The 57,671-nt window shown below is 38.7% G+C and carries 56 protein-coding genes and 1 riboswitch (1 of these 57 running past the window's edge); of the genes, 21 read left to right on the top strand and 35 right to left on the bottom strand.

The genetic code is table 11. From position 1 onward, the window contains the following. Positions 1–91 precede the first annotated feature (91 nt). The 4 genes from QLG01_RS06300 (at position 92) to panD (ending at position 2,549) form a co-directional block, all read left to right on the top strand. The gene (locus QLG01_RS06300) at positions 92–1,042 is read left to right on the top strand and encodes a ribose-phosphate pyrophosphokinase (protein WP_005303079.1); all 951 of its coding nucleotides are present in this window, start codon (positions 92–94) and stop codon (positions 1,040–1,042) included. A 96-nt stretch (positions 1,043–1,138) separates the two neighbouring features. Then, the gene (gene rplY, locus QLG01_RS06305) at positions 1,139–1,435 is read left to right on the top strand and encodes a 50S ribosomal protein L25 (protein ID WP_004794199.1); all 297 of its coding nucleotides are present in this window, start codon (positions 1,139–1,141) and stop codon (positions 1,433–1,435) included. 20 nt (positions 1,436–1,455) lie between these two features. Then, on the top strand, positions 1,456–2,037 hold the full coding sequence (gene pth / locus QLG01_RS06310; RefSeq protein WP_003653332.1) for an aminoacyl-tRNA hydrolase: 582 nt from the start codon (positions 1,456–1,458) through the stop codon (positions 2,035–2,037). A gap of 131 nt (positions 2,038–2,168) precedes the next feature. Next, complete coding sequence (gene panD / locus QLG01_RS06315) at positions 2,169–2,549, top strand: aspartate 1-decarboxylase (protein WP_002120296.1); 381 nt, start codon at positions 2,169–2,171, stop codon at positions 2,547–2,549. Positions 2,550–2,604: 55 nt separating this feature from the next. On the opposite strand, the gene QLG01_RS06320 is transcribed toward panD, so the two are convergent. Continuing rightward, entirely contained in the window at positions 2,605–3,156 is a 552-nt protein-coding gene (locus tag QLG01_RS06320; RefSeq protein WP_282496042.1) for a GDYXXLXY domain-containing protein, read from the bottom strand. After that, positions 3,153–4,943, bottom strand: a complete 1,791-nt coding sequence (locus tag QLG01_RS06325) for a DUF2157 domain-containing protein (RefSeq protein WP_192834792.1) — start codon at positions 4,941–4,943, stop codon at positions 3,153–3,155. The genes QLG01_RS06320 and QLG01_RS06325 overlap by 4 nt, the downstream gene beginning before the upstream one ends. Positions 4,944–5,119: 176 nt before the next feature. Then, positions 5,120–5,271, top strand: a riboswitch (FMN riboswitch). A gap of 90 nt (positions 5,272–5,361) precedes the next feature. Between QLG01_RS06325 and ribB the strand changes: the two genes are divergently transcribed. Then, positions 5,362–6,021, top strand: a complete 660-nt coding sequence (ribB, locus tag QLG01_RS06330) for a 3,4-dihydroxy-2-butanone-4-phosphate synthase (protein WP_151767212.1) — start codon at positions 5,362–5,364, stop codon at positions 6,019–6,021. Between the two features lie 59 nt (positions 6,022–6,080). Here ribB and QLG01_RS06335 read toward each other — a convergent pair whose 3' ends face one another. Further along, a complete protein-coding gene (locus QLG01_RS06335) occupies positions 6,081–6,755 on the bottom strand; it encodes an HAD-IA family hydrolase (RefSeq protein ID WP_282496043.1) in 675 nt (224 codons plus the stop codon). 97 nt (positions 6,756–6,852) lie between these two features. Here QLG01_RS06335 and QLG01_RS06340 point away from each other — a divergent pair, with 97 nt between their 5' ends. Continuing rightward, positions 6,853–7,620, top strand: coding sequence for a hydroxymethylpyrimidine/phosphomethylpyrimidine kinase (locus tag QLG01_RS06340; protein WP_049838163.1), 768 nt, complete (start codon positions 6,853–6,855; stop codon positions 7,618–7,620). Between the two features lie 42 nt (positions 7,621–7,662). On the opposite strand, the gene lysM is transcribed toward QLG01_RS06340, so the two are convergent. The 6 genes from lysM to QLG01_RS06370 form a co-directional block, all read right to left on the bottom strand. Then, entirely contained in the window at positions 7,663–8,136 is a 474-nt protein-coding gene (gene lysM, locus QLG01_RS06345) for a peptidoglycan-binding protein LysM (protein ID WP_005303067.1), read from the bottom strand. A 186-nt stretch (positions 8,137–8,322) separates the two neighbouring features. Beyond that, positions 8,323–8,559, bottom strand: coding sequence for an acyl carrier protein (gene acpP / locus QLG01_RS06350; protein WP_004641570.1), 237 nt, complete (start codon positions 8,557–8,559; stop codon positions 8,323–8,325). A gap of 84 nt (positions 8,560–8,643) precedes the next feature. Then, positions 8,644–9,378, bottom strand: coding sequence for a 3-oxoacyl-ACP reductase FabG (fabG, locus tag QLG01_RS06355; RefSeq protein WP_004794212.1), 735 nt, complete (start codon positions 9,376–9,378; stop codon positions 8,644–8,646). Next, positions 9,375–10,361, bottom strand: coding sequence for an ACP S-malonyltransferase (fabD, locus tag QLG01_RS06360; protein WP_005303062.1), 987 nt, complete (start codon positions 10,359–10,361; stop codon positions 9,375–9,377). Before fabD ends, fabG begins: the two co-directional genes overlap by 4 nt. A gap of 151 nt (positions 10,362–10,512) precedes the next feature. Beyond that, the gene (gene rpmF, locus QLG01_RS06365) at positions 10,513–10,698 is read right to left on the bottom strand and encodes a 50S ribosomal protein L32 (protein ID WP_000290730.1); all 186 of its coding nucleotides are present in this window, start codon (positions 10,696–10,698) and stop codon (positions 10,513–10,515) included. Positions 10,699–10,772: 74 nt separating this feature from the next. Then, positions 10,773–11,333 carry a DUF177 domain-containing protein gene (locus QLG01_RS06370; protein WP_004794216.1) on the bottom strand — a complete coding sequence of 187 codons (561 nt, stop codon included), beginning with the start codon at positions 11,331–11,333 and terminating at the stop codon, positions 10,773–10,775. A gap of 96 nt (positions 11,334–11,429) precedes the next feature. On the opposite strand from QLG01_RS06370, the gene QLG01_RS06375 reads away from it, so the two are divergent. The 5 genes from QLG01_RS06375 to rluB all read left to right on the top strand — a co-directional run bounded on the left by QLG01_RS06375 (position 11,430) and on the right by rluB (position 15,370). Further along, entirely contained in the window at positions 11,430–12,092 is a 663-nt protein-coding gene (locus QLG01_RS06375; RefSeq protein WP_282496044.1) for an elongation factor P hydroxylase, read from the top strand. Positions 12,093–12,181: 89 nt separating this feature from the next. Next, complete coding sequence (locus tag QLG01_RS06380; RefSeq protein WP_004794219.1) at positions 12,182–12,799, top strand: L-threonylcarbamoyladenylate synthase; 618 nt, start codon at positions 12,182–12,184, stop codon at positions 12,797–12,799. Between the two features lie 224 nt (positions 12,800–13,023). After that, positions 13,024–13,815, top strand: a complete 792-nt coding sequence (locus QLG01_RS06385; protein WP_013198805.1) for a segregation/condensation protein A — start codon at positions 13,024–13,026, stop codon at positions 13,813–13,815. Next, entirely contained in the window at positions 13,812–14,405 is a 594-nt protein-coding gene (gene scpB, locus QLG01_RS06390; RefSeq protein WP_004794223.1) for an SMC-Scp complex subunit ScpB, read from the top strand. Before QLG01_RS06385 ends, scpB begins: the two co-directional genes overlap by 4 nt. Before the next feature lie 41 nt (positions 14,406–14,446). Beyond that, entirely contained in the window at positions 14,447–15,370 is a 924-nt protein-coding gene (rluB, locus tag QLG01_RS06395) for a 23S rRNA pseudouridine(2605) synthase RluB (protein ID WP_004794225.1), read from the top strand. Between the two features lie 60 nt (positions 15,371–15,430). Here rluB and bioD read toward each other — a convergent pair whose 3' ends face one another. The 5 genes from bioD to QLG01_RS06420 all read right to left on the bottom strand — a co-directional run bounded on the left by bioD (position 15,431) and on the right by QLG01_RS06420 (position 20,086). Then, entirely contained in the window at positions 15,431–16,075 is a 645-nt protein-coding gene (bioD, locus tag QLG01_RS06400; RefSeq protein WP_144735435.1) for a dethiobiotin synthase, read from the bottom strand. Then, positions 16,076–16,825 (bottom strand): malonyl-ACP O-methyltransferase BioC, encoded by a 750-nt coding sequence (gene bioC / locus QLG01_RS06405; protein WP_151989103.1) that lies wholly within the window; start codon positions 16,823–16,825, stop codon positions 16,076–16,078. It abuts the gene before it with no gap. After that, on the bottom strand, positions 16,822–17,979 hold the full coding sequence (locus QLG01_RS06410) for an 8-amino-7-oxononanoate synthase (RefSeq protein ID WP_282496045.1): 1,158 nt from the start codon (positions 17,977–17,979) through the stop codon (positions 16,822–16,824). Before QLG01_RS06410 ends, bioC begins: the two co-directional genes overlap by 4 nt. 1 nt (position 17,980) lies before the next feature. Further along, positions 17,981–19,261, bottom strand: coding sequence for an adenosylmethionine--8-amino-7-oxononanoate transaminase (gene bioA, locus QLG01_RS06415; RefSeq protein WP_282496046.1), 1,281 nt, complete (start codon positions 19,259–19,261; stop codon positions 17,981–17,983). A gap of 93 nt (positions 19,262–19,354) precedes the next feature. Beyond that, positions 19,355–20,086 carry an alpha/beta fold hydrolase gene (locus tag QLG01_RS06420; protein WP_250374730.1) on the bottom strand — a complete coding sequence of 244 codons (732 nt, stop codon included), beginning with the start codon at positions 20,084–20,086 and terminating at the stop codon, positions 19,355–19,357. Between the two features lie 356 nt (positions 20,087–20,442). Here QLG01_RS06420 and otsB point away from each other — a divergent pair, with 356 nt between their 5' ends. Beyond that, positions 20,443–21,294 (top strand): trehalose-phosphatase, encoded by an 852-nt coding sequence (otsB, locus tag QLG01_RS06425; protein WP_282496047.1) that lies wholly within the window; start codon positions 20,443–20,445, stop codon positions 21,292–21,294. Continuing rightward, the gene (locus tag QLG01_RS06430; RefSeq protein ID WP_282496048.1) at positions 21,282–22,715 is read left to right on the top strand and encodes a trehalose-6-phosphate synthase; all 1,434 of its coding nucleotides are present in this window, start codon (positions 21,282–21,284) and stop codon (positions 22,713–22,715) included. The genes otsB and QLG01_RS06430 overlap by 13 nt, the downstream gene beginning before the upstream one ends. 67 nt (positions 22,716–22,782) lie before the next feature. Here QLG01_RS06430 and QLG01_RS06435 read toward each other — a convergent pair whose 3' ends face one another. The 7 genes from QLG01_RS06435 to QLG01_RS06465 all read right to left on the bottom strand — a co-directional run bounded on the left by QLG01_RS06435 (position 22,783) and on the right by QLG01_RS06465 (position 33,378). Then, positions 22,783–23,976 (bottom strand): MFS transporter, encoded by a 1,194-nt coding sequence (locus tag QLG01_RS06435; RefSeq protein ID WP_282496083.1) that lies wholly within the window; start codon positions 23,974–23,976, stop codon positions 22,783–22,785. Between the two features lie 290 nt (positions 23,977–24,266). After that, positions 24,267–24,731 carry a bacterioferritin gene (bfr, locus tag QLG01_RS06440; RefSeq protein ID WP_151822258.1) on the bottom strand — a complete coding sequence of 155 codons (465 nt, stop codon included), beginning with the start codon at positions 24,729–24,731 and terminating at the stop codon, positions 24,267–24,269. A 252-nt stretch (positions 24,732–24,983) separates the two neighbouring features. Beyond that, positions 24,984–27,023 (bottom strand): NAD-dependent DNA ligase LigA, encoded by a 2,040-nt coding sequence (gene ligA / locus QLG01_RS06445; protein WP_192836476.1) that lies wholly within the window; start codon positions 27,021–27,023, stop codon positions 24,984–24,986. A 94-nt stretch (positions 27,024–27,117) separates the two neighbouring features. Then, positions 27,118–28,161 (bottom strand): cell division protein ZipA C-terminal FtsZ-binding domain-containing protein, encoded by a 1,044-nt coding sequence (locus tag QLG01_RS06450; RefSeq protein WP_198307581.1) that lies wholly within the window; start codon positions 28,159–28,161, stop codon positions 27,118–27,120. Between the two features lies 1 nt (position 28,162). Further along, positions 28,163–31,612 carry a chromosome segregation protein SMC gene (smc, locus tag QLG01_RS06455; RefSeq protein WP_282496049.1) on the bottom strand — a complete coding sequence of 1,150 codons (3,450 nt, stop codon included), beginning with the start codon at positions 31,610–31,612 and terminating at the stop codon, positions 28,163–28,165. Between the two features lie 10 nt (positions 31,613–31,622). Next, positions 31,623–32,318 carry a GntR family transcriptional regulator gene (locus tag QLG01_RS06460; RefSeq protein ID WP_042896883.1) on the bottom strand — a complete coding sequence of 232 codons (696 nt, stop codon included), beginning with the start codon at positions 32,316–32,318 and terminating at the stop codon, positions 31,623–31,625. 256 nt (positions 32,319–32,574) lie between these two features. Next, positions 32,575–33,378, bottom strand: a complete 804-nt coding sequence (locus tag QLG01_RS06465) for a sulfite exporter TauE/SafE family protein (RefSeq protein WP_267531515.1) — start codon at positions 33,376–33,378, stop codon at positions 32,575–32,577. Between the two features lie 30 nt (positions 33,379–33,408). Between QLG01_RS06465 and QLG01_RS06470 the strand changes: the two genes are divergently transcribed. Then, complete coding sequence (locus QLG01_RS06470) at positions 33,409–34,161, top strand: biotin--[acetyl-CoA-carboxylase] ligase (protein WP_009393886.1); 753 nt, start codon at positions 33,409–33,411, stop codon at positions 34,159–34,161. A 14-nt stretch (positions 34,162–34,175) separates the two neighbouring features. Then, the gene (locus tag QLG01_RS06475) at positions 34,176–34,910 is read left to right on the top strand and encodes a pantothenate kinase (RefSeq protein WP_107881849.1); all 735 of its coding nucleotides are present in this window, start codon (positions 34,176–34,178) and stop codon (positions 34,908–34,910) included. A 49-nt stretch (positions 34,911–34,959) separates the two neighbouring features. Here the strand turns inward: QLG01_RS06475 and ffh are convergent, their stop codons facing one another. Then, positions 34,960–36,375, bottom strand: a complete 1,416-nt coding sequence (gene ffh / locus QLG01_RS06480; RefSeq protein WP_004794257.1) for a signal recognition particle protein — start codon at positions 36,373–36,375, stop codon at positions 34,960–34,962. Positions 36,376–36,515: 140 nt separating this feature from the next. Between ffh and ccsA the strand changes: the two genes are divergently transcribed. After that, on the top strand, positions 36,516–37,325 hold the full coding sequence (ccsA, locus tag QLG01_RS06485) for a cytochrome c biogenesis protein CcsA (protein ID WP_013198819.1): 810 nt from the start codon (positions 36,516–36,518) through the stop codon (positions 37,323–37,325). A gap of 84 nt (positions 37,326–37,409) precedes the next feature. After that, positions 37,410–38,354 (top strand): tRNA-dihydrouridine synthase, encoded by a 945-nt coding sequence (locus QLG01_RS06490; protein WP_005303024.1) that lies wholly within the window; start codon positions 37,410–37,412, stop codon positions 38,352–38,354. Between the two features lie 81 nt (positions 38,355–38,435). Here QLG01_RS06490 and QLG01_RS06495 read toward each other — a convergent pair whose 3' ends face one another. From QLG01_RS06495 to QLG01_RS06525, 7 genes are all read right to left on the bottom strand, one after another. Beyond that, positions 38,436–39,389 (bottom strand): DUF6160 family protein, encoded by a 954-nt coding sequence (locus QLG01_RS06495; protein WP_005303022.1) that lies wholly within the window; start codon positions 39,387–39,389, stop codon positions 38,436–38,438. 160 nt (positions 39,390–39,549) lie between these two features. Then, positions 39,550–41,961, bottom strand: a complete 2,412-nt coding sequence (locus tag QLG01_RS06500; RefSeq protein ID WP_282496050.1) for a DUF6160 family protein — start codon at positions 41,959–41,961, stop codon at positions 39,550–39,552. A gap of 32 nt (positions 41,962–41,993) precedes the next feature. Next, positions 41,994–42,719, bottom strand: a complete 726-nt coding sequence (locus tag QLG01_RS06505) for a DUF6160 family protein (RefSeq protein WP_111855928.1) — start codon at positions 42,717–42,719, stop codon at positions 41,994–41,996. Between the two features lie 15 nt (positions 42,720–42,734). Continuing rightward, on the bottom strand, positions 42,735–44,768 hold the full coding sequence (locus QLG01_RS06510; protein WP_282496051.1) for a hypothetical protein: 2,034 nt from the start codon (positions 44,766–44,768) through the stop codon (positions 42,735–42,737). Between the two features lie 231 nt (positions 44,769–44,999). Continuing rightward, positions 45,000–46,475, bottom strand: a complete 1,476-nt coding sequence (locus tag QLG01_RS06515) for a hypothetical protein (protein WP_282496052.1) — start codon at positions 46,473–46,475, stop codon at positions 45,000–45,002. A 299-nt stretch (positions 46,476–46,774) separates the two neighbouring features. Continuing rightward, positions 46,775–47,344, bottom strand: coding sequence for a dCTP deaminase (gene dcd, locus QLG01_RS06520; RefSeq protein ID WP_003653416.1), 570 nt, complete (start codon positions 47,342–47,344; stop codon positions 46,775–46,777). A gap of 115 nt (positions 47,345–47,459) precedes the next feature. Next, on the bottom strand, positions 47,460–48,053 hold the full coding sequence (locus QLG01_RS06525) for a LysE family transporter (protein WP_013198826.1): 594 nt from the start codon (positions 48,051–48,053) through the stop codon (positions 47,460–47,462). A gap of 361 nt (positions 48,054–48,414) precedes the next feature. On the opposite strand from QLG01_RS06525, the gene QLG01_RS06530 reads away from it, so the two are divergent. Continuing rightward, complete coding sequence (locus QLG01_RS06530) at positions 48,415–48,984, top strand: DUF2062 domain-containing protein (protein WP_003653419.1); 570 nt, start codon at positions 48,415–48,417, stop codon at positions 48,982–48,984. 31 nt (positions 48,985–49,015) lie between these two features. Here QLG01_RS06530 and QLG01_RS06535 read toward each other — a convergent pair whose 3' ends face one another. From QLG01_RS06535 to QLG01_RS06545, 3 genes are all read right to left on the bottom strand, one after another. Continuing rightward, positions 49,016–49,888, bottom strand: coding sequence for a 5'-methylthioadenosine/S-adenosylhomocysteine nucleosidase (locus tag QLG01_RS06535; RefSeq protein ID WP_282496053.1), 873 nt, complete (start codon positions 49,886–49,888; stop codon positions 49,016–49,018). Positions 49,889–50,031: 143 nt separating this feature from the next. Beyond that, the gene (apbC, locus tag QLG01_RS06540) at positions 50,032–51,222 is read right to left on the bottom strand and encodes an iron-sulfur cluster carrier protein ApbC (protein WP_005303005.1); all 1,191 of its coding nucleotides are present in this window, start codon (positions 51,220–51,222) and stop codon (positions 50,032–50,034) included. 145 nt (positions 51,223–51,367) lie between these two features. Then, complete coding sequence (locus QLG01_RS06545; RefSeq protein WP_013198830.1) at positions 51,368–51,868, bottom strand: hypothetical protein; 501 nt, start codon at positions 51,866–51,868, stop codon at positions 51,368–51,370. 393 nt (positions 51,869–52,261) lie between these two features. Here QLG01_RS06545 and metG point away from each other — a divergent pair, with 393 nt between their 5' ends. Further along, on the top strand, positions 52,262–54,328 hold the full coding sequence (gene metG / locus QLG01_RS06550; RefSeq protein ID WP_282496084.1) for a methionine--tRNA ligase: 2,067 nt from the start codon (positions 52,262–52,264) through the stop codon (positions 54,326–54,328). Between the two features lie 108 nt (positions 54,329–54,436). On the opposite strand, the gene QLG01_RS06555 is transcribed toward metG, so the two are convergent. From QLG01_RS06555 to QLG01_RS06565, 3 genes are all read right to left on the bottom strand, one after another. Then, positions 54,437–54,772: a calcium-binding protein gene (locus tag QLG01_RS06555; protein WP_282496054.1), complete on the bottom strand. Its 336-nt coding sequence runs from the start codon at positions 54,770–54,772 to the stop codon at positions 54,437–54,439. Further along, positions 54,753–54,941, bottom strand: a complete 189-nt coding sequence (locus QLG01_RS06560) for an NF038215 family lipoprotein (RefSeq protein ID WP_003653431.1) — start codon at positions 54,939–54,941, stop codon at positions 54,753–54,755. The genes QLG01_RS06555 and QLG01_RS06560 overlap by 20 nt, the downstream gene beginning before the upstream one ends. 162 nt (positions 54,942–55,103) lie before the next feature. Then, on the bottom strand, positions 55,104–55,727 hold the full coding sequence (locus QLG01_RS06565) for a LysE family translocator (protein ID WP_004641496.1): 624 nt from the start codon (positions 55,725–55,727) through the stop codon (positions 55,104–55,106). A 178-nt stretch (positions 55,728–55,905) separates the two neighbouring features. Here QLG01_RS06565 and QLG01_RS06570 point away from each other — a divergent pair, with 178 nt between their 5' ends. Continuing rightward, positions 55,906–56,475: a TetR/AcrR family transcriptional regulator gene (locus tag QLG01_RS06570; protein ID WP_004641494.1), complete on the top strand. Its 570-nt coding sequence runs from the start codon at positions 55,906–55,908 to the stop codon at positions 56,473–56,475. Continuing rightward, on the top strand, positions 56,472–57,671 hold the 5' portion of the coding sequence (locus QLG01_RS06575) for an MFS transporter (RefSeq protein ID WP_282496055.1). It continues 444 nt past the right edge of the window; 1,200 of the gene's 1,644 nt are visible here — the first part of the coding sequence; its start codon is at positions 56,472–56,474; its stop codon lies off the right edge, out of view. The genes QLG01_RS06570 and QLG01_RS06575 overlap by 4 nt, the downstream gene beginning before the upstream one ends.

Raw genomic sequence — 57,671 nt, forward strand, 5'->3', positions numbered from 1 at the left:
AGGCACCGGGTTTTGATCTCGGCATCCGTTGGTTCGAATCCAGCCGCCCCTGCCATCTATTTAATTACATACCAACCGCCAAGGGTGCTTCATGCCCAATCTTGTCGTTTTTAGTGGAAATGCTCATCCACAGTTCGCTCAAAAAGTCGTAAGTCACTTACATATCCCTCTAGGTGCTGCATCAGTCGGTCACTTTTCTGATGGAGAAATTTCAGTAGAAATTACTGAAAATGTTCGTGGTAAAGACGTATTTATCGTTCAGCCTACTTGTGCCCCTACCAATGATAACCTTATGGAAATCTTGGTTATGGCAGACGCTTTGCGTCGTGCAAGTGCTGGTCGTATTACCGCTGTTATCCCTTATTTTGGTTATGCTCGCCAAGACCGTCGTCCACGTTCTGCACGTGTACCGATTACAGCTAAAGTTGTTGCAGACATGCTTACCACTGTTGGTATTGATCGTGTCGTAATGATTGACTTACATGCTGACCAAATTCAGGGTTTCTTCGATATTCCAGTCGACAACATCTACGGTACTCCTGCTTTGCTTGCTGACTTACGTCAACAACAGCATGACAACCTTATGGTGGTTTCTCCTGATGTTGGTGGTGTAGTACGTGCTCGTGCCGTTGCCAAACAGATGGGTGACATCGATTTAGCAATTATTGATAAACGTCGTCAAAAAGCCAATGAGTCGCAAGTTATGCACTTAATTGGTGACGTAAAAGATCGTGATTGCGTTATCGTAGATGACATGGTTGATACTGCCGGTACATTGTGCAAAGCAGCTGATGCGCTTAAGCAATTTGGTGCACGCCGTGTAGTTGCATACGCAACTCACCCTGTACTTTCTGGCAAGGCTATTGAAAACTTACGTAATTCAGTTATTGATGAATTGGTTGTCACTGACACCATTCCTCTTTCTGATGAAGCATTAACCTTGGGCAAAATCCGTCAGGTTTCTGTTGCTAGCATGGTTGCCGAAACGATTCGTCGTATTAATAACGAAGAATCTATCAGTGCGATGTTCGATAGTTTATAATACCGCAGCTTTTATGAACCCTGGCTTTGGCTGGGGTTTTCTATCACTAAACTGGTCGCAAGTTTAGTATATTTAAACTTTAATGAGGATTTACTCATGGCAAACTTCGTATTAAACGCTCAAGCGCGTGCTGAAGACAAACAAGGGAAAGGTGCGAGCCGCCGCCTTCGTCACGAAGCATTAATTCCAGCTATCATTTATGGTGGCAATGCTGAGCCTGTAGCTATTACTTTAGAACTTCGTGAGCTTGTAAAAGCTTTAGAAAACAATGCTTTCTTTGAAGAAGTTGTAGAAATCAAAGTGGGCGACAAAGTTGAAAACGTTAAAATCCAAGCGTTACAACGTCACCCATCTAAAAACACTCCTATGCACGCTGACTTCAAACGCGCATAAGTGTTGAAAGGCGTAGATTAGTGTCAAATATTTCGCTAATTGTTGGTTTGGGCAATCCTGGTTCAGAATATGCCCAAACCCGCCATAATGCAGGCTTTTGGTTCATTGAACAGCTTGCTAATAAATATGGCATTACATTAAAAAATGATCCGAAATTTCACGGAATCAGTGGACGTGGTAATATAGAAGGACACGATGTCCGTCTACTTCTACCCACTACATTTATGAACCGTTCTGGACAAAGTGTAGTTCCATTTGCAAAATTTTATCAAATTGCTCCCGAAGCAATTTTGATTGCTCATGATGAACTTGATATGAATCCTGGTGTAATTCGCTTAAAAACAGGCGGAGGACATGGCGGTCATAACGGTTTACGTGACATTGTCCCTCATATTGGTCCAAATTTTCATCGTTTACGTATTGGTATCGGACATCCTGGCTCAAAAGAAAGAGTTTCAGGTCACGTACTTGGAAAAGCACCAAGTAGTGAACAAAGTCTGATGGATGCTGCAATTGATCATGCCCTTTCTAAAGTGAAACTACTTGTTCAAGGACAAGTTCCACAGGCCATGAATCAAATTAATGCATATAAACCCACTTAAATTGTTGAACAATCATGCTTGCTATCTTGCTTTTTTAGGAGCAAAATGCGCATCAGCCACTTTGCCAACCGCAAAAGCTAAAGATTTCACCATAAGATCTACATCTTAGGTCTACTCAGGAGACGCTAGCCATGCTATCTCGTTTATTAAAATGCAAAATTCACCGTGCAGTTGTAACCCATGCTGAACTTCACTATGAAGGTTCTTGTGCAATTGATGGCGTATTGATGGACTTAGCTGGTATTCGTGAATATGAAGAAATTCATGTTTGGAATGTAACCAATGGCAAACGCTTCACGACTTATGCGATTCGTGGTGAAGATAACTCTGGAATTATTTCAGTAAACGGCGGTGCTGCACATCAAGCAGACGTTGGTGATCTAGTCATTATTGCTACATTTGGTGATTTTACTGAAGCTGAAGCAAATATTCATAAACCACGTTTGGTCTATGCAAACCCAAATAATACAGTCAACCACACAGCGAATTGTATCCCTGTTCAAGTTGCCTAATTTCTTCTAAGAATAAAAAAGCCCGCATTGACGGGCTTTTATAATTTTATAAATCCTAAATCGTTCCTTCCCACCAGTTCTTTTGCTGTTTGCAATTTAATGCTTGAAGCCCCTCTCCTCGCAAATCAAACAGAATCGCCTCTCCTTTTGTATTTACCTTAAATTCAGCATACTTTGCTTTCTGATAGCATTCAGCTAGACCTTCGGCAAACAAGAAACTTCGTGAAGCGGGATATAAAGCCTGTAAACGATTTTCAGGATTTTTTAAAATTAAACTTTGCCCAGCAACTGAATTGTTACTATCTAAAATTGTACGAACTACTCGATTTTGTGAATCCAAAATAACTTTTGCTGGAACAGAAGAATGATTAAAAATTACCTGATCTAGAGCCTCACTCTCACTTCCTGCAAGAGCTTTAAGAGATTGTAAATTTAACTCATAAGCCAGTGCCATATAGTCACCTTGTAAAATTGAACGAGGATCAACTGGTCTAAGCTCAATAAAAATACTTTTACTATGATGCAGATGCCATTCGTTTTTCACTACTAATCCTACAAAGATTAATATGGTGGCGAATGCAAGAATAAGAGAAAAATACTTTTTCATTCTTTCCCTCCTTCAACTTCAACAAAATCACCTTTATTTTCACGATGAAGTAACCATGACAGAGCCAAGAGAACAACACCAGAAATAAAAATTGAGGCACTCTTGGCTAGAAAAGTTATTTGTAAGTTGTAGTAGAGCTGCCAGAACACTAAAACTAATACAGCCAAGCTAACTCCATAAACAATATAATCTTTCTTTTTTAATGCCCACGTTAAAATAATGAACAGGATAAAAATTTCAAAATAGCCAAGTGTAATAAGCAATATGCCAAAAATTAAAAAGGCAAAAAAAGTGACTCCATGAAGTTGTCTATATAAATGAAAAATACTAAAACATAGCAACCATATGCTAGGTAGCAAATATAAAACCCATAGCTGCTGACCTATCGAACTCTCTGGAATTAACCCCATAAAAGCATCAAAAAAAGAAGCTACTAGAATTACTACAAGCACACATAAAAAAATACTACGCTCATATAACGCTATTGATTCACTCTTAGGCAACAGCACCAAACTAAAAACCAAGTAACTGAGCAAAGTTAAATTTAAATAGGTCTGATTAGAATGTATTGACCACAATGAATGGTCTAATTGCAGCAAGTAGATAAAAGCGATGCCATATGTAGCAAGCAATTGAATTAAAATGAAGAACCAATGCGGTTTAAGGAAATAACTGATACATAGAATAAAAATCTGCGCAATTAAAACCCATAGAATTTGATCTGTTTCTGAACCAAGATGAAATAAGAAAGCAGTCTGTCCACTGATAAATAAACAATAAGCAAATTGTCGAAAGAAATAGCTTTGTGATTTCTTTAAAAGAATAAAAGCTAGTCCAACAAAAATAATTCCAATAACTAAAGAAATGGCCTCCCAAAACACCAGTGTAAAAGCTGCAAGTGCTAGACCTGCAAGCCAAGCACCAATTGCCAATGGAATGACATAAAAGCGGCTTTGACGAAAAATTTTTATTAAAAGATAACTAATGAGTGCAAACCAAATAAAAATAATGCCCGCAATCAATAAAAAGATGAACTCATTAGAATCTTTAAATAAGTTATTAATCCCATCTACAAGCCATATTGTTGCGGTTACACCGAGAACAGCAGCCATTAAACTGGCACATAATTGGTCGTCTTTTTTGAAGAAATAATAAAAAGCGATGAGTCCTGAAAAGAAAGCCGAGATCAGATAAGGAATATTTTCATTCGATAAATATTGGATCATTCCAATGATTGAAATAACGGCAAACCAAGCGATAAAAACAAATCTTAAAGCACGATACTTCTTTATACACACCCCAAACTCGACCAGGCTTAATAAATTTAGAGCGAATAGATATAAATAAGGAAACTTTACTGACCAAAAAGTCTGTTTAAAAAATAAAAAAAGTGTGAGCTGACTAGTAATACAAATTAAAGCAAAGATTCCAATATTCGGTCGATATAGCCATGGTAGTAAAAGCAATGTCCAAATTAAAAAAAGCAAATAACTGTCTGCACCAGTTTGATAAACCTGTCCGATAACGGCCAAGCTTAAGCCTATCATCAAGCCACAAATACTGTGTAAGGTCTGCCTAACACCTTCAGTTAAGGTATCTTTTACACTGAACCATGCTGTCACAAGTAATATAAGGGGCGGGATAGCGAGTTGAATGCTATCTGGAAGCATCAACCAGTTAGCAGCAATTAAATAAAGAATACTTACCGCCATAAATACATAACTGAAAATATGGAGATGCTGAATAAATGAGCTATTTGTTAGAGGATAATAGTCTCTTATCTGCATGAAACACCTATTTTATTTATAATTTTCTATAAAAAACATAGCATTCCATTTTCATATCAACAAGTAAGCTCTTGTTAAAAAGCCTAATTCTGTTTATGAAAATACTTATTCATAATGAGACTTAGCATTCTACAAAAGCATCTAGCCAATTTTGCCAAGCGCGCTATAATAAAACCCATCGCTTCAGGGCGGGGTGTAATTCCCCACCGGTGGTAAAGTTAATTTTCAATAAATAGATTAACAAGCCCACGAGCTTAAATTTTTTAATTTGAGCAGATTTGGTGAAACTCCAAAGCCGACGGTATAGTCCGGATGAAAGAAGACGACGAACTGGGATAAATCCGTTTTATTTCAGTGCCAGCCTGTTTTTACATCAGTCCTGAAATGTTCAACCGTATTTTTACGAGAGCGTTTCATTATGTCTAGCTTAATTCAACCAGAACTTTTTTTCTCAGCCCTTTCTCCTGCTGAGCAGCGCATTCAACAAGCATTAGAAGATATCCGTCAAGGCAAACCCGTCTTGGTTATGGATGACTTTGACCGTGAAAATGAAGCTGATCTCATTGTTGCAGCCGAAACGTTAACGGTAGAAACAATGGCACGCATGATTCGTGATGGCTCGGGTATCGTATGTTTATGCCTTACAGAAGAGCTAGCAGATCATCTAGAACTACCACCAATGGTTTCTCAAAACTCGAGCCAGTTTCATACCGCTTTCACAGTAACCATTGAAGCTGCTCAAGGTGTTACTACAGGTGTTTCTGCTAAAGACCGTGTTACTACCATTCAAACTGCAATTAAAGATGGTGCTGTACCAAGCGATCTTAATCGTCCAGGTCACGTTTTTCCATTACGTGCACGTAATGGCGGAGTGCTTACTCGACGTGGTCATACTGAAGGAACAATTGATCTCGCACGACTAGCCGGTTTAAAACCTGCTGGTGTGTTATGTGAATTGACTAACCCAGATGGCACTATGGCATCAGGCATTCAAGTTTTGGCTTATGCGCAAACTCATCATTTAACTGTGATTACGATTGAAGAACTTGTTCAATACCGTCAACAACACGGTGTTTAAATAAAAAAAGGTTTGGCTTTATATCAAAGCCAAACCTTTAAATTAAAACTTACTTATATTTAAGAAACTTTCTTTTGTGCTGCCACTTCTTCAACATAGTCCAAGAGTTCAGAGAATTGATTAATCATTGCTTTTGGCTGTGCTTGAGCAAGTTCCTCTGCTGTTCCATAACCATAAGTCACAGCTACCGCCTCAATACCATTATGACGTGCACCTAAAACATCATATTGACGGTCACCTATCATTAAGCATTCTTCTGGGCTTAGTTGCTCATGTTCAAGAATATAATGAATAAGTTCAGCTTTATTGGTACGCTCACCTGTCAATTCACTACCATAAATATGTACAAAATATTGGCTTAACTCAAAATGATCCAAGATACGTTTTGCATAAATCGTTGGTTTAGCAGTGGCAACAAATAAACGATATCCTTCTTTTTTTAAAGCGCTAAGCGTTTTTGCAACAGATGGATATACTTCATTTTCAAATAAACCAATGACCGAGAAACGCTCGCGATAAGCAAGTAGAGCTTGTTCAGCTAACGCATCATCTTGAGTAGCCAACAATTTTGCGAGTGAAGGTTTTAAGGGTGGGCCAATGGTCCAGTCAATATTTAAATCGGCAGCCAATGGATAGCCTAGTTTTTCCATTGCATAGCGAATTGAAGTATGGATACCAACTTTTGGGTCTGTTAGGGTTCCATCTAAATCAATCAAAATATGTTTTATAGCCATTCAATCACTAACCCAGTAAAGTATTTAATTCAATTGGTCGAGAGTTTAATCAAACTCTCTTATACTAACGTAAATTTAAATTGAAAAGGAAATAACCGTGCGTCCAACCGTACTTTGTTTCTCGGGTTTAGACCCTTCAGGTGGTGCAGGTTTACAAGCTGATATTGAAGCGATTGGACAAAGTGGTGCTCATGCAGCAATTGCATGTACAGCGCTTACCATTCAGAACTCACAACAAGTCTTTGGCTTCGAAGCGACCTCAAAAGAACTATTATTAGCTCAAGCCAATGCCGTTGTTGGTGATTTACCAATTAAATGTGTTAAGTCAGGCATGCTTGGCACTACAGATAATATTGCTGCTCTAGCTGAATTTCTTCGTGCACATCCTGACTATCAATATGTACTTGATCCTGTTTTGGTGGCAAACAGTGGTGGCTCTTTAGGTGATCAAGCGACTCTCGTTAAAGCATTTGTTGAGCTTATTCCCCTAGCCACTATTATTACTCCCAACACGGTCGAATTACGTGCATTAACGGGTACTGATGACTTAGACCAAGCAACCAAAAAACTTTTTGAAATGGGCGCTAAAGCTGTATTAGTTAAAGGTGGACACGAAGATACACCAGATCATATTAAAAATAGTTTATATATTAATGGTGAACTTGCAGCGAGTAGTAGTTGCCCCCGTCTTGAAGGCGAATATCATGGATCAGGTTGTTCTTTAGCTAGTTTTATTGCTGGTCGTTTAGCTTTAGGTGATTCTTTAAAAATTGCAGTTCAGCATGCTGAAACATGGTTATTCGGTGTTTTAAAGAATGCTGACACTCCAGTGCCAAATGGGCAAAAAATACCAAAAAGATTTTAAAAAGAAAAAAGGCGCCAAAAGCGCCTTTTTTATTACCCTCAATTATTGAGGAATACGTAAAACCTGTCCAGGGAAGATTTCATCTGGATCTTTTAACATTGGTTTATTTGCTTCAAAGATTTTTGGATACTGATTTGCATCACCGTAAAATTCTTTCGCAATTTTTGAAAGATTGTCACCAGATTTCACTGTATAGAACTTACTTTCTGGTTCAGGAGTTGCAACAGTCATCTGGTCATCTACTTGTGCCACATGATCAATGTTTCCAACAATAAGAATAATTTTCTCTTTATCTGCTTGGCTTTTTACCTGCCCTTTAATAATTGCAGTATCTGTAGCACCATTATAGGTTACAGATAAGCCCTCTACCCCTAAGCCTAAACTTTTAATTAAACCTAATAATTTATTTGCAACTTCTTGTGCAGAAGGTTCTGCTGGTGTTGCCGGAGCTGGTTGTGGTTCTGCAGGAGCGGTATTTTTCTTACCAATACCTTTTACAAAATCAAAAAGGCCCATCTTTTAGTCCTCATATTATTGTTTATAGTAAAGTCATTAAACTGACCTTTATTGTTATACTTCAAAAAAGTTATGCCTCTGCTATCAATTGAGGTTGATCTTGTAAAAATATGTATCTCTTAAATTTTTTCTCCAATAAAAAAAGCCACCTTACGGTGGCCTTCTTTTTATTCAGCAATATGCGAATTAACCAAGTTTTTTAGTTACATAGTCAATTGCAGATTGAACTGTAGTGATTTCGTTAGAATCTTCATCAGGGATAGTGATGTCGAAGTCATTTTCGAAAGACATTACAAGCTCAACTAAATCTAAAGAGTCAGCACCTAAGTCATCCATAAAAGATGCTTCGTTTTTAATCTCTTCAGCTTTAAGACCAAGTTGTTCTGCAACCGCTTGTTTAACGCGTAGTTCGATATCGCTCACAGGAATTCTCCTCATTGCTTGTGGCGTTTGATTTGCCACTAGTTTAATTGAATATAAAAATTTTTAAAAGTTTATACATCAGCCTTAGGCCATGTATAAACCACCATTTACATGTAATACCGTACCGGTAATGTAACCTGCTTTATCACTTGCAAGGAAACTCACCGCATTTGCGATATCTTGTGGCTCACCTAAGCGATTTAAAGCCACTTGATCACTCATTTTTTTGCGAATGTCTTCACTAAGTGCATCTGTCATTTCTGTTGCGATGAAACCTGGTGCCACACTGTTCACAGTGATTTGGCGGCTACCCATCTCTTTTGCAAGACTACGGCTAAATGCTTCAATACCTGCTTTTGCAGCAGAGTAGTTCGCTTGGCCTGGGTTTGCAAAGTGCGCAACAACAGAACTAATATTAATAATGCGGCCAAAGCGCGCTTTTGTCATACCTTTAAGCACACGTTTAGATAAACGATATACAGCTTTAAGGTGAATGTTGAGAATGTCATCCCAATCATCTTCTGACATGCGTAGCAATAGATTGTCTTTCGTGATACCCGCATTATTAACCAAAACAAGCACAGGGCCATAGTTCTGTTCAATATGAGAAACGACTGCTTCAATCTCATCGAGATTACGCACATCGAGAGCTAAACCTGCACCTTGCTCACCAAAGCTTTCACTTAACTTTTGTGCACCAGATTCAGATGTCGCAGTACCTACAACAAAATAACCGTCTTGAATAAGTTGCTGGGCAATTGCAGCGCCAATGCCCCGACTCGCGCCCGTTACTAATGCAACTTTGCGTTCTTGTGTCATGCAATTTTTCCTTCTGCCACTAAAACAGCATTTAGGGCATCTTCCATTTTACTCTTGCTATCAATCGCAAAAGCTTTTTCTATATTTGGTAAACGCTTCGCGAGATTACTCAATACTGTACCAGGGCCACACTCAACAACGTAGTGAATACCTTGGTCTTGTAAGAACTGCATCGTGTCTGTCCATTGTACAGATTGGTACAATTGAGCAGTCAACGCCTGACGCAATTGAGCAACATCGGTAGCTATTCCCGCGTTGACATTTTGTATTACAGGTATGGTAGGCAGCTCAATGGCAGTTTGTTCCAAAGCTTCTGCAAATTTTTCAGCAGCAGGCTTCATCAATGAACAATGCGAAGGAACTGACACAGGTAAAGCAATTGCCTTAGCAGACTGCTCTTTTGCCAAAGCCATTACTTGTTGTACAGATGCTGTACTTCCGGCAATTACGACTTGGCCTTGTGAATTATAGTTTGCAGCTTCTACTGAGCCTTGACCTTCTGCATTCACGATTTGGCAAAGTTCAACCACTTTTTCATCAGCCAAACCAAGGATTGCAGCCATAGCACCTTCCCCTTGAGGAACAGCGCTTTGCATGAGTTTGCCACGCAAATTCACGAGTTTCACTGCATCTGCCAAGCTCATAGATCCTGCAGCAACCAAAGCGCTGTATTCACCTAGAGAATGTCCTGCAAGGTACTTAGGTGCCAGACCACCTAAATCAAGCCATACACGCCATAAAGCGATACTGGCAGTTAATAACACAGGTTGGGTATTTTCTGTTTGGTTGAGACCTTCACCACTTTGCGCAATATGCCACAGATCAAATCCAAGTGCATCTGAAGCTTCCGCAAAGGTTTGCCCAACCCCACTAAACTGTTCTGCTAGTTCAGCAAGCATACCGACTTTTTGTGAACCTTGACCAGGAAACACAAACGCAGTTTTTGTGGCTAAAGCTACTTGTTCAAGACGTTTAGCAGACATAAGAAATCCTTTTTTGGGTTTTCACTCATTTCTGGAGCGGAAATTTAACATGTTATTTATATTTTTATAATTGCGAAAAACAACAAAAAAAGGGAGCTTTCGCTCCCATTTTTTCTATACTTAAGCATCACGCTTAATGCATATCATACAATTATTCAGCATCAGCTGCTTTAGCGAATAATTGACGACCACGGTAGAAACCGTCTTTAGTCACGTGGTGACGACGATGAGTTTCACCAGTTGCTTGGTCTACTGTTAATGCATTCTCGGTTAAAGCGTCATGTGAACGGCGCATGTCACGGCGAGAGCGACTTTTACGGTTTTGCTGAACGGCCATGATGGCTCCTTACAAAGATCGAAAAAATGGATCAGAACAAATTCAGTTGTCTTATCTCACAATTATATCACAAATTATGAGTTAAGTTTACCCTTCAAACCTGCCAAAACATCAAACGGGTTATCCCGTTTTTCTTCAACAACATTTTGAATGGTAGGTTGATGTTTATTTTCACAAGCATCATGCTTGGGAGATAAAGGCATCAACAATAACAGTTCATCTTCTAGTAATGCGAGCAAGTTAATCGAGGCTGGCGTATCATAATCGCCTTTCGTCGAAGACTCACTTTCACCTAAAACGATGAAATCAGCATCCTCATCCAAGCGCTCTATCAGTGACTCATCATCCACTAATGCAATATGAAAGTCTAAGACAAGAGGCATTTCAACAGGTTCCAAACAACGTTGGCACTCCATTGGAACTATCGTGTCCATATGACCATCCATCCACACAATGCGATGATATGCATCCATTGATAGCTTACAGTCTATGTTGATCAATTGGTTATCAATTGATCCAACAGCTTCACGAGCGATACGAGCAAAGCGAGACAAGGGCAGTTGACCTGACCATGTAAAGCCTTGTTCAGCCCATTTAAACGGCTCAATCTGTGCCGGAAAGGTATTTGCTGACATAATTAAGGCGGCAATTCTACAAATTCATCGGTACTCTGTCAAAGATTAAGATACAATTTTGCACTTCTTTAGACAGAACTCGGGGTAAATTAAGCAATGCACCTGTTGCAGCCGCAACCTGAAGTTAACACTTCATTACTCGTTTGCACCCATTCAACTCATCAGAACACTCTTGTACCTGACATAGTGCAACTCTCACCATGGTCAAGCTCAAAATCGGAGTCTGAGCAAGTCGATTGGCTTATTTTACACTTTAATCACTGGTTTTCCCACCATAATGTGACATTAGTTCGTGGAGATTTTGAACCAGAATATCTCCCTGCAACAAATAAAGAACCAGCCAAGATTCAATTTGCCCATGGTTTCTTTAATAGTGCCTTACATGAAATTAGTCATTGGTCTATTGCAGGTGAAAAAAGACGTCTATTACCGGATCTAGGATATTGGTACGCTCCCGATGGACGTACGCAAGAACAGCAAAGTCTATTTGAACAAGTAGAAATTAAGCCTCAGGCAATTGAATGGTTGTTTGCACAGTCTTTTGGTAGAAAGTTTAGAGTCTCGCTTGATAACCTGACAGGTGATGGTGGAGATGGCAAAATATTTAAAGATAATGTCTATGCTCAAGTACAGCGTTACTTTTCAGGTGAAGCCAAGTTGCCACGTGATGCAGCAGCATTTATTGGTTTTATTTGCCAATGTACACGTTCAGGCCTATCATTACAATTAAATGAATTTAAACGTGAACTCCTTGATTAATTGACAAAAAAACCACGTTAATTACTTGCATAGGTTATTTAAAAAGCCTAATAATTATTTTAACACTGGCGTGATGGAGTCTCTAAAATATGATGCATTTACATGTACATCCTGAAAATCCACAGCAACGCCTTATTAGCCAAGCGGTTGAACGCATTCGTGCCGGAGATGTTGTGGTTTATCCTACCGATGCAGCCTACGCAATTGGCTGCCAAATCGGTAATAAAAATGCCATGGAACGTATTGCGCAGATTCGCGGTTTAGGACCTAAACATCAATATGCCATTATGTGCTGTGACTTATCAGATATTGCAACGTATGCAAAAGTTGATAATGCGACATATCGTTTATTGAAAGCGAATACCCCTGCTATAACGACATTCATTTTACCTGCAACAAGTGAAGTTCCTCGTAGGTTAATGCATCCTAAAAAGAAAACGATTGGCTTACGTATTCCAAGTAATCCAATTTGTCAGGCTTTATTACAAGAGCTTGGTGAGCCCCTACTTACGAGTACATTAATTTTACCGGGCCAAGAAGACCCTCTAGATGATCCTTACGATATTGAAAATCAGCTAGATAAACGAATCGATGTATTTATTGATGGTGGTTTCGGTACTTTAACAAGTACAAGTATTGTCGACTTATCGGGTGAACATCCTGAAATTATCCGCCGTGGTATTGGCGATGTAAGTGCTTTTGAGTAAGCACTTACATTTTTTACCAATAGTTTTAAAAAAAGTATTATCACTCAAAAAAATACTCTTTATTTATTTTGGATTTTTTTTACACTTTAGTCGTTAAGTAATTTATTAAAAGGCACAATTCATTTAGAATGATTTTCACTATCTGCTGTTCTTCTGTTTACAGCTCTCTTTGACTTGAATAACAAGTCTCATGCTTTTGAAAATTCGCGTGGCTTATAATCGTAATGAATCAATCACTTCATCAATCCATGGAAGACGCTCCACACATCCGTGTTTTAGATGAGTGGCATGACAAGATTCCTGAAGATCTCTATATCCCTCCTGCTGCATTTGAGATTTTGCTCGAACAGTTTGAAGGTCCCCTAGATTTTTTAATTTATCTGATTCAAAAAAACGGTTTTGATTTAATTCACGTCGATATTGCGCCTATAGCAAGTCAATATTTAACTTATATGGATAGTATGAAATCCTTAAATATTGAGCTAACCGCTGATTATATGGTGATGGCCGCTTTATTGGCAGATTTAAAGTCTCGCCTACTTTTACCAAAGCCAACAATCATCAGTATTGAAAAAGACCCTAAACAAGAACTTATTGACCGACTTGAAACCTATCTACGTATCAAGCAAGCGGCTGAACGTTTGGGTCAAATGCCAATTCTTGAGCGTGATACATTCAGTGCAAATGTGAGCTTAGGTCATATTGCTCCTGTTTATGAAGGCTATGATATTTCAGCATTGCATGACGCATTGTTCTGTGTGTTTAACCGACCAGAACCTATTACGCATGTTGTGGCTCAAGAGCCTGTCTTACTAGAAGAACGCATTGCATATATTGAAGAGAAATTAGAGTCTGGTGACGTGTTAAGTTTTAAAGAATTACTCAATCCTCTGCAAGGTCGCATGGGAATGGTTGTTACATTTATGGCTGTTTTAGAGTTAACCCGACAACAGCGAATTAAAATTATTGCCTCAGGTATTGAAGCTCCGTTAGCAATTCAAGGATCTTCAATATGAGCTTTGAACAAAATAATACGGATTTGTCATTAGCTGACATTCACCACGAAGTCTTATTACAACTTGAAGCTATTATTTTTGCTAGTGAAGCGCCCGTTTCAATTGCCCGTTTAAAAGAAGCATTTAATAATCAATATAATAAACAACAGCTTCGTCAACTTTTACAACAGCTCGCGCTATTACAACATGGCCGATCTATTGAGTTGATTGAAACAGCGCAAGGGTTTCGCTTTCAGGTACGATCTAAATATCGTAGTATTATTGCTCAAATTTGGCCAGAGCGACCAACAAAACTGTCGCCTTCATTACTAGAAACCCTGGCTGTCATTGCTTATCATCAACCGGTTACCCGCGCTGATATTGAACAAATTCGTGGTGTGTCTAATAATAGTCAGATTCTTAGAACACTATTTGACTGGAACTGGATTAAAGAAGCCGGTTTTAGAGATTTACCCGGAAGACCCGCGTTGCTAATTACAACGCCTCAGTTTCTGAATGCTTTTGGTCTAGCATCGCTAGGCCAATTGCCTCCCCTACAGAACGCCAAGGAAGCCTTTATGGCTCTCGATGCAAATGCACCGAAATCATAAAGAGGTGGACTGTTGATCATTATGTCTAAGGTTGTGCTGTCATGAGTGAAAAATTGCAAAAAGTATTAGCGCGAATCGGATTAGGTTCCCGCCGATATATGGAAGAGGTTATTGCCGCAGGACGCGTGAGTGTAAACGGTCGTGTTGCCCAAGTGGGTGAGCGCATTGAACCAGGCGATGAATTACGCATTGATGGCCGTAAAGTTCAGTTTCAAATTGAAGACGAAATTCGTCGCCGTGTATTGATTTACTATAAGCCAGAAGGCGAAATCTGTTCACGTAATGATCCTGAAAAACGCCCGACTGTATTTGATCATTTGCCACAAATTGCGAATGACCGCTGGGTAATGGTAGGTCGTCTAGATATTAACAGTACTGGCTTATTACTATTTACAAATGATGGTGAGCTTGCTAACCGCTTAATGCACCCATCAAATGAAGTTGAACGTGAATATGCAGTTCGAGTTATGGGTGAAGTAACACCTAAAATACGTCAAAACATGGTTAATGGCGTAGAACTTGAAGATGGGCCTGCTAAATTTGAATCTTTCTCAGAAATTGGCGGTGAAGGTATTAACCGTTGGTACCAAGTTGTGGTGAAAGAAGGTCGTAACCGTGAGGTTCGTCGTATTTTTGAATCACAAGAACTTAAAGTAAGCCGCTTATTGCGTACGCGCTACGGTACAGTTATTTTACCACGCGAATTACGTACTGGCCGCTGGATGGAACTCGATAAAACTGACATCGATAATCTAGCAAAATCTGTTGAGTTAAAACCACGCCAAGGTACAGGTTTATTTGGTATGGCAAAACGTCGTACTGACCGTATGACTGAAAAGCCAATGGCTGCTCGTCGTGGCGGTTACTTACGCCAACAACGTCGTGATGAAGAAAAAGAAGCTCCTGCTAACACGGGTAACCAACGTAAATCAACTGGTTTTAACCGTGGTTCTAAGAAGTTCTAAGATTTATTGATATAAAAAAACCGCTCAAATCAGAGCGGTTTTTTTATATCATTTTTTAACTTAATTCATTTTTTCCAGTTCAATCCATTCAGCTTCAGGGAAATGAACTGCTAAATAGTCTTTCAGATAATTTGAAGTATCTTGAGAAATTAATGGATCTTTTGATTCATCTTTTAAGTTATAAACCAAAGCTTTTAATTTAAGTCCACGAGACTTAAGTGCTTCAAGACTAAGTAAAGTATGATTAATACTTCCTAAACGGCCTGATGTTACTAAAATAACTGGAAACTGGTGCTGAGCAACATAATCAATGCTAAGCAGACTGGTAGTTAGTGGCACCATTAAGCCGCCCGCACCTTCTAACAATACAATTTCAAAACGCTCTGCCAATGTTTGCGTCGCATTTTCAATTTTTTGAAAATCAATTTCTCGGTTATCTAGGCGTGTTGCAAGATGAGGCGAAGCAGGATAGCTAAAAATTTCAGGCATGGTTAGCTTGTCATGATCTTCTTGAAACCAGCCCTGCCCCATAATTTCACGATGCTTTTCGATATCTTCAGAAATATCAACATTACCCGTCTGAATGAGTTTTTGGGTAATCACTTTTTTACCCTGCTCAGTCCATAATTTTGCTAAAAAGCCTGTAGCGTAGGTTTTACCAATGTCGGTATCAATCCCACTCACAAAATAGATCTGGCCACTCATTTACTTCACTCTCCGGGCGATACAATAAATCGGATGATATGTGAGGGAATATCCCTCAGCGTACTTAAACCGATCATAATCTTGATAAAACTGTTGTAAAGTTTGCTTTGTCCAACGATGCTGTGCAGTTGCCGTTACACCTGTTGCTTTTAAATGCTGCAACACAGCTTTAGGCGAATCAAAATAGAGTTGAGTTTCTGACTCTGACAAATGCAAAATCTCAAAACCAGCCTGAGTTAAGGCACTATTCCAACTTTCAAATGACCAATAACTTAAGCCTTGGCCTGTCAGCTCTTTAATTTCCATTAAATTCTGAGAGCCGAATGTTGAGAAGCATAACCAGCCTTGATCAACTAAAGCCCCATTACAACGTTCGAGTAAAAGCGGCAAATCCTGCATCCATTGCAAAGCAGAACCTGAAACAATCATATCGAGCTGCTGAGGAAACTCTAACGTTTCAATGTCCCCAATTAACCATTTCAATTTTTCTTGATGATTGAAGTGCTGCTGCACATCAGCATATAGGTCATTTAAAATTAATTCTTCAATCTGAAAAGATGCGGTAATAAGACGAGTTAAATTGCCAGAACCACAACCGATTTCAAAAACACGTGACATCGTACTTGGGCAAAACTGCTTTAGTAAGCCCGCTAAATTTTGGCAAATTTGTTTTTGAACTATTGCATGCTCTGAATAGCTTTGCCCAGCTTTGGCAAAACGCTGGGCAACCAAGTTTTTATTCAAACTCACAGAAAACTCACCAATTCTTCAAGCTCATGTTGCTGCACCATTGACGTTAAAGAAATACGCAAACGTGCACTATTTTTAGGTACTGTTGGTGGGCGTACAGGCATGGCATAAAAGCCGCTTTCTTGAACGTGTTTTGCCTTATCGATCGCAGCCTGACTTTCTCCAACAATAATTGGAACAATATGACTAGTCGACGGGCTTACATAACCCTTTTGTACAACAGCTTGTTGAAGATATTGGCTAATATTTTTTAGGTGTTCACGCTGAGGTTGAGCAACTAATACTTTTTGGAATATAAAGTTTACCCAAGCTACAATAATAGGAGGTTGAGAGGTCGTAAAAATAAGCGGACGCATTTTATTAATAAGATAGTCTTTAATAATTGGATCGCAAATAATGTAACCACCGACTGCTGCTAATGCTTTACCGAAGGTACCAACTAGAAAATCAATTTCCTGAATCACATTATATTGTTCAGCACATCCTAAGCCTTGCTGACCACGAACGCCAATTGAGTGTGCTTCATCGACATATAGCATGGTTTTAGCAAAACGTTTTTTAAGCTGGACTAATGCAGCTAAATCCGTTTCATCACCATCCATACTAAAAATACTTTCTGTGACCACAATGATTCGTTCAATCTTGTCATCATCATGATACTTTTGCAGAAGTTGTTCTAAGTGCTTTAAATCATTATGTCGATAACGCACATACTGCGCACCAGATAAACGTATACCGTCAATCATACTCGCATGGACTAACTTATCTGCCAAAATTAAAGTTTTGCTATCAGCAACAGCTGGCAAAATACCAATATTCATGTGATAGCCACTATTAAATAGCAGAGCCGACCGACCACCAAATGCTTTACTTAGGCTATTTTCCAACTGTTCATATTCATCAAAATTACCCGTCAGTAAACGGGCCGATGAAGAACTAAAATAGCTCCGCTCTAACGGCAAGCTATCTAAAAACTCTTGGCGAAGATTAAGATCGGCCGCCAGTCCCAGATAATCATTTGAAGCTAGGTTGAGCATTGTTTTATTTTGAATTGTAATAAAACGGCCATGCTGCACATTTTGGGTAAATTGTCTGAAATTACCTTGTTGTTTTAACTCATCTAACTCGTTAGCAAAATGATCAAGCAATGACATCTTAATGTGCTCCCTGCAACGTTTTAACAACGTCAACCAATTGTTCAAGCAAATCACTTAGCTCTTGTTGAGTGATGACATACGGTGGCATCACATAAACCAGTTTTCCAAAAGGACGAATCCAGATTCCACGGTCTACAAATTGTTGCTGTAAAGTTTTCATATCGACATTAAAGGTAAGTTCTACGACACCAATTGCACCCAGCACTCGTACATCAGCAACAGAATCAAGCTGACTTAAAGGCGTTAAATATTGGCTAAGCTGTTGCTCAATTCGCTTAATATTGGCTTGCCAATCTTGCTCAATTAACAATTGCGTACTTCTCAAGGCAACAGCGCAAGCAAGCGGATTGGCCATAAAGGTTGGACCGTGCATAAATACCCCAGCCTCGCCGCGACTAATCGTTTCTGCAACATGCTTTGTAGTCAAAGTCGCAGACAAAGTCATATAGCCGCCTGTTAGTCCTTTACCTATGCACATAATGTCGGGCTCAACTTGTGCATGTTCCCACGCAAAGAGCTTACCCGTACGACCAAAACCAGTAGCGATTTCATCAAAAATTAATAACAGATGATATTTCTCACAAAGCGCTTTAGCCTGACGTAAATATTCAGGATGATAAAAACGCATGCCCCCTGCACCTTGAACAATTGGTTCGATAATGAGTGCAGCAAGGTTTTCATGATTTTGCTGAATGGCTTGTTCTAGCTCGGCAATATCTTGAGGATTCCAATCTTCATGAAATTTGGTTTGTGGTGCCGCCACAAAAAGGCGGTTTGGTAAGCTGGTACCAAAAATCTGATGCATACCTGTAACAGGATCACAGACCGACATCGCATTCCATGTATCACCGTGATAACCAGAACGCGTAGTAATAAAATTTGTTTTTTGTGGTTGGCCTTGTGCTGTCCAAAATTGCACAGCCATTTTCAAAGCAACTTCAACGGCAACCGATCCTGAATCTGCATAAAAGATCTTATCGAGACTTGGCGGTGTAATTTTTAAAAGAATTTTCCCAAGCTCAATCGCAGGATCATGAGTTAGCCCACCAAACATGATATGTGACATGTTCTGTAATTGATCTGTCACTGCCTGATTGAGTTCAGGATGGTTATAGCCGTGAATTGCACACCACCAAGACGACATACCATCAATTAAAGTTTTACCATCATTTAGTTCAATCGTTGCCCCATAGGCACGTTTCACTTTAAATGTGGGTAAAGGTTGGGTCATTGAAGTATAAGGATGCCAAATATGTTCTAAATCAAAATTATCGGTCATCCTATTTACCCTTTTACAGCGTTCAAATCTTTCATTAAACACATGTTAAACCTGTTAAGAATGAAAGAAAATTGCGATATCAATCAAAGCTTATTAACTTTGCTGATGAATTGTTAAAAATTGGCAGATTTCTTCTATTGTTCTTTCGACCTGTAGGTAGGGAAAAGCATGTGTAGCATCTTTTAGTAGCTTATAACTCATGTTCTTTGTCGCTATATCTTTAAAATTTTCTATAATTTTGCAAGGAATGACATTATCTTGCTCGGCAAACAGATGAAGCTGTGGTCCCAGATAGTTTTTTACGTTACTTACCAGATTTAATTGTTCAAGCATTTGTAAACCTTCTAATAGAAGTTCATTTGAAGGTGGGCTTACTATATTTTGTATGCTTATCCAATCTTTTTTAGCTTGAGATGAGCCAAATGTAATTAAATAATAAAAGCGCTTTAAAGTAGCTTGCGGGTTCTGTAAAAAAGACGCTTTAAATTGACTAAATACATCAGTAGGCATTGCTGTTTGCCAATTGTCATTAGCAACGAAACAAGGGTTTGAAGCGAGTGTAATTAAAGTTTTAGTTTGCCCTGTTTGCTTGTAAAAAATATCAACCAGTTGAGTCGCTAACTGCCCACCTAAAGACCAACCGATTAACACATCAACTTCAGCCACTAAATCAAGCTGCGCTTGAAAGTTACGATCTAAAACATTAAAAATATTAATAAGTTGAGTATCAAAACCTTTTTTTTCCAAATGTAATTTTAGAGTTTGCAAAGGTTCCACACCTACTCCCCAACCCGTAATTAATAAAATTTTATTTTGTAACTTCATATGCCTGTCCAAAGCCAACTTTATAAGGATTATATAATATTATCGTTTTAAAATATCTTTTAAAATCAACATAAAAATTGAATTTCAAAAAGTAAAATCAATGATTTAGGAGTATTTAATATTCTGAAATATATTGATAAACAAGACCTGCATTATTCATAGTAAATATACAAAACTTTAATTATCTAAACATTGAAGCCACTCAAAAAACAACATAATCCACACTTCGCCTATAAATCCATTATGCAATGTAATTAATGTTAATACTTATGTTTTTTTATTAAAAGAAATGACTCATCAATTCATTTTAATGTTAGAAGATTAATTATTGAACAAAATATATTGGGAAGGCTAATATGAACAGTCAATGTACAATATCTGATGGGAGAGAAAAAAATACATATTTTGTTACACCAGAAGATATTATAAAAAATTTATCTTTAGATAAAAATTACTGCTTATTTTTGGATATTGATGGGACGTTAGCACCCTTCCAAATTAATCCTGAGCAAAGTTTTATTCCAAACACTACATTAGAAACTATAAAAAAAATTATTAAATTAAATATACCTGTTATTGCTGTAACAGGTCGAGATGTAGACACAGCTTGTAATCTACTACAGTCTATTGATATTCCTGTTGCTGGCTTGCATGGTTTAGATATTTATTTTGGCTCAGATCATTATATTCGACCAGATTTAAGTTCGATTAATTTTAAAAAATTAAAACAAGATATTATGAAATCTTGTGAGAAATATCCTGAATTATTAATTGAGGATAAAGGATATTCTATTGCTTTACATTACCGAGAAAATCCCACTCTAGAAAATAATGCTATTAATATTATGCATCAGATTAATCCTTATTATCCGCAATTAAAAATAAATAATGGGAAATTTGTTGTTGAGTTGATACCAAACCAAGCTGATAAAGGTAAAGCAATTCAAACCATATTAAATCATCTTAAATTACCTTCTGTAGTACCGATTTTTATAGGAGATGATTTAACAGATGAATCTGGTTTTATTTTTATTAATCAGCACTCTGGTCTCACGATTAAAGTAGGGTCCGGCGAAACACAAGCCAAATATAGATTAAAAGATATTGATAATGTCGCGAATTTTCTTCTTTTATTTAAAAACAGAATAAAAAGCTTATATGTCAAAAATAGTCAAAATGAGAATGGAGAACAAATATGTCTAAATTAATTGTGTTATCGAACAGAATAAGTATGCCATCAGGCAAAGCTTCAGCAGGTGGCCTTGCCGTGGCTGTGCAAGATGCTTTGAATGATAGTAATGGTATTTGGTTAGGCTGGAATGGTCAGCAAATCACCGATGGCGAAGCACCAGAATTTGAACAGGCCTATTCTGAAGGAATTGATTACATTACCTGTCCTCTTACTCATCAACAATACGCGCAATATTACTGTGGATTTGCAAATAAGGTTCTCTGGCCAGCAATGCATGCTCGAGAAGATCTGATTGAATATAATGCGCAAGAATATAGCACCTATCAAAAGGTCAATCGGTTATTCGCTGAAAAATTAAAACAACTTGCACAGCCTGACGATCTTATTTGGATACATGATTATCACTTTTTTAGTGTGGCGCGTTACTGCCGTGAATTAGGCATGCAAAATAAAATTGGTTTCTTCTTACATATTCCTTTTGCTAGCCTAAATATCTGGCACAAAATTCCAGTAGCTCGAGAATTAATTCAAGACTTGAGTCAATATGATGTTATTGGCTTACAAACTCAGATCGATCAAAATGCATGTATGCAAACTTGTCTAAATTTACTCGAAGCTCAGAAAATTCAAAGCAACAGTATTAGCTATAAAAAACGTCAAATATTAATTAAATCGTACCCAATTGGTGTTCAGCCAGAGATTATACAAAAGCAAGCACAACAAGATTTGGCGACCTCTTCCGTGTTTAATTTTGAAGAAATCCCACGTCAAAAAACGATTATTGGGGTTGATCGTATTGATTACTCAAAAGGTTTACTGGAAAGATTTAATGCATTTGCAACCTTTTTGGAAACCAGCCCCGAATATCATGGTTTAGTTCGACATCTTCAAGTGGCAATACCATCTCGTACCGATATTCCAGCTTATCAACGTTTATACCAACGTTTTAAAACCAAGCTTGAGTTAATTAACGAAGAGTTTGCACATGAAGACTGGAGACCGGTAGATTGCTGCTATGACACGGTTCAACACCATAATCTTATGCACATTTACCGCCATTCAGATATTTGCTGGATCAGTTCCCTACGCGATGGTATGAACCTAGTCGCTAAAGAGTATATTGCAGCCCAAGACCCAGAAAATCCTGGGGTACTCATTTTATCTAAATATGCAGGAGCTGCTGAGCAGATGTCTCAAGCCTTAATTGTTGATCCGCAAGATAGAGCAGCAATGATGGATACTTTGAAAATGGCTTTAGAAATGTCTAAAACTGAGCGTATTAATCGTTATCAGCAATTGATAGAGGGATTAACATCTTCTGATCTTACCAATTGGCGAAATAACTTCTTGGATGATTTAGAAAAGACACCAACTCTACTGATGAAGCCTCAGCGATTATTACAAGATAATTATCAATCTATCTATCAAGTTTTATAAATCTAAAAAAGAACATCGAGAAATTTAATTTCTCGATGTTCGCTAGAGAGTATCTATTATTTATAAATTAATTTGTCTTGATTAATATAAAACGGTTAAGTAAAGCAATAATAAAAAGTAATACAGCTACACCTGTTAAAACTTTACTTAAACCAGTCCATTCACCAATTAAACCGATTAAAGCTGGTCCACTTAATGAGCCTGTATAGGCAATCGTAGATACTAAAGAAAGTGCTGCTGCTTTAGGCATCTTATTTTGTCGACCTACGCGAGAAAACATCACTGGTACAATATTAGAACAACCTAATCCTAATAGTGCATAACCTAATACAACCACTTGCCACACAGGTGCTGTCACAATAACAGCCATACCAATCGCAGCCCCAATTGCACTATAAGTCACAATATTTTTTTCGCCCCATTGCTTAAGCAAGACATGACCTGCAAAACGACCAGTGGTCATGCTAAGAGCAAAGAAAGTATATGCGAGACCAGCAAAAGCTGGATTAAGTTGATATTTACTCGTTAAATAAATACCACCCCAGTCCATTGCTGCACCTTCTGATAAAAAGGCGATAAAACACATCATACCAATAAGCAGAATAATGCCATCGGGACGATAACGTTTTTTCGGTGCTTGAGTTGTATCTTCATGTGGCTTTTCATCCTGTTCAAAAGACGTTAAACAAGAAGGAATAGCAACACCACCAATAACAAGCAAAATCATAACGACTGATAAAGTGCTCATTAAGGGTGAAAGACCTACTGCCAATAGTGCTGTCACAAGCATAGCGCCCGTTAAGCCACCAAGACTACACATTCCATGGAAACTAGACATGAGCGCTCGCAAGCTATGTTTTTCAACAACCACTGCTTGTAAATTAATAGCCACTCCAAGACATCCTGCTGCCGATCCAAAGACAAACAATGCTACAGCCATGGTCACAATGCTGTTCCACATCGTAAGACTAGGCAATAAGACCATTAACAGCATCAATGCTAAAGCAATTAACGGACGACATCCCCAGCGCTTGACTAAAGCACCAGTCGCAGGCATAGCGATCATTGAGCCAATACCCATACAAAGCAAAAGTAAACCAAAATCGGCATGATTTAGGTTTAGGCGCTGCTGTGCAAAAGGAATGAGAGGTGCCCAAGCTGCGGTCGCAAAACCTAAGCTAAAAAAGCTTAGTCGTGTTGCAAGACGCTGTGTGCTTAAGAGAGTAGCTGTGTCTAAAACAGCAGGTTTGGTAAATAACATATTTCGCGAACTCACCATAAAATCATTGGCGATCCATACCAACCGATTTTCCATAGAAAAACCCTTGCCTCATTAAATTTCTAGGCAAGGGTTTTATTGGCGAAATTATATCCAATTTCATAAAAAAAACAGGGGGTGCGATACAATTTTTCTGACTTTTTTGTAACTGCCAAAGCCTTATATAGTAAGGCTTTGAATATGTTCAATTTGACAAAATTAACACCCAAGTTAAGACTTCATTTTATTAAAATGAGCCAATAAAAAAACCCAGCCTTAGCTGGGTCATTTTATTAAATTTGAGATTGAATATAGTTTTGTAAGCCAATTAACTCAATTAAACGTAATTGCTTTTCTAACCAGTATGTATGGTCTTCTTCAGTATCTGATAATTGTTGACGCAACATATCACGGCTAATGTAATCGCCCTTCTCTTCACAGAGTTTGATACCGGTCGCTAACTTTTCGCGAACATGATATTCAAGCGCCAAATCAGCTTTTAAACAAGATACAACGTCTGAACCAACATTGATATCTTCACGATGCATGTTTGGTTTAGCACCTAAGAACAATACACGGCGAATGATCGCATCAGCATGAGAAGCTTCTTCTTGCATCTCATGATCAATACGTTCATAAATTTTATTTAGGCCCCAATCTTCATACATACGAGAATGGATTAGATATTGATCACGGGCAGCCAATTCTCCGCCAATGAGCATATTTAAATAGTCTATGACTTCTGGATTGCCACGCATAATAAATCTCCTATCGTATGAAGACTATTATGGGCAATCTTAAAAATGATTGCAAAATAAAAAATAGTTAAGTTTATGATTTTTATCAAATTAAAATGAGAAACATACGCATTTGCAGTTTAAGTTATTTAAATTTCCTGTGCAAAAAGAAACGCTTGTCTGATTTATAAGCTCAAACAAGCGTTAAAATATAACTTAAACCATCAATTTATAAATTTGTAACTAAAATCAATGGTTCTTATTTCGGTAGACCTATTCGCTTAAAGTCTGCCCGTAGCTCGCCATAAGTGATAAGAAATCAGTCTCATTCATAACAGCAATACCAAGTTTTGCTGCTTTTTCTAATTTCGAACCAGCCTTCTCGCCCGCAACAACGCATTTGGTCTTGCTGGATACGCTGCCACTTACACGCGCACCTAATGCTTGTAGCATTTGAGTCGCTTGATCACGGGTCATTTGCTCTAATGTGCCTGTTAACACCCAGCTTTCACCATTTAACGGCTGACGTGTTGGAGCTGTTGGCGCATCCCAATGAATTCCGGCTGCAATTAAGCGATCAAGCACTTCAATGTTATGTGGTGCCAAGAAAAAGTCAGCAATCCACTCTGCGGTAATATCACCGACATCTGGAGTTTTCTTTAAAGCTTCAACATCAGCAGCTTTAAGCGCTTCTAGAGTTTGGAAAGTATTGGCCAACATTCTAGCCGTTGTTTCACCCACCCCACGAATTCCCAGTGCATAAATAAAACGAGCAAGCGTTGTCTTCTTACTGGCTTCAATGGCATCAATCAGATTTTGTACCGATTTCTCACCCATTTTTTCAATACCGAGCAAAGTTTCTCGGTGCTCATGCAAATGGTAAATGTCGGCAACATCTTTAAGTAAATCGAGGTGTAATAAAGACTCTACCCAGCGGTCTCCTAAACCTTCAATATCCAGAGCTTTACGTGATACAAAGTGACGAATCGCTTCAATTCGCTGAGCAGCACAGTAAAGACCACCAGAACAACGTGCTAAAGCTTCCCCCTCAGGCATTACAACTGGTGAAGCACAAACAGGACAGCTTTCAGGTAAATGTACAATTTCAGCATCAGGTGAACGGAATTCTGGCCAAACTTTTTCTACTTTAGGAATAACATCGCCCGTACGATAAACACTAACCGTATCGCCAACACGTACATCTAGACGATGGATTTCACCAATATTATGTAAAGTTACGTTGGAAACCGTTACTCCCCCTACAAATACAGGGTTTAAACGCGCTACAGGGGTTAAAGTACCAGTACGCCCTACTTGCCAATCAATCTGATCAACTGTAGTTAATGCAGCTTGTGCAGGGAATTTATAGGCCGTTGCCCAACGTGGCTCACGACTTAAGAAACCAAGTTGTTGTTGTTGTTTTAAGTCATCAACCTTTACGACCATTCCATCAATTTCAACTTGTAGATCTGGACGCTCTTGCTGAATTTGCTCATAACGCTGCTGTACTTCTTGAATTGAATTACATAGATATTGACGCTCAGCAATTTCAAATCCAAGTTGTGTGAGCCATTGTAGGCTGTCGTGCATGGTGGTTAAGCTATGATTTGGTTCGCACTGGGCAATACCATACGCATAAAACGCTAAAGGTCTACTAGCAGCAATATTCGGGTCGAGCTGTCTTAAACTACCTGCTGCGGCATTACGTGGGTTGGCAAACGTTTTCTCACCTTTTGCTTCTTGATCAGCATTAAGTTTTTCAAAGCCAGACTTTGGCATGAGCACTTCACCACGGACTTCAAGCAAACGTGGAATTTCAAAGTGATCTGAATGCAACACTTTAGGCAAGTTACGAATCGTTTTGACGTTTTGGGTAATGTCTTCTCCAGTTTCGCCGTCACCACGTGTAACACCACGTATTAACACACCGTTTTCATACCAAAGCGAAATCGCAAGACCATCAAGTTTTAGTTCTACTTCATATTGTACTTTTTGGTTAGGCAAACGCTCTTCAACACGGCGAGCAAATGCAAATAAGTCTTCCTGATTAAAAACATTCCCCAAAGAAAGCATCGGAACGACATGAGTCACACTTTGAAATTTAGAGAGTGCTTGGCCGCCTACCTTTGTCGTTGGAGAATCTGATTGAACCTGATCAGGATATTGCTCTTCTAAAGCTTTTAACTGGTGAAATAAATGATCATATTCACTGTCCGAGATTGTCGGCTGATCCATCACATAATAGGCGTGGTTATGCTTTGCAATCAGTTGAATAAGCTGACGCATCTGTTCGATCACGGAAGTTGTTGCCATTATGTTATTCACCATAAAAAAGGGTGGAAATTTCTCCACCCTGAGCTGCGACTAGATATGTTGCAATTATCGCAACGAACGTAAAAAAATAAAACTAGGCAGTCGCATGTGCCGGACGATAATCAATCACATGATGACGCCAGTGCTCTTTTAACTGTGGTGTAAATTCAAGATTATTTTCATCATAAACTTTGCCATCAATTTCACGAGCAATTAAACCTGCAATACTCGCCATCATGTCAAAACCAGTCACGGCTTTACTGTTTGGAAGCGCAAGGAAAAATGCCAACCCTTGAACTTGTTCACTAGACAACGTTTCAAGATCAAACCCAGCTGGTCCATTGTCAGTCATACGTAATACTGAAAACATCAGTACGCTCGGCTCATCCGTATTTTCATAGCGATGGAAACACGACATTTCGCCATAACGTAAACCGTATTTTAACAATACTTTAAGTGCTTTATCGCCAGACAACGCGCGACGTGGGTTCGGATAGACATTTAAAGCAATAATCTGTTCAGCCATCGCTAATGCACTTTCATCATCATAGCGTTGCTGTTCATGCAAATGTACATCCAGAATATTACTCTCGCCTTCAAATTCAGCAATTTCGGCAGTTTCAATATTTGGGTTTAAACTCAACTCAGGCTCAGTTTTTTCACTTTCAGATTTCAAGTTTTCTTCTGATAAAGCTTCAATTTCTGATTTAACAGAAACCGTACCAACTAACTCAGCTGAACTGTCTGTGTTAATGGTAGAACTTTTTACAGTTTCTTCAGATTTAATTTGGTCTGAAGAATTTTCAACAGCGGGTTGAGTTGATTCGGTTGAAATTGATTGAGCAGGTTCTACAGCCAAAGTTTCTGTTTGTTTTGTTGTACTAGTTTCTACCGATGCAGATTCATTTAACGTCGGCTCTACTCGCTCTGTACTAGTTGCCGATACACGTTCAGCTTCAGCTTGTTCAAGCTGATCCCGCACATGTCTAGGTATAACTGGTTGATTACTATCAGGATTAATATGCAAATCACTGTCTAATGAGGGTTCGGCATGGTTTGACTTTTTTAAAATCATTTTTAAGCCAATTAGCATAATAATAATGGCGACAACGATGCCAATAATCGTATTGATTTCCATTCTATGACTCCGAAACTAACCCGTATTCTTTTGCCTGTTCTAAATCGACAGTGACTAATTTTGATGTACCCGGTTCAGGCATGGTCACACCCAACAAATCAGTTGCCATGGTCATCGCCAGCTTATTATGTGTAATGTAAATGAATTGTACATGTTCAGAAAGCTCTTTTACCAAATTACAATATCTCTGAACATTCGCATCATCAAGTGGTGCGTCCACTTCATCTAACACACAGAACGGTGCCGGATTTAATCTAAAAATCGCAAATACTAATGCTAACGCTGTTAAAGCCTTTTCTCCACCGGAAAGTAATGCTAGAGAACTATTTTTTTTACCAGGTGGTCTTGCCATCAGTTTAACACCAGATTGCCAGTCATCTTCAAGGCTTAAACTCGCTTCGCCACCATTAAAGACCTTTGGAAACAGATTTTGCAACTCTTGATTAATCTGATCAAACGTTGTCATAAACAACTTACGGGTTTCCTGATCAATGCTTTTCATCGCATCTTTTAGTTGAGTTACCGTATTTTCCAAATCTTGAATCTGGTGACTCAACTCATCAAAACGCTGAGAAACCTCTTCAAATTCTTGTGAAGCTGCAAGGTTTACCGCACCGATTTTTTCAAACTGTTTCTGTACTTTTTCCAGTTTTTGCTGGTGCTCAGTTAAATCGATTTGTAAGCCCTTTTGGATCTCAGCATTTAACTCTTTGAGTTGCTCTTGGTAATGTTCACGATCTGACTTAGCCGCTTGCCATGCCAAACGCTTTTCTTCAAGTTGCTCTCTGAGTTGTTCATCTTTTTGTTGATATTGATGACGCTGATCTGTCAGGGTTTGTTGTTTTTCCTGCACACTATTGAGTTCAAGCTGCCATTCATTCCAGTTCTTTTGCAACTTTTCAGTTTGAGCAAATTGTTGCTGAAATTCTGACTCAAGATTTGGTAACTCTAACTGAATAGGGTCAACAAATTTTTTCGCCTGCTCCATTTGAGCATTAATCTGCTGATATTGACTCTGCAAGAACGAGATATCTTTTTCAAGCAACTCGATTTGTTGAGTGGTTTGCGTACTACTACGACGTAAAATCTCGCGTTCTTGTTGCTGATGTTGTAGAGCTTGTTGCTGTTCCTCTAACTGCTCTGTTAACTCTTCTACCCGAAATTGCATAGTTTTATAATCAGGTAAAATGGTTTCAAGTTTGATTGCTAGAGCATGTAAATCAATTTCCAGATCGTCTTTCTGCATTGCATCTTCTTCAAGCTGCATGTCTAACTGAGCTAACTGATCTTTCAATTGTTGTTTTTGCAGTAAAAATGCTTGTGCTGCGGTTTGCTGTTTAGCAATTTGCACATCAAGCTGTTGTAAGTCTTTTTGTTTTTGTTTAACGACTTGCTGTTTCTGCTGCAAGTCAGACTGCAACTGCACTAGCTCATCTTTTTGCTGAACTAAAATTTGATCTAATGCTTGTAATTCAGGTTGCTGCTTTTCAAGGGCGTGTTCAATTTCATCTAGACGAATGCGATGGCTCAGCATACCTTGTGCACTTTGACTTTCGTCATCATACATAAGGGCAATCACCCAATCCTGCCCGACATGATAGCCATCTAAAGTCAAAATAGACTGACCATGTTGCAGTTGCTTTTGCTCATTTAAAGCAACCGTCAAATCTTGTGCAATTGCTACATTCGAAAAGATTGATAGTTGTGGAGACTCAATCCAGTCATTTAAACAGGCTAAATTACCTTTAAATTGATTTATTTGCTCTGAAGGTTTTAACTGGCGAGCAATTCCTTCCTGAAAGGCTTGTTCAGTTTCAATAATATGAGCTTGCAACCATTTTGCTAAAAACTTTTCAACAATCTGCGCATGTGGCTTACCCTGCTCCGTTAACTCTAGAGCCTGCATTAAACGTAGCGTATCTTGGTTTTGCTTTGGACTTTGTTTAGCAACAAGCTGGCTTAAGTTTTTCTGCTCAGATAATAAAACCTGTATTTCTGTTTTCAGTGTTTGTTGCTGATTTTTAGTTGCCTGATGCGCTTGTTGAGACTGTTCAATCTGTTGCACATACTGCTCAATATCAGCCTCTAACATCGAGATTTCACGACGTAATTGCTGCTGTAGTTGCTCAAACTCGCCCTGCTCATCTTCATGAACATGCGATTGAATCTGACTTGCTTGATGTTGCAACGTTTCTTTTTGCTGTTCAATGCGTTGAACATTTTTGCCTAATTGCTCAATTTGAGCAGACATTTGCATTTTTTGCTGCTGTTGTTTTTCAACCTGAGCTTTTATTTGTTCAAACTGTTGCTGTGCTTGTTTTTGCTGAGATTGTAAATCAACAAAGTTTTGTTCAGCTTCCGTTGCCGTATGCTCAATTCCAGTTAATGATTCAGTTTGTTCATCTAACTGATTATTGAGTGTTTCAAGTTGTAATTCTGAAAGTTGTAAACGTTCTTTAGTTTGGAATTTTTGCTGTTCTAACTGAACGAGAGTCATACTATTTTGCTGGTATAAACTCTGTTTTTGTTCCAGAGTCATTTTCAGTTCAGATAATTTTTTTTCAGCTTGTTGCCACTCTTGTTGTAGTGGTGAAGATTGCTGAATGAGGCGCTGAAATAAAGCACTGGTTGCTTCTAAATCATGTTCAATCGTACTTAACTCTGAGCGAACCAATTTAAAAGTTTCACCCAGTTCATTCATTTGAACTGTATATTCTTCTTGTAAGCGTACGCTTTTATCTGCCTGAAAAGATAGAATTTCAATTTTCAGGGTACGAATCTGGCTTTCTAGAGTTTTATATTGAACCGCTGCTTCTGATTGACGTTTAAGCGTCTTAAGCTGCGATTTTAATTCGAGAGCAATATCTTCTAAACGTGAAAGGTTTTGCTCAGTATGTTCAAGATGTTGCAAAGTCTCCCGTCGACGAGCTTGATAGCGTGAAACACCTGCTGCCTCTTCAATAAAGATACGCATTTCTTCAGGTTTGGCATCAACCAGACGGTTAATCATGCCTTGTTCAATCACTGCATAAGAACGCGGTCCTAACCCTGTTCCTAAGAAAATATCAGTGATATCACGACGGCGACAACGTGTGCCATTTAAGAAATATTCGGACTTACCTTCACGTGTAACCTGACGACGAACGGCGAGCTCATTATAAGCATTATATGACCCGCCCAATTTGCCATAGGTATTATCAAAACGTAGCTCAACACTCGCCACGCCCACTGGCTTACGCTTGGAGGTTCCTGTGAAAATAACATCTTGCATGCTACCACCACGTAGCTGACGAGCATTTGATTCGCCCATCACCCAACGAATGGCATCAATTACATTTGATTTGCCACAACCATTTGGACCAACCACTGCTGTGCGGTTCGCCTTAAAATTTAAAGTTGTACTATCTGCAAAAGATTTAAAGCCTGAAAGTTTTAAACTGCTTAAACGCATAATGCCCTAACTAGCGGCGTGAGCGTCTTGCCCAGGCCAATTCAATCTGTTTCATTCGTGTCAGCGATTCCAACACAAGGTTACGTAAGTGTCGACAAAAATCTTCCATAAATAAAGCGGCTTGTTGTGATTTTCGGATCAAAATTGCATCAGTCACGAGTTTAAATAATGCAAATGCTTCTTGTAGTTCCCGCTTAGAGGTATTTAAGGTCAAAAAATAACTGCGACGTAGTGAAGGTAGTAACTCTTTATAGAACTTCATTAGGTAGGGATTGCCCACCATATCTTGCTGTTCAGCGAGATATTGAAAAACACCATCATAAAATTTTTCGATATCTCCTGCTTTTACATGCTCAAGAAGTTGTTCCAACAATAGCTGTAATTGATCTGCTTCATGTGCGCGCCATGTTTCACTGATGCGTTGAACAATATGCCCCAATAACATCATGTTTGTGTCAAACAGTGCTTTAACCTGCTGCGCAGACATTTCTGAAACAATTGCCCCACGGCGTGGAAATATCTCAATTAAATGAGTACGCTCTAATAATAACAATGCTTCACGAACTGACCCTCGGCTTACATCAAGCTCTTTGGCAATACGTAATTCTTGAATACGCTCGCCTTCAACCAGCTCACCACTAATGATCTGTTCGCTAATATATTTGACAATTTGCTCAGAAAGACTTTCTGTCTCTTCGAGATTCATAAATCACCCGCTACTTTTTATATGCATTAATCCATGCTTTTCTTTCGCATCCTTGTTTTTAACTGATCGTACCGATTAAAAACTATGTCATTGTCTGACAATTTTATTGCATTTTAAGCCAACCCATTTAAAAACAACACCAAAATCGGATGAATAAAAACCCCAAATGTTCTTATTTTATTGAATAAAAAAAGCTCGAATTTCTAAAAACTCAAGCTCATAAATCGTAGTTCTAGCAAGATTAATATTTTATTTTCTAGTGCATAATCCCTTTATAAATAAAATAACTACCCACCACCACTAATAAACAGGCAAAGCATTTTTTCAACATTTGTGGTGACAACGCATGAGCAACTTTTGCGCCAAACTTCGCTGTAACAAAACTCATGACACTAATGCCAATAAACGCATAGATATGCACATAACCAATCGTGTTAGGTACAGAGATGTGTTCTTTGGCACCAAACCACATAAAACCAATTGCACCCGCAATAGCGATTGGCAAACCACAAGCGGCAGAAGTCGCGACTGCTTTTTGCATGACCACGCCATGACGGTTTAAATAAGGAACAGTTAAGCTACCGCCTCCAATACCAAAAATTGCAGAGGCAATACCAATGCCACCACCCGCCATAAATTGCATAGGTGTTGAAGGAAGCTGACGTGTTGGGTCAACAACCACATTTGCCCCTTTAAACATACGATAGGCCATAACAACCGCAAAAACACCAATAAGGAGCTGTAAATGCTGACCAGACATCAAATCGGCAATACCCGCTCCTAAAAATGAACCAATCACCAGTCCAGGTGCTAAATTACGAAAAACAGGCCAAAGAACTGCACCCTTTTTATGATGGGCCGAAACTGAACTAAACGATGTCACAATAATCGTTGCAAGCGATGTTCCGACTGCAATATGCATGATTACCGAAGGGTCATAGTGCAATTGGGTAAAAACGACATAGAGGATTGGTACAATAATTAGTCCACCACCAACTCCAAACAATCCGGCAGTAAAACCAGCAATTGCGCCAATGAGTAAATATATGATTAACTCCATAAATGTTTTACCACTCTGCTCATATTCAACATGGATTTAGAGACTCGCCAACTACAACAACTTTTAAGCGCAAAAAACCAGCTTCCAGAAGTGGTTTTATTAAAAGCAACCACAACTTCGACCAATGATGATATTCGTGAAATTGCCCAAAAAGGCATTACAACGGGCTTGGTTTGCAGTGCTCAACAAACTCAAGGGCGAGGTCAACATCAACGGCAATGGATTTCACCTGAAGGAAACATTTATTTAAGCACATTGGTGCAAACTCGAACACCCTTAGATGGTCGCTTAGCACTTGAAGTTGCTCTAAATATTCTGCAAATTCCGCAGTTGCAAGCGCTGAATTTGCAAGTGAAATGGCCAAATGATTTGTATAGTACGCATGGAAAATGGGGTGGAATTTTGGTCGAACCGCTTTCCCAGCATCAAGCTATTGTGGGCGTAGGTATTAATTTAAAAACACCACCAGTGACTGATAGTGATCAACCGATTACCTCTCTAGAGGATTTAGGCCTAGAACAAATGAGTCGTCTTGAACTCATTTCAGAGCTTTATGTGGCGATTCAAAATGCAGCTCGCTGGTTTGATCATGGTTGCTACAACTTGGCTGGACGTTTTAATCACCACGCTGCATGGCTTAATCAGTTGGTGCAGTTCGAACATAGTCAGGGACTGGTTCATGGTCGTTTTGTTGGAATATCCAATGAAGGTGCAGTAATTCTTGAGACTCCTGAACCTCAGCAGTTTTATCAAGGTCGCTTAAGACCACAAGTGAATCAATAAATAGGTGTTCTTCCATGAAAAGTTTATGGCTTGATATCGGAAACACCCGTTTAAAGTATTGGATTACTAAAAATCAGCAGATTATTGAACATGCAGCTGAGCTACATTTACAGTCACCCGCCGATTTATTATTAGGTTTAATTCAACACTTTAAACATCAAGGTCTGCATCGCATTGGGATTTCTTCAGTACTCGATACCGAAAACAATCAACGTATTCAGCAGATCTTAAAATGGCTTGAAATTCCTGTTGTTTTTGCCAAAGTGCATGCTGAATATGCTGAGTTAAAGTGCGGCTATGAAGTTCCAAGTCAGCTCGGGATTGACCGTTGGCTACAAGTACTCGCTGTAGCTCAAACAGATGAAAACTATTGCATTATTGGATGTGGAACAGCGCTTACGATTGATTTAACGCAAGGCAAACAACATTTAGGTGGTTACATCCTCCCTAATTTATATTTGCAGCGCGATGCACTCATTCAAAATACTAAAGGTATTAAAATTCCAGACTCAGCTTTTGATAATTTAAACCCGGGCAATAACACAGTCGATGCAGTACACCACGGTATTTTGCTAGGTCTCATTAGCACGATTGAAAGCATCATGCAGCAATCTCCTAAAAAATTGCTCCTTACGGGTGGAGATGCACCTCTTTTTGCTAAGTTCTTGAAAAAATATGATCCAGTCGTAGAAACAGATCTTTTGCTCAAAGGACTACAACAATATATTGCTCATTATCCTAAAGACTAAAACACAGAACAAAATAAAAGGCGCTATATGCGCCTTTTATTTTATAAGTTTATTTCTTTTGGTCGTTGTTGCCAAACAGTGGGCCCATTCCGCCACCACCGCCGCCACCAAATTGTTTTTGCATATTGCCTAATGAACGCATCATTTTGCTCATACCAGATGGATTCGCAAATTTTTTCATCATTTTAGCCATTTGAGCTTGTTGCTTAATGAGTTTATTCACTTCAGCAACATCCATACCACAACCCGCGGCAATACGTTTTTTACGACTTGGGTTCATCAAGTCTGGATTACGGCGTTCTTTAACGGTCATTGACTGGATAATAGCTTCCATTTTCTTGACCTGTTTTTCAGGGTTCGCTTGCTCAATCGCCTGCTGAATTCCTGCACCGCTCATGCCAGGCAACTTATCTAAGAAGCCCATCATGCCGCCCATACTTTTCATTTGCTCAAATTGCATCAGCATATCTTCAAAGTTGAAGCTGCCGCCTTTTTGCAATTTTTTAGCCATTTTTTCGGCTTTTTCTTTGTCGATTTTACGTTCAACTTCCTCGACTAAAGACAGTACGTCACCCATGCCTAAAATACGTTGAGCAACACGATCTGGATGGAATGGTTCTAAAGCATCAAGCTTCTCCCCCATACCTAAGAACTTGATTGGCTTACCCGTAATTGCACGTACAGAAAGCGCTGCACCACCACGTGCATCACCATCAGTTTTAGTAAGAATCACACCTGTAAGTGCCAATGCATCATTAAACGCTTTAGCTGTATTTGCAGCATCCTGACCTGTCATGGCATCAACCACGAACAAGGTTTCAGTTGGCTTAACGGCAGCATGTAATTCTTTAATTTCGTCCATCATGTCTTCATCGACATGTAAACGACCTGCGGTATCGACAATTAACACATCAGCAAATTGGATTTTTGCTTGTTCAATTGCACGATTAACGATATCAATTGGCTTTTCAGAAGCATCTGATGCAATAAAACCTGCACCAACTTCTGCTGACACAGTTTCTAACTGCTTAATTGCTGCTGGACGGTAAACGTCGGCAGAAACCGTCATTACTTTTTTCTTTTGACGTTCTTTTAAGAAACGTGCCAACTTAGCGGCAGTTGTCGTTTTACCCGCACCTTGTAAACCAGCAAGTAATACAACAACGGGAGGCTTAGCACTTAAATCAAGTGTTTCATTCGCCTCACCCATCATCTTGGTGAGTTCGTCATAGACGATTTTTACAAATGCCTGGCCTGGTGATAACTGAGTCATCACTTCTTGGCCCAATGCCTCTTCCTTAACTTTCGCGATAAATTCACGAGTTACAGGTAACGCGACATCGGCTTCAAGAAGTGCCATACGTACTTCACGTAAGGTATCTTTAATATTGTCTTCGGTCAGCTGCCCTGAGCCAGTAACATTTCTTAAACTCTGTGTGAGTCGTTCTGTTAAGGTATCAAACATTGCAAAATCCGCTTAAAATGGCTAGTTGCAAAAAAATCTTTCTCGAAATAGAAAATTTATGCATAGAATGCTATAGGATACTTTAGTTCGCAGCGAATTTATATCTTATATAGATGAATTAATCCTGAAAAAGGTTTGACATGATTAGCCTCCCCTTGGTTTACACAATTTTGGCACTCATCGCATATACCACTTCTTTCTGGTATCTGTTTATTCGTTTAATGTCAAAACGTGAACCAAACCCATGGTTATTTGCTTTTGTTGCGACTTTGGCGCTCCTGTTGCACGGTACAGTTTTATGCCATGCTATGCTGACACCAGCTGGAATTAACTACGATGTTTTTAATTTAGTATCGTTTACATCGTGGCTTATGCTGTTGTTAAGTTTAATTTTTAGTATTTTTCGCCCCATTGTACCACTAAATTTATTAGGCATTCCTGTAGCGGCTATTGGTCTAATTTTAGGTTTTGGATTCAGTCGGCCAGATCAATTTATTGAGCAGCATTCGTTAGGCTTAGATACTCATATTATTCTTTCACTTTCTGCCTATGCAGTTTTATTGATGGCAACCATTCACGCTATTTTGCTATGGTTCCAAAATCGTGAACTCAAAAAGAAACAAAAAAAACGCTTTTGGGTCAATTTACTCCCGCCAATTCAGGCGATGGAGTCTTTGTTATTTGATCTGATCATTACTGGCTTTATTTTATTAACAATTGCACTCACTTTTGGTTTCTTGACGATCGATAGCTTCTTTGCACAGCATCTTGCTCATAAAACCGTATTTAGTATTATTTCTTGGTTTATTTATGGCTCACTCTTGATTGGCCATTACAAACTTGGCTGGCGAGGTCAAAAAGCGATTCGTTTTACCTTAATTGGTTTTGTGCTTTTGGCGATTGGTTTTATTGGCAGTAAATTTGTGCTTGAGATGATCTTGGGCCGTTAAGTAAATTAAAATTTCTTCGATACTAGACAGCGTTATACATATCCCGTATAACGCTGTTTTCTTTTTGCTCAGGTGACACAGACTGTGAAACTCATACTCGCTCCAATGGAAGGTTTAACTGACCCGATCATGCGGGATACACTCACATCTGTTGGTCATTTCGACTGGTGTGTGACCGAGTTTATTCGAGTTACAGACAGCATTTTGCCAGACCATATTTACTATAGTTTTTGCCCTGAGTTAAAGAACGACGGTAAAACAGCTGCGGGAACGCCTGTTCATGTCCAGTTCTTAGGTAACAACCCAGATATGCTGGCAGCAAATGCTGCAAAAGTGGTTGAACTAGGTGCTCCTGCAATCGACCTTAATTTTGGTTGTCCTGCAAAAACTGTAAACCGACACAGAGGCGGCTCTGTTCTTCTTGATGAACCTGATGTTGTACATATGCTCATTAAAGCAGTGAGAGATGCAGTACCTGCACACATTCCTGTTTCAGCAAAAATGCGTTTAGGTTATCTCGATGAAAATCACACCATGGAAAATGCCCACGCTGTTGAAGATGCGGGTGCAAGCTGGTTAACGGTTCATGCTCGTACTAAAGCAGATGGCTATACGCCACCAGCTTATTGGGAAAAAATTCTACCGATTAAAGAAGCTTTAAAAATTAATGTCATTGCGAATGGTGAAATCTGGACCAATGCTGATGCTAAAGCTTGCCAGCAACAGTCTGGTTGTGAAGACTTAATGATTGGCCGTGGTGCGGTAACGACTCCAGATTTAACCCAATGTATTCGTGAAAATATGAATGAGGCATTATTCAGTTGGGAACAACTTGTTGATTTACAAATTCGTTTTTTAAATGGTCAGGCAAAGACAGAAATTGGTATGGTGGGTCGTTATAAGCAATGGTTAGGCATGATGACGAAAGCCTATCCACAAGCGAAAGACTTATGGGACCAAGTAAAACGTATTAAAGCTTTGGATGAAATTGTCCAACAGTTAGAACACACCAGATCAGAAAACATTTAACGCAATATAGTCAAAAAAAAAGAGGGCGATTGTTTTTACAACCGCCCTCTTTCGTATTTCAGGTTAAGCTATTATTCTTTTTTAAAAGCCGCTTACTTTCATTTTAAAGTCGGTTACAGAAACGCCAGTGACACCAAAACTCCCCATTGAGCCATTCGGTAAATTATTAAACGTTGTTGTATTTTGAGTACCCATATTTCCTAAAGTGACATTATTAAGTGAAGCATCAAATTTACTTGATACGCCTGTATTTCCAAAAGTTAATCCAGTTGGATCAACACCTGCATAGAAACCATCAAGTACAAAACCTGTTGAGGTATTTGTGCCAGCAAATTTAAACCCGAATGTAGCACCCGTATTATCGGACACTAAAGTAATTGGACAACCCGCAGCAGCAGAACAAATAGATTGAATTGCCCCTCCAAATTTAACCATAACTGATTGAGCAGCATGGCCAAGCTGAATATTTAAACGAGGTTTATTGGTTTGTACAAAGTTAATATCCAGATTACCAGTAGAACGGATCAGTTCTTTTACACCCGTATTCACTGTCGTTCCCGAACTAAAAATTGATTTTGGTGCATAACTTGTTAAAGCATAATCGGATGGACTAGATAAAGATGCGCTTGGAGCTAAATAAATTGAAAAAGGTAAAAGTCGAATACCGTTTACATCACTCCCCATCGATACTGCTAAATTTAAAAAAGGATTTCCACCACCAGCATCAACATCCATTGCAATATTAAAAGAAGGATTACTCGATACAGCAGCTTTAATAAACTCTATGCCAGGAACTGGATTTGTAGAATTTCCTGCAATGACAAAGCCAGCCTTACTGTTATATGAAGTTGAAGCAATACCGTTTGTATCAATCAGAGCGACTTGATTAAATTTAACTTTATCAGCCTGAATACCTAAGGTTAAACCATTTTGGCCCGTTGCTGCCGCAAGACTTTGATCATCTAAAGGCTGCATTGCAAAAACACTTGAACTACTGGCAAGTAGCAACCAGCACCCTATATTTTTATTCTTCATGTCGCTCTAATCCTTAAGAGACAAACGCTTATTATTTGTTCAGACTATCAGAATAATATTCAAGTACAAAGCAATTATCCCTATAACCCGACGAATGCAAATCTAATCACATTAAAATAAAAACCATATAAAAAGTGGCAATGGCTGCCACTTTTCTTGATTAGTTAAAAGCACCATTTCTAGGCACAATACTAAAACTACTATTTAAACGACCGCCAGTAATTGCGAGCTCACCTAAACGTGCACCTGCACCAGTTGATGGAGGATAGAAGTTAATATCTTTAACACGTAATGCGCCGTCAATACTCTTATCAGGATTAAAATAAACCGCCGTATTTACGCCAACTTTACCTAAACCACTTGCACTGTCTTTACCCACAACTAAAGCAGTATTAAACGCAAGCTTTCCAGTAATATTATCAAAGCCAATTGCAGAACCATCGATCGGATCACTAATTTGAACCGTATTTCCAGTTGCTGTGGCAGGCATGGTGAAATCGCCCAGTACAGTTAAAGCACTACCATCTGCAATTGAACTGTTTGGCACGATCGATAAGTTAAGATCTCCGCCTAAACGCAGTTTTAGACCAAATAAGACATCATTATTTCTGGCAAAGTTATCAATTGGTGAGGTACATGAACCGGTAGCTGGACAAGTTTTATATTTTGCTCCAGGTAAATAACCTGCTGCGATCTCGGTTGATAAAGCAAGTAGCATCTCTTTTAAACTAATGTTAAGACTGCCATTTTCTAAACCGATGCTTCCATTGCCTTTAACGAACATATCAATGTTACGTAACCCCATGTAATAATCAGTAGGACTACCGCCATTATTAGCATTTGGAGAACCATCAATTAATAAAATTGAGGTCGTTTTGGTTCCAGTCGCATCACGTCCTGTAGTTCCAGCTGCAATACCAAAACCCAAACGTGAAGTCGTTCCAGATGTCGCAACAACATTCTGAACAGGTTTACCATTGGCATCTTTTGTATAGTAATAAGCGCTATTTGCTGGCGCGTCTAAACCATATACAGCAGCATTAGCATTTAAGTTATAAAAAGGTAGTGCTAAGCCCCATTGGTTGTTTGCACCATTGTCTGCAAACTGATTGGCAGCAGCTACATTCGCACTTGTCGTAAAACGACCACGTCTTGAAAATGCTTGAAACTCTGCTCCACGCATTGCAAGAATTAAACTGAATGGATTAGTGACCGTATCACGGTGAATATTATGCTGATAATCAGCAGCTGTGGTTAAAGTGCCACTACCTAAACGGATTCCGTTTAAGGTTGCATTGTTTGGCATTAATAAGGTTTTTGTATCAGCAAGATTTAGATAAATATTTCCGCTGTCAAAATAACCACGCGTAGCTGAGTTAAGTCCTGTTAAATTACCAAACTCGAAACCATAAGCATTTAGTCCTGCTCCACCAATTTCTAAAGTGGTTGCTTTACCATCTGCGCCTAGCATTGAATCATTATCTTTGGTGAATTCACCTTTCATACGAAAGGCAATGCCAGAATTACCTAAAATACTATTACTTGAACCTGTACCCGCTGCAGTATTTGCGGTGCCTAAAGTAGTGGTATCCGCAGTACCATCTATCCCACGAAGTTGTAGATAACTATTTACCATACGTCCGCTAGCACCTAAACGAATCAAACCTTTCGCATTTTGTGGGCTATTAGTTGCATCTAAAGCATAAGGGTTAGTTTTATCTACATTCGAGCTGAGCATCACTTCAATATTCAGGCCTGAATTGGTTACTTTTCCGTTACTGTCAACATATGTACCCGCGGTTAAACCAGAAGCTGAATCTGCTACACGGTTAAAATCAACATAGCCATAGGTAGTATTCGGAGTTTGCCCTACACCAGCAACATTAGTTCCAGTATTTGTCTGTAAAACTAAGCCACGAGTTGGGTCAATCAACATGGCCCCTTTACCAACAAAATTAAAGTTAAAATTTCTTAAAATTAACTGATTTAGCTGGCTGCGAGCATCCAATTGCCCTAGATAAATATTGGCATTATTAATACCAAGTGTCATGCTTGACTGGCTATTTGCATTAAATAAGCCATCTTGGGTTGTAAGTGCCAAATTTAGAGGAGAAGTTGTTTGAATAGCCAACTGCCCTAAAGTTGGCGAGCATGTAGCAGAGCTATTACAAACTTTAACGCTATTTACGGTAATAAGTGATGGACTACTTTGCATAGAAAAATCGAGTCCAGTTTTACCCGTAGTCGGATTACTTCCTACATCTAAACGATAATTAGTGCTTAAAGTTTGGCTAGATGCATTACTTTTTTGGACTTTTACACCACTTGCTTGAGCCCTTAATACCTGATCAGCACTTGTTGGCGTTCCTGCATGGTCATCCCAGTAAGCATTATCAATATTAATTTCGTTAAACGTAGTTTGAATCGAGATCCCATCTTGTCCATTGACGGCACTCAAATCAGCATCTGTTAAAGCTTCTAAAGCATAAATTTGACCACTCACTAACAACATGCTGGTTGCTAATGTATTTAAAATAAACTTTGAGCTGTGATTTTCTTTATTTTTTTTCATCACTTCAGTTCCTTTGAAATCTACATTAACCCTTAACAACGAGGATGGCTACCATCACAGCTAAACACCATGACTTTTCCTTGGATAGCCAAGTTTCCGTTCATCATTAAACCCATGAAACCAGTTTCACGCCCATAGTCATAGGCCGATGGAGTCGCTGTAGCAACTTGCTGTGCTGCACTATTAGCAGTCGCAGCATATGTCGGTTTTTTGAAATATGCATAATCATACATATTTGCACTCGAGCCTTGCGTTGTTGTTGAGCTGGTAAAGTTATCTTGCTCAATTGATAAAGCATTGAAACCAAAATTACGGAATAAAATCGGTTGAGCTGAGCTAAAACTAAGCTGAATAGCAGGCTTAATAATTTCAGTATTACTTTTATCAAGATACTTTAAATCAACGCCATCCAAGCCCATTTTTTGAATATTTAAGGTTCCTTGTACACCTTTAAACACGAGCCAAAGTTTATTACCACTATCACTATTTTCAGCCCAACCACTTGGCTTAGTTGCATCTGCTTGTACAAAACGTTTGTTAATCGCTAAACCGATATGACAGAATTCAACGTTCTCACAGACACCACCACTACCATTGTCAAAGACACCGTTAGCTGTCTGATTTAAATTAAGCATTAAAGATAAATCAGCACCAGCTTGTCCATTAATCGCCTGCAAAGCGTCATTATCTAAAGTTTGCAGCTCAGCATGTGTAACTGTTGTACAAAGAGCGAGGATCAAAGTACTTATTTTTTTCATATCAATCTCCTCCTCTTATAGACCTTTAGTTGTAAGTTTCAAGTGCTGGATTAAAACACCGTCAATAACACCAGAACCCATGTTATTACTAATCGCTGAACTAATTTGTGCTCCAGATAATTTATAGGTGTTCAAATCTGCATTTGGGGTGGTAGTAGACCAACGTCCATTGTTATAAAGTGCATCCGGTAAAGGTGTACCAGCTGGTACAGTAAACTGAGCACCATTCCCTGCATCAGCTAAGGTATACCCTGTATTATTTACTGTCGGGTTATAATAAGAAGTACTATCAATATTAGCCCAGTTTGCGCCTTGAGAATCAAATTTTAAACCTGAGCCTGCATTACCAGTCCAGCCTGTTGCTGTACGGTACTGCCAGTCGTAACAAGTAAAAATTAAACTACATGTATAACTATTTACGCGGCGTTCCTGATTTTGCAATTGATAGAAGTTTTTAGTCTGCGTTACAGCGGCTACAGTGCCTGTAGGTAATTTACCAAATGAAATACCGACCGCATCTTGCGTATTGTTCCCTTTAAATGCTTCTAGGGTATTATTCGTTGCATTATAAACTGTTGAACCAATTGAAATACTGCTATGTGTTGCACTAGAACCTTGATAAGTTTTACCGCCTAAGGTTACATTGGTCCCACATTGGTAAATATTACAAGTTGAGCCTAAGTAACTCGTATCGGCCCCACTATAGTCTGTATAAATTTTCTTATAAATTTCAGGTTTATTTGGAATACGAGCAAGTTCTAGACTAAAGTTTTTACCATCTGAGCTTAAAACTAAGGGTTGATATAACGAGCCCAAAACAAGGTTAATATTTGGGTTATAAAGGTATAAACCTTCATTTGCATCAAAAGTTGGCGCAAGTCCACCATTAATTGCAGGTGTTACCAAATTACCTTGAGTAGTTCCAGATTCACGCGTGCTTAAACGTAATACGTTATTCATAGCGCTGTCTGTTGGAGCAGTCCATGAACCAGTTGAAGTAACCGTCGTAGTTTGACTACGAATCCGATATAACCAATCCGAGCTAGGTGAACTGTTACTTGGGGCGCCAGTATACTGGGTGCTATAGCGATTTACCCACGGCCCTACCGAAGACGTTGGAGTATTTGCAGTAATTGTTGCTCTTAAATTAGATGCATCACCACTATTTAAACGAATTACACCAGCGAAACCTAAAGTATCATTATAAAAAGGGCTCATTCCACCAGCAGATGTTGCGCCTCCTAATGTTTGGAAAAGCTGTAAACGACTGCCATTTAAGCTAAAGTTATTCCAAACACCCTGTAAACGAAGACGGTTCGCACGGCTTGCATCCGTACTCGTACCAATTAAACCATTTGAGTCGCCATAATTAAATTGGTCTGCTGCACCATTTATTTTATTTGGATTTCGGACAAAAATATCTGACCACAAACCTAATTTCAGCTTGTAAGCATCTATACCTGCGGAATCTTTCGTTCCAACCTCATATAAAGGAGCTTCCAAAGCTAAATAAGTTACTTGGCAAGATGGGTCACTTGCCCCACTACAAGTAGCTGCACTGAAGTTAGGTACTGAATTTGCTGTCGCAACTTTAAAAATCCACGGGTTAACCGCAGTACCCCAACTCGAAATTGTAGCGGCTGTATCAGTAGACGCAATACGAGTATTTGTATCATTATCAGATTTAGAAAGCGCTAAACCATAAAGAAAAATATCTGCTTTACCAACAGCGCGATCACCTGAATCAATCGAGCCATTTTTATTGGTGTCTGCTGCTGTCATACTCAAAGGACCGACAGGTACATAATTGATATAACCAGTATCTTTAGTACGATCAGTTAATATCTGACTTGAGGTTTCATTAGCGCCTGCACCACGAAATACCATATAGGCATTCTGTGGCAAGATAGCAATACCTTCACCTGTAGTTTCACTTAAGCCCGCATCAGAAAGCTCTTCGAGTGCGAAACTAGCTTGGCTTATACAAAGCCCGATTAAACTTGCCAAAACGGTTTTTTGAAACCTTACCGTATAATTAAGTGTAGTCATCTTGACCTTCCTGTTTTATACGATGCCGCGCACCATATTTATTTTTCTTTAACAATCCTTGATGCCAGGTGAATCTATCCTTTTCACCTTAGACAAAGAGGCAAATCTAAAAGATATTGCCAACCTTTCCACATTTCTATTATGCGGAATATTTGCACAAATGCAAAAAAAAGCATGTAAAAAATTACTTTTCCGATGAATGTAAAGCAGCCTAGCCTGCTTTCTCAGAATTTAACAAAAAGTTAAACCTGAACCATGGCAGTTTGGCTTAAAGTTTTGATTCGTTAACTGCAAGTTGCTTAAATTTAATGTGAGCGGACTATTTTTTAAATCAATCGTACCAATATTTACATCTAAGTCAGCCCCTAATAATAATCCATCAAGATCAGAAGTTTGTGCTGGATGAGATTGTAAAAATGCTGAAACTGCTGTTGAAATTTGCGGAAATAGTGGCGAAATATCAATTGCATCTTGTGGAATAATGTTACCGACGTTAACTGGATTTGCAAAAGACATCCACCAGCCTTTTTGAGCCACGTCATCTGCTTTCGCACCTGGCCATTGGAGCATTTGATTTTGCAGAGCTAGATACATTGGTGAGTTAATAGGTAAATTATGAATTAGACCTAATGACTGAGTTAAATTTAAATTCGCAGTAATGTTTGAAATTGTCCCGTTCATATATACATTTGAAAACTTTTTACCTGGACCAGCAATTAAACAAGCAAATAAAGTACAGTCTGTTACAGTAGCTTCAACTTTACCACCTTGAGTATAAATACCAGTTGGTTCAGGATAAGCTGGGTCGTGCGGACCTGCAGCATTGTATTGCACAACACCATCTACTGGGTACGAACTACTATGTCCTACATAAATATTAGGGACTTTGACGGGCGCAGAAAGTACTTTAGAACTGATACGATTACCATTGACCTGAATTGGAGCAATCTCAAAATAATTATTTTGAATGCCAGGGATATTAAATCCCCCATTAGATGTAATAAATTGAACTTCAGCAAGGCTACCCGCACTTAAAGCTTGCAAACGACCTGTAACGGCGTTTGCCCCATATAAGTTATCTCGAGTGGACGAAGTTGTGGCATAACCTTTAATTAAACCACTACTATCCGATTGAACCTGCATATAACCAGAAATCGAGTTAATACCATTTGGCCTAGATGTATTTTCAGTACCTGCTGTAAGCAAGCCAATAAATTTTTCAGCACTTAATCTTAAACCGGCGACTTCACGAGTTGATGCAGAATTAGGGTTTTTAATTGCAAACTCTATGAACGGATTTGTTAAAACAGCAGAAGATGAAGCACGCTCTTCGCTAGTCATGGCCAGAGGATTACCATTTGCATCGAACTTTTGTCCACTTAAGCTCAGATTATCAATATCAATATCACAGCCACCAGCACCATTAACACCGCCACAACCTAACTGTAGTTTACGAATATTGGTGTTAATTTCTAATTCAGCTTCCAAACCTAATTTATAGAAACCAATATTACTACTGTTGTCGCGTAATTTTTCTAAATTTGCAGAGTCCGTAGGCGCAATATAAGACATACTCATTAAAGCTTGGCCACGAGTTGCGGATAGTTCCGAATCTGACATAGGGACTAATGTAGAGGCAGCATACGCTGAAGAAAAGCATAAGCTTCCAAGCGCTATCGCTACATGAAGAGACGTAAACTGTCGCATGACCGACCTCCGTATCCTTGGGGGCATAATCCTGTTTAATTTCTTTTTATTTGGTTTGCCTAAATTTAGTAGATATCCAAACAATTACGACTAAAAAGACAACCGATACATTTGCTTTTAAATTCTGTGATGCAGAACAAAAAAACAAATCAATTATTGATCATATTATATTATTTTTTACAAAAGGAAACTGTCGTTTATCATAATTCCGATAAACGCATCTCTTGTAAATTTTATTTATAAAAATTGGGCCACCTCAGTGACCCATTATTTTAAAACTTTTCTTTATCTAAGAAAAATTATGTTTTAGGAAGTGTAACGCCAGTTTGTCCTTGGTATTTACCACCACGATCTTTATAAGATGTTTCACATACTTCATCACTTTCAAAAAATAGCATTTGTGCTACACCTTCCCCTGCATAAATCCGGGCAGGTAAATTAGTGGTGTTTGAAAATTCTAAAGTTACGTGACCTTCCCATTCAGGCTCTAATGGAGTTACATTCACAATGATACCGCAGCGAGCATAGGTCGATTTACCTAAGCAGACTGTCAACACATTACGAGGAATACGGAAATATTCGATTGTACGCGCTAAAGCAAATGAGTTTGGCGGAATAATACAAACATCAGATTCAATATCGATAAAGCTTTTGTCATCAAAATTCTTTGGATCGACAATTGCAGAATGTACGTTAGTAAAAACCTTAAATTCACGGGCACAGCGTACATCGTAACCATAGCTAGAGACCCCGTAGGAAATCAACTTTTCACCATTTTCATCAAAACGGACTTGATTCTCTGCATAAGGTTCAATCATGCCGTGTTTTTCGCTCATCTCGCGAATCCAACGATCAGACTTAATAGCCATGTATTTTCTATCCAAAAGGTAATTTCATTGATTGCGACGTACTTTAACGTAAAAAAGCAATTATGAAAACAACGCTTGAGCTACTCTTCTCGATAAGAATAGCTCAGCTGTACATTTAAAGGTTCAGTAAAGCAGAATAACTAATTGGAATTGAAAAGCTGACTAAAACAAGTGAAGCCGTTCTTTGTAAATTAGTTTGATTTAACCAACCCACTTTCTTAGATGCTAAAACTGAACCCAAGAAAATCCAGAACAACGCAATTGGTGTAATGAGTGCTAAGTAAGCCATCATATGAACCAAATAAATATGAAAATTACTCCATGCAGCTACCGGAAAAATTGCTGAAGCAAACAGTAAGGCTTTGGGGTTCAATAAAGTTGCACAAAATAATTCACGAGCACGGATTGTAGGCTGATTTAATTCAACTTCTTGATTTGCCGTATGCCATAACTTAATGGCTAAGAAAATAATATAGCAAGCACTCAACAGCTTAAGAATAGGCGGCAGCAATGGCAATGTGTTGGACACTTTCCCAATTAGCATTCCCCATGCAGAAATAGAGATCACGTAACCCAAAACTTCTGCTGGAATAAGTTTTACTGACTTCCGTAGTCCTACTTGCACGCCTGAAGAAGCGAGCAAAGTGTTAGTTGGACCAGGGGTAAGTAAAATTGTGGCTACTAAGCCAATAAAAAGCCATGAAATCATTGAATGACCTCACAATATAGTCATCTCAGATTAATAGATATCCAGTCACATGGCAAAAGCTAATTGTAAGACAAAATTTTTCAAATCATTTTTAATTTAAAACAAAAACATTAAAAACAATTACTTATAGAATTACTAGAGAAAGCAGTAAAGAAAACTTTACGGTCAGTTGTTATGCTTTTCAAATAGTTTCATACTTAAGTAACATAAGTATTTTTATTTTAAGTCTATTTTTCCATCAAAAGCCTTTATAATAAAAAATATATAGCGATGGTAAGTTTAAATTTTAAGCTTTTAATAAGTTTCAATTCATATATTGTTTCTGATTTTTTTATATAGAGCACCGAGCTCTACTACCTTAATGATTATGGCAAAGCACTTTTTTCAATCTTGGCTTCCCTCACCCGAGAAAGTTTCAAATATGAAATTTCTAAGGATTTTTGGTAAAAAGACCTTGAATCCTGTGCTTTGGTATGTCAATCGAAAATCGATTACCCGAGCTGTTTTTGTCGGAACTTTTTTTGGTTTACTCCCTATTCCTTTTCACAGTGTATTTATTGTGATGGCGGTCTTACTATTCGAAGTAAATTTACCAATTAGCTTAATGCTGGCTTGGCTAAGTAACCCGCTTACTTTAGTTCCAATTCTCTATATTGGTTTTTGGTTTGGTGCGCATATTTTTCATGTGCATATGATCAATAAAGAAATGTTACTAGGTGTATTGCACCAAATTTCCCGCTGGATTACTCATTTCGGGCACGGGCATATTGATTTTAGTCTAGCGAAAATTTTGATGACAGGTCTGGTTGTCGAAGCTTTTGTATTTGCTGTCATTTTATATCTATCTACAGAAATTTTTTGGCGTTGGATGGTTATTAAAAACTGGAAAAGTAGACACCGTCATAAAAAGCAAGAAGAAGAAGTTTTATAAATCTCCAAGCTTCTTGCTAAGTCTTAAATTATTATTTTGGTAGTTTTGATTTCATATATTCTTCAGCCACATTGAGTACATACTCTTGGCAAGCCTCTCCTGTACCAGGGTCATAAGCTCCGTTATTCGTAATATTATTAGATAAAATTCGAATGCCTAAAAACGGAACATTCAACTGACTTGCAATTTGTGCAACTGATGCTGCTTCCATTTCCTCAACTGAAGTGCCATAACGCTGATGGAAAAATTGAATACGATCAAGTTCGTTATTCCAAACATCTGCTGAACCAATCGTTCCCTCAACCACCTCACCTTTGTCATAACGGACTTTATGTGCCGCCATTAATAGCTCTTGATCACCTTCAAATTTGCGTATTGCAATCGGTTCCGGATCAGACTCATCTGTTGGCAAAACATCAAACGCCTCAACCCAAGTAAGTGAATTTGACCCAGCACCCAATGGCTGTTTAGGAGTTCTAAATGCACCAATATTGGTCGCATATTTTCCTAAAACAATATCGTAAACGTGTAGATCTGGGTCGTGCCCACCTGCTGTTCCCTGATTAATGATCGCAATCGGTTTATAACGCTCAATAGCTAAAGCAGTTACAGCAGCAGAATTGCTCATCCCCATACGGGTTTTAGAAATAATCATTGGATAACCGTTATAGGTACCCTTCCAGAATTTCCACCCACCAATTTCTTCAACAGTCTTATTCTCTAATTTTGAAGCCATTTTTTCCGATTCTACTGGCAAAGCACCCTGAATAATAATCGGCTGTAATTTCTGTTTTTGTTCCTGAACTGTTGGTGTTTGTGAAACAGAAGAGTCGTCATTATTGCATCCGACTAAAAATAAAGCGCTACATAAACTGATTACGCCAAAAGCACATTTAAATTGCATTTTTTACCCTTTCTTTTTAAAAAGTGTAAAGTAGCAATCTACATGCCAATTTCAAGTTTAGCTTTGTTATTAAAATTCAGTAATTTAATTTTTTATTTTAACCACACAATAAAAAACCCGACTTAAAGTCGGGCTTTAATAAGTTAAAAAATCCGCTTGTCATCACGTGTACGTTGAGGAATTTTTTCAATTTGTTCCCACATAACTTTAGCAATATCAATATAACTATCAGCCGCATCATCCATTGCTACAACACTAGGTTTACCCTGATCAGCATGCTCACGGATCTGAGCATTTAAAGGTAAGCGACCTAACAATGGAATATGGTACTGTTCAGAGAGCTTATCACCTCCACCAATACCAAAAATTTGTTCTTCATGACCACAGTTAGAGCAAATATGCGTCGACATGTTCTCAACGACACCTAATACAGGGATGCCAACTTTATTAAACAACTCAATACCTTTTGTAGCATCTAGTAAGGCAACATTTTGTGGTGTAGTCACAATGATTGAACCAGTCACTGGAATACGCTGTGCAAGCGTGAGTTGAATATCACCAGTACCCGGTGGCATATCAATCATGAGCACATCTAGATCAGGCCAAAGCGTTTGATTAAACAATTGCATTAAAGCACCCGTTGCCTTTGGTCCACGCCACGCGACAGGTGTGTTGTTATCACCAGTTAAATGTCCAATCGATAACACGGCCATCCCATAGGCATCTAAAGGCACGAAATTTTCACTTTCAATAAGAGGTGTTTTGCCTGCATTGCCTAGCATTGTCGGGATACTTGGGCCATAGATATCGGCATCCAAAACCCCAACCTTAAGTCCCATTTTTTGCAAGGCAAGTGCTAAATTGACCGTAGTTGTCGATTTACCAACACCACCCTTACCAGATGAAACTAAAATAACATGCTTAATACGTGGATGAAGTGGTACATCTCTTTGTTGCGGAGCGGCTTTTTGAATAGGGGGATTATTCGGATCTGGTTCTGATTTAGGTGAAGCATCTAGTACAGGAGGTAAGTTTGAACTTTCCTGTGTAGGACGCTTCTGTTGCACCACATGCAGGTTTAGTTCTTCAATACCACACTTTTCTAAAGCCCCAGCCAAATCATCATGAATTTGCTGCAAGTGCTCTTTTTCATCAGGAAATGTATTAATTGTAAGTTGTAATACACGACCCTGAACTTGGAGCTGACTAATGCGATCTTTTAAAGCATCTTTTGAATGGGGTAATAAATAATTTTGGAGTACGGTTTGGATTTCATCTTCTTTCACTTCTTGTGCGGGTGAAAAAACAGACTTTAGAGAAGAAAGCCAAGACATATTGTTTACTCCAAAAACAGATCATTACAGCTTAATGGAGATAGTGTAACAGTATTGGTCCGCACTCGCTCACCTTGGGATGAATAATTACTCACTTACAATCTCATCTTTTTGGTGAGGAGTGCAGATTTTAGTTTAGATCAGCTTATTCAGCAGAATCATGGTTTTTCAATTTATTTAACTTATCAGTTGCTGTTTTCTTTAACTCGTCAAATTTTGCTGTTGCTTGAGTTTTTAACTCATCAAATTTTGTTGCAGCCTCATCTTTTAGCTCTGCTGCCTTAGCTTTGGCATCATCAAGTTTATGGCTTGCCTCAGTACGTAAATGATCGAACTTGTCTTGCAGAGTGTGCTGAGCATCTTCAAGTTTGCCTTTCAAATCACTTGCTTTATCTTCAACCGCCTCTTTACCAGCAGCTTGCTTCTCTTTTACATTTTCCTTTAAATCATCCAAAGCTTTTTCGCCTTGAGCTTTTGCATCTGCCGCTTTTGCTTTTAATTTGTCTACTGTATCTTCAACTGCTTCTTTACCAGCAGCTTGTTTCTCTTTTACATTTTCCTTTAAATCATCCAAAGCTTTTTCACCTTGAACTTTTGCATCTGCCGCTTTTGCCTTTAAATCATCTAATTTATTTTCAGTAGTCATCGTTGTTATCCTCGTAGTTAATTAAAAAATTACCTGAATAAGTTATTAGTTATACATCGTTATGGCTTGTTTTCTGACCGTAACTGCAATTTGAAACAAAGACAATACAGGAAGATTCAAATATTTTTCGATTTGTTTATCTGTTCTAAAGAGAAATAACTTCTCAATTAAAAACCGATTTTTACGAATACTCATTGTTACCCAATAAAGATTATTATCCCACCACTCAAACACAGCTCTCGCCTTGCGCTCGGGCAAAGATTATTAATCTTTGCTTATCCCACCACTCAAGCTTAGCTCTCGTCTTACACTCGGACAAAGCGTTGCTTTGTTTTTCCTCCTTCATCAGTTAAAATCTTCCACCTTATAAATACGAATGAGAGAATGAAATCCGTGCGTAAAATTTTAGTCACTAATGCCCTTCCTTACGCTAATGGTCCAATTCATATGGGTCATTTACTCGGTTACATCCAGGCAGATATCTGGGTTCGTGCCATGCGGGCAATGGGTCATGATGTGACTTATGTATGTGCGGATGATGCTCATGGTACTGCTATCATGCTACGTGCTGAGGCAAACGGTATTAGCCCTGAGGAGCAAATTGCGAACGTTCAGAAAGAACATATTCGTGATTTTGATGGCTTCGGCGTACATTTCGATCACTATGATTCAACTCATAGCGATGCCAATAAAGCACGTTCAACAGATATTTATATTAAAAACCGTGAAGCTGGAAATATTGCAGTTCGTCCTGTAACTCAATTATTTGATCCAGAAAAAGGAATGTTCTTATCTGACCGCTTCATTAAGGGTACATGCCCAAAATGTAAATCAGAAGATCAATACGGCGACTCATGTGAAGTTTGCGGTACGACTTATAATGCAACGGAGTTACTTAACCCGCGCTCGACTTTAAGTGGGGCAACACCAGTTGAAAAATCTTCAGATCACTATTTCTTTAAACTACCGAACTTTGCTGACTATTTACAGAAATGGACCCGTGATGAAGGTCGCTTACCTGTTTCGATTGCAAACAAACTCGATGAATGGTTTGAAGCAGGTTTAGCAGATTGGGATATTTCTCGTGACGCACCATATTTTGGTTTTGAAATTCCAGATGCGCCAAATAAATATTTCTATGTTTGGGTAGATGCACCAATTGGTTATATGTCTAGTTTTGAAAATTACATCAAAGCGAAACGTCCAGATTTAAACTTTGATGATTTCTGGAAAAAAGACAGCCAAAACGATGTTTACCATTTCATTGGTAAAGATATTGTTTATTTCCATGCATTATTCTGGCCTGCAATGTTAGATGGCGCAAACTATCGCACTCCAACTGGTCTGTTTGTAAATGGTTTCTTGACTGTGAACGGACAAAAGATGTCTAAGTCTCGCGGAACTTTTATTAAAGCAGAGACTTATTTACAGCATTTAAACCCAGAATATTTACGTTACTACTTTGCCTCTAAACTTTCAGATAAAGTTGAAGACTCTGATTTAAATCTTGATGATTTTATTCAAAAAGTAAATTCTGACTTAGTCGGTAAAGTAGTCAACATTGCTAGTCGTTGCGCTAAATTTATCAACAGTAGCTTTAACAATACTTTATCTGCTGAATGCGCAGAACCTGAATTGGTGCAAAGCTTTATTGATGCAGGTGATTCAATCGCTAGTGCATATGAAGCACGTGAATTCTCGCTAGCTATTCGTGAAATCATGGCGCTAGCTGACCGTGCAAACCAATATATTGATGAGAAAAAACCTTGGGCACTTGCTAAAGAAGAAGGTCAAGAGCAACAAGTTCTTGATGTATGCTCGGTTGGTATCAATTTATTCCGTCAATTAGCAGTGTACTTAGCGCCTGTTCTTCCAACTTTGGCTGAGCAAGTTCAAGGTTTCTTAAAACTTGAAAGTTTTAATTTCGAATCACGTAAACAAATTCTTGTAAGCCACGAGATTGCACAGTTCCAACCGCTCATGCAGCGCGTTGATCCAAAAGCTGTTACCGCAATGGTGGATGCTTCTAAAGAGTCTTTAGGTACTCCTGCTCCAGAAGCCACTAAAGCAACAGCGAAAAAGGACAAAGCGGCAGAGAAAAAAGCTGCCCCTACTCCAGCAGTGGGTGAAGCTGAAATTATCGGTATCGAAGACTTCTTAAAAGTTGACTTGCGTGTTGCTCAGGTTGTTGAAGCAGGTACAGTTGAAGGTTCAGATAAGTTACTTCAACTGACGTTAGACGTTGGTGAAGCTGAACCACGCAATGTATTCAGTGGCATTCGTAGCCAATATGCACCAGAAGATTTAAAAGGTAAATTGGTCGTCATGGTGGCTAACCTTGCACCACGTAAAATGCGTTTTGGTATTTCAAACGGAATGGTACTTGCTGCTGGAAATGGTGAAGGTATTTTCATTATTTCTCCAGATACAGGTGCGAAACCAGGCGATAAAGTGTCTTAATCTGTCTTAATAAAAAAGCTTCCTGAATTGGAAGCTTTTTTATTTTAGGAATATCAAAACTGAGTGAATTAAAATATTAAATGAATTTAGGAAGCCAGTGCTTTCAAATTATGACCACGGCCACCCTTCACAAGGGTTATTAAATAAAACATGTATGTTTCCTAACTCCTCATTTGTTAAATAACCATTTTTATTTTCATCTAGATAATGAAATAGCTCTATTTGCTTATTTTCGCCTTGAAAACGTTTATCACTCGGCCAGTTGTAAGGATAGAAATCTTCAACTCGTTGAAATTCTTTTAGGCTATACATGCCATCATGATTTAAATCATATTTTTCCTGAAAAAGCTCCCAATCTAAAGATGCAGGTTCGCATGCATTGACCATACTCAAAACACAGTAAGTCGCACACCCTGCAAGTAACTTAATAGTTGGATTGCTCATGATTATTCGCTTGGATATCGGAAATTTTATAATCCTTTTCATGAACTGGAGTGCCAACAATACTCATGGTCCGCTCATTTGCTGGTGGTTGTTTACTCATCGTTCTCATCTCACATCCTGTAGTTAAGATGAGAAAAACTACAGAAATGCTCACCATTAGTTTTTTCATAACGTGATCCTCATTTCTTTTTGTTTTATTTATTAAGTTACCACTTTTTAAATGTTTAAATGCTAAAAAAGATATTTCAATTTGTATATATTTTACGCAAAAATAAAGCCAGACTATAAACAGCTGGCTTTGGATTTTTTAGATATTTTAATTAAAGACTAATCATTTGAAGAAAATTAGCTTTAAACCCAATAGGCTAACAATGCTTCCAGCAACTCGGTCAACACCAGTTTTTGCCTTTAAGTACATTGTTCTAGGCTTCTCTGAAGATAGCAGCATTGCCACACATGAATACCAACCAGCATCAATCATAAAACAAATAACTGGCAATGCGACGTAGTAATAATTTGGGATTTCTTTCGGCAGTAAAGCAGTAAATACACTTGCTAATACAACTGCGATTTTTGGATTACTTAACTGAGTAATCAAACCATATCGATATGCTTGTTTATAGGTCATTTTCGATTTTGCATCGTTTTCCATTGCAATTGGTTCTTTGGCATGTTTAATAATTTTAAAAGCTAGCCAAAGTAAATAAAGCCCACCACCAATTTTTAAAATTAAATAAGCAGAAGGTACAGCCAATAAAACCGCTTGTAATCCCATAACAGCTAATAGGCCAAACAGAGCCGCGCCTGTACCCGTTCCTAAAGCCGTGAACAAACCATGTTTACGTGATTTAGAAATTGAATTTTGTGCCACATAAATAAAGCTTGGCCCAGGGCTTATTGCTCCCAGCATCAATGCCATAGCAATTGAAAAAAGAGGAATAAGGGACTCAAACATTGTATTGACCTAGCATTACGCAATTGCGCGGTATTCTACCAGCTTTTTATGACGCATATAAAAATGCAGAAAATATAAATGATGAAAATTGAATTTTCATGTTTTTACAATTTATATCTTCACAACGGACAAAAATGTCCGTTAAATATATAACCTTTAAAACTCCCCAATCGATGACATGAGTAAACGTCAAAAAATTGCTGCCCATAATCGGGATGAATTACTCAATGCAGCCGAAGAATGTTTTCGTATTCATGGCATTAATGTCCCCTTACAAGTTGTGATTGACCACGCTGGTGTAGGACGAGCAACGTTCTATCGTAACTTTTGCGATCGCAAAGCTTTAATTAGCGCACTTTTAGAACGTGCGATTACACAGCTAGAGCAAAAAGCAGCTCATTTTCAACAATTCGGAGACGGTTTATTTCGTTTAATTGAAGGACACATTGGGCAACTTCCCAAGCTCGCAATTTTGCAAGATTTTTGGAGAGTAATTGATCGACAAGACCCAATCATGTTAAAAATCTATGAACGGCGAAATAATGCACTTAATCCACTGATTGAAAAAGCAATAGAACAAAAACTGTGCCGAGCTGATCTAACTGCCGATGACTATGCAATGGTCACTGCAATGTTAGGTTCTTCATTTCAAGGACATGAGCCAGAAGAACAGACTCGCTTAGCAAAACGAGCAATTGAATTACTATTTCATGGTATTCAAATACAAAAAATTCGAGGGATAGAATGAGTAAAACGCCTCGTTATCTAGAAACACCACCCGACTGGACACCAGAAGAGCAACCGACTCTACCTGGTTCACCAGCAGCTATTGCGCATTCTGTACCTAAGCGTTTTATTTACTTTTTTATTGGTTTATTTATCGCCCTGTCGGCAAGCTTAAGTAATGGTTTTATTACAGCAAACTTACCTTTAATCCAAGGTGAATACGGTCTTACCCCTTCCGAAGCTGCTTGGCTGCCTGCAGCCTATGTCATGGCAAATGTCAGCTCAAATCTGATTTTGTTTAAAGCCAGACAACAATATGGCCTGAGAGTATTTTCAGAAATAGGACTCGTTATTTTTATTGCGGTTCTTGTTTTGCATATTTTTGTGCACACCTATGAAATGGCACTATTCGCTCGGGTTGTGGCTGGTTTAGCTGGTGCACCACTAAGCTCTTTAGGTATGTATTACACCATGCAGGCCTTTAAAAAAGCAGACATGGCAAAAGGAATATATATCGCCTTCGGCTTTCAGCAACTTGGCGTACCCTTGGCTTGGATTATCTCTCCTTTCCTTGTAAGTACAGACAGTTGGTCTGTTCTTTACACCTTTGAGCTCGGTTTAGCACTTTGTTGTTTAGCCATGGTCGTTTCATTGAAATTACCACGTAGCTTAAGAATTTATGTTTTTGAGAAGCAAGATTTCTTTACCTTTGCCTTATTGGCTCCTGGCTTTGCCTGCTTGTGTATTGTGCTCACGCAAGGCCCAATTTTATGGTGGTTTAATAGTGAATGGCTTGCTTACGTCTTAATTGCAGGTTTTAGCTTAGTCGTTTTAGGTTTACTCTACGAACACTATCGTGCCAATCCCTTAATTATGACACGCTGGTTAGGTACTGCTTCGACCTTACGTTTCATTTTTGGTGCTTTTGCTATCCGACTTTTAATGTCTGAACAAAGCTACGCTGCTGTTAACTTCTTAAAAACAATGGGAATGGGTCCTGACCAATTTGTGCCACTTTATGTTGTCATATTGGTAGGGATTTTAAGCGGAACACTTTTTAGCGCACTTACTTTTTCACGCGAACGAATTATCTTCCATTTACTTTTTGCAGAGTTCCTCATTCTGGTTGCTTGTGGACTAGATTATCACCTAACCAGTGATGTCCGACCTGTGAATTTCTTTGCCAGTCAGTTTCTAGTCGGTTTTGCTGGTGGTCTA

Origin of the sequence: Acinetobacter sp. V89_4 (assembly GCF_029967875.1) — a bacterium.
Classification (GTDB): Bacteria; Pseudomonadota; Gammaproteobacteria; order Pseudomonadales; family Moraxellaceae; genus Acinetobacter; species Acinetobacter oleivorans.

What these genes read in the sequence shown, in the direction of transcription:
- QLG01_RS06430 (WP_282496048.1), top strand. Translation starts at nt 21,282, where the DNA reads ATGTCTAAATTAATTGTGTTATCGAACAGAATAAGTATGCCATCAGGC.
- rluB (WP_004794225.1), top strand. Translation starts at nt 14,447, where the DNA reads ATGAGTGAAAAATTGCAAAAAGTATTAGCGCGAATCGGATTAGGTTCC.
- QLG01_RS06375 (WP_282496044.1), top strand. Translation starts at nt 11,430, where the DNA reads ATGCACCTGTTGCAGCCGCAACCTGAAGTTAACACTTCATTACTCGTT.
- QLG01_RS06435 (WP_282496083.1), bottom strand. Translation starts at nt 23,976, where the DNA reads ATGTTATTTACCAAACCTGCTGTTTTAGACACAGCTACTCTCTTAAGC.
- panD (WP_002120296.1), top strand. Translation starts at nt 2,169, where the DNA reads ATGCTATCTCGTTTATTAAAATGCAAAATTCACCGTGCAGTTGTAACC.
- otsB (WP_282496047.1), top strand. Translation starts at nt 20,443, where the DNA reads ATGAACAGTCAATGTACAATATCTGATGGGAGAGAAAAAAATACATAT.
- QLG01_RS06570 (WP_004641494.1), top strand. Translation starts at nt 55,906, where the DNA reads ATGAGTAAACGTCAAAAAATTGCTGCCCATAATCGGGATGAATTACTC.
- QLG01_RS06515 (WP_282496052.1), bottom strand. Translation starts at nt 46,475, where the DNA reads ATGCGACAGTTTACGTCTCTTCATGTAGCGATAGCGCTTGGAAGCTTA.
- rplY (WP_004794199.1), top strand. Translation starts at nt 1,139, where the DNA reads ATGGCAAACTTCGTATTAAACGCTCAAGCGCGTGCTGAAGACAAACAA.
- bfr (WP_151822258.1), bottom strand. Translation starts at nt 24,731, where the DNA reads ATGCGTGGCAATCCAGAAGTCATAGACTATTTAAATATGCTCATTGGC.
- QLG01_RS06380 (WP_004794219.1), top strand. Translation starts at nt 12,182, where the DNA reads ATGATGCATTTACATGTACATCCTGAAAATCCACAGCAACGCCTTATT.
- smc (WP_282496049.1), bottom strand. Translation starts at nt 31,612, where the DNA reads ATGCGTTTAAGCAGTTTAAAACTTTCAGGCTTTAAATCTTTTGCAGAT.
- lysM (WP_005303067.1), bottom strand. Translation starts at nt 8,136, where the DNA reads ATGGGCCTTTTTGATTTTGTAAAAGGTATTGGTAAGAAAAATACCGCT.
- QLG01_RS06530 (WP_003653419.1), top strand. Translation starts at nt 48,415, where the DNA reads ATGATTATGGCAAAGCACTTTTTTCAATCTTGGCTTCCCTCACCCGAG.
- bioA (WP_282496046.1), bottom strand. Translation starts at nt 19,261, where the DNA reads ATGACCGATAATTTTGATTTAGAACATATTTGGCATCCTTATACTTCA.
- QLG01_RS06460 (WP_042896883.1), bottom strand. Translation starts at nt 32,318, where the DNA reads ATGAATCTCGAAGAGACAGAAAGTCTTTCTGAGCAAATTGTCAAATAT.
- dcd (WP_003653416.1), bottom strand. Translation starts at nt 47,344, where the DNA reads ATGGCTATTAAGTCTGATCGTTGGATTCGCGAGATGAGCGAAAAACAC.
- QLG01_RS06325 (WP_192834792.1), bottom strand. Translation starts at nt 4,943, where the DNA reads ATGCAGATAAGAGACTATTATCCTCTAACAAATAGCTCATTTATTCAG.
- QLG01_RS06555 (WP_282496054.1), bottom strand. Translation starts at nt 54,772, where the DNA reads ATGAGCAATCCAACTATTAAGTTACTTGCAGGGTGTGCGACTTACTGT.
- apbC (WP_005303005.1), bottom strand. Translation starts at nt 51,222, where the DNA reads ATGTCTTGGCTTTCTTCTCTAAAGTCTGTTTTTTCACCCGCACAAGAA.
- QLG01_RS06545 (WP_013198830.1), bottom strand. Translation starts at nt 51,868, where the DNA reads ATGACTACTGAAAATAAATTAGATGATTTAAAGGCAAAAGCGGCAGAT.
- QLG01_RS06410 (WP_282496045.1), bottom strand. Translation starts at nt 17,979, where the DNA reads ATGTCATTGCTTGATCATTTTGCTAACGAGTTAGATGAGTTAAAACAA.
- QLG01_RS06300 (WP_005303079.1), top strand. Translation starts at nt 92, where the DNA reads ATGCCCAATCTTGTCGTTTTTAGTGGAAATGCTCATCCACAGTTCGCT.
- QLG01_RS06495 (WP_005303022.1), bottom strand. Translation starts at nt 39,389, where the DNA reads ATGAAGAATAAAAATATAGGGTGCTGGTTGCTACTTGCCAGTAGTTCA.
- QLG01_RS06470 (WP_009393886.1), top strand. Translation starts at nt 33,409, where the DNA reads ATGGATTTAGAGACTCGCCAACTACAACAACTTTTAAGCGCAAAAAAC.
- QLG01_RS06475 (WP_107881849.1), top strand. Translation starts at nt 34,176, where the DNA reads ATGAAAAGTTTATGGCTTGATATCGGAAACACCCGTTTAAAGTATTGG.
- QLG01_RS06385 (WP_013198805.1), top strand. Translation starts at nt 13,024, where the DNA reads ATGAATCAATCACTTCATCAATCCATGGAAGACGCTCCACACATCCGT.
- fabD (WP_005303062.1), bottom strand. Translation starts at nt 10,361, where the DNA reads ATGTCTGCTAAACGTCTTGAACAAGTAGCTTTAGCCACAAAAACTGCG.
- QLG01_RS06320 (WP_282496042.1), bottom strand. Translation starts at nt 3,156, where the DNA reads ATGAAAAAGTATTTTTCTCTTATTCTTGCATTCGCCACCATATTAATC.
- QLG01_RS06370 (WP_004794216.1), bottom strand. Translation starts at nt 11,333, where the DNA reads ATGTCAGCAAATACCTTTCCGGCACAGATTGAGCCGTTTAAATGGGCT.
- QLG01_RS06500 (WP_282496050.1), bottom strand. Translation starts at nt 41,961, where the DNA reads ATGAAAAAAAATAAAGAAAATCACAGCTCAAAGTTTATTTTAAATACA.
- ccsA (WP_013198819.1), top strand. Translation starts at nt 36,516, where the DNA reads ATGATTAGCCTCCCCTTGGTTTACACAATTTTGGCACTCATCGCATAT.
- scpB (WP_004794223.1), top strand. Translation starts at nt 13,812, where the DNA reads ATGAGCTTTGAACAAAATAATACGGATTTGTCATTAGCTGACATTCAC.
- QLG01_RS06450 (WP_198307581.1), bottom strand. Translation starts at nt 28,161, where the DNA reads ATGGAAATCAATACGATTATTGGCATCGTTGTCGCCATTATTATTATG.
- QLG01_RS06420 (WP_250374730.1), bottom strand. Translation starts at nt 20,086, where the DNA reads ATGAAGTTACAAAATAAAATTTTATTAATTACGGGTTGGGGAGTAGGT.
- QLG01_RS06335 (WP_282496043.1), bottom strand. Translation starts at nt 6,755, where the DNA reads ATGGCTATAAAACATATTTTGATTGATTTAGATGGAACCCTAACAGAC.
- ligA (WP_192836476.1), bottom strand. Translation starts at nt 27,023, where the DNA reads ATGGCAACAACTTCCGTGATCGAACAGATGCGTCAGCTTATTCAACTG.
- QLG01_RS06565 (WP_004641496.1), bottom strand. Translation starts at nt 55,727, where the DNA reads ATGTTTGAGTCCCTTATTCCTCTTTTTTCAATTGCTATGGCATTGATG.
- QLG01_RS06510 (WP_282496051.1), bottom strand. Translation starts at nt 44,768, where the DNA reads ATGACTACACTTAATTATACGGTAAGGTTTCAAAAAACCGTTTTGGCA.
- bioD (WP_144735435.1), bottom strand. Translation starts at nt 16,075, where the DNA reads ATGAGTGGCCAGATCTATTTTGTGAGTGGGATTGATACCGACATTGGT.
- QLG01_RS06505 (WP_111855928.1), bottom strand. Translation starts at nt 42,719, where the DNA reads ATGAAAAAAATAAGTACTTTGATCCTCGCTCTTTGTACAACAGTTACA.
- QLG01_RS06535 (WP_282496053.1), bottom strand. Translation starts at nt 49,888, where the DNA reads ATGCAATTTAAATGTGCTTTTGGCGTAATCAGTTTATGTAGCGCTTTA.
- QLG01_RS06560 (WP_003653431.1), bottom strand. Translation starts at nt 54,941, where the DNA reads ATGAAAAAACTAATGGTGAGCATTTCTGTAGTTTTTCTCATCTTAACT.
- ribB (WP_151767212.1), top strand. Translation starts at nt 5,362, where the DNA reads ATGTCTAGCTTAATTCAACCAGAACTTTTTTTCTCAGCCCTTTCTCCT.
- rpmF (WP_000290730.1), bottom strand. Translation starts at nt 10,698, where the DNA reads ATGGCCGTTCAGCAAAACCGTAAAAGTCGCTCTCGCCGTGACATGCGC.
- fabG (WP_004794212.1), bottom strand. Translation starts at nt 9,378, where the DNA reads ATGACACAAGAACGCAAAGTTGCATTAGTAACGGGCGCGAGTCGGGGC.
- ffh (WP_004794257.1), bottom strand. Translation starts at nt 36,375, where the DNA reads ATGTTTGATACCTTAACAGAACGACTCACACAGAGTTTAAGAAATGTT.
- QLG01_RS06465 (WP_267531515.1), bottom strand. Translation starts at nt 33,378, where the DNA reads ATGGAGTTAATCATATATTTACTCATTGGCGCAATTGCTGGTTTTACT.
- QLG01_RS06525 (WP_013198826.1), bottom strand. Translation starts at nt 48,053, where the DNA reads ATGATTTCATGGCTTTTTATTGGCTTAGTAGCCACAATTTTACTTACC.